The organism is Ruegeria conchae, from assembly GCF_000192475.1.
Lineage (GTDB): Bacteria > Pseudomonadota > Alphaproteobacteria > Rhodobacterales > Rhodobacteraceae > Ruegeria > Ruegeria conchae.
In genome coordinates this window covers 1-57,671 of record NZ_AEYW01000022.1, presented here as the reverse complement: position 1 = coordinate 57,671, position 57,671 = coordinate 1, and the positions used below count along the sequence as shown (strand labels likewise).

Genomic DNA, 57,671 nt, shown 5'->3' with positions numbered 1-57,671 from the left:
CCCCGCGTGTCGTATTGCCGATGCGGAATAACGCGTCATCGCCCAGTGAAATCGACAGCACCGGCCAAGAAAAATCAGCCTCGTCCTTGTCTTGATGCAGGCCCATCTTGGTGCCTTCGCCGTAGTAGTTGATCAAGCAGCAATCGGGCTGACGTTCCGCACCGGTCACGTCTTGCCAGATCGTCAGAATATCATCCGGGATTGCAGGCCAGGTCATGCCTTTGGGATGGGTATCCTGATACCGATAGCCAGCCCGATCCGTAACCCAGCCCAATGCTCCGGCCGAGGTCATGCGTACCGACATTTCTTTGCCCGATGGGGTGAAGGGCCGATAGAGCGGTGCGGCCTTCAGAATCGGGCGCAACAGGTCAACCAGGCGGGTTTGCGACACCGCATCCAGATAGCCTTTGCGGATATCAAATCCGCGCAAAAGAAGCCGCGCCATGGAAGAATCCCCAAACCTTGCCAGAACCTTGCCAAAAAAGGCCACAAATTCCCGAAAACCTGCGTTTCTGACCGCTTGCAGGCCCCAGTTTGCGCCCTTATATACGCCTCGACGCGCGATGGTGTAGTGCTGTCGCGCACATCAGATCGGGGCCGGGATGCCGTAACGGGTTCAGGCCTCGGGACATCGCCTTAAATTGAAAGGGATCAAAATTATGGGAAAAGTAATCGGGATTGACCTCGGAACCACCAACTCGTGCGTGGCCATCATGGATGGCTCGCAGCCGAAGGTCATCGAAAACGCCGAAGGGGCGCGGACCACGCCCTCGATCGTCGCCTTCACCGAAGATGAGCGTCTGGTCGGTCAGCCTGCAAAACGCCAGGCGGTCACCAACCCCGACAACACCATCTTTGGCGTCAAGCGTCTGATCGGTCGTCGCGTGGATGATGCAGAAGTCGAAAAAGACAAGAAAATGGTGCCGTACGCCATCGTTGATGGCGGCAATGGCGACGCGTGGGTTGAAGCCCGCGGTGAAAAGTACTCCCCAAGCCAGATATCGGCCTTCACTCTGGGTAAGATGAAGGAAACCGCCGAGAGCTATCTGGGTGAGGAAGTCACGCAGGCGGTTATCACCGTTCCGGCATATTTCAACGACGCCCAGCGTCAGGCCACCAAAGACGCCGGTAAAATCGCCGGTTTGGAAGTGCTGCGGATCATCAACGAACCGACAGCGGCTGCGCTGGCCTATGGTCTGGACAAAGAAGAAACCCAAACCATCGCGGTTTATGACCTTGGTGGTGGTACCTTCGACGTGACCATTCTGGAAATCGACGATGGCCTGTTCGAGGTCAAATCGACCAACGGTGACACCTTCCTTGGTGGTGAAGACTTTGACATGCGCATCGTCAACTACCTGGCGGATGAGTTCAAAAAAGAACACGGCGTCGATCTGTCTGCTGACAAGATGGCCCTGCAGCGTCTGAAAGAAGCCGCTGAGAAAGCCAAGATCGAACTCAGCTCGACCTCGCAGACCGAAATCAACCAGCCGTTCATCTCGATGGGTTCGAACGGTCAGCCGCTGCACATGGTAATGAAATTGACCCGTGCCAAGCTGGAATCGCTGGTTGCGGACCTGATTAAGAAGTCGATGAAGCCGTGCCAGGCAGCCCTGAAGGACGCGGGCCTGTCGGCTGCTGATGTGGACGAGGTTGTTCTGGTCGGTGGTATGACCCGGATGCCGAAAGTGATCGAAGAGGTCACCAAATTCTTCGGCAAAGAGCCCCACAAGGGCGTGAACCCGGACGAAGTTGTCGCAATGGGCGCCGCCATTCAGGCCGGTGTTCTGCAGGGTGACGTGAAGGACGTGGTACTGCTGGACGTGACCCCGCTGTCGCTGGGCATCGAAACCCTGGGTGGCGTGTTCACCCGCCTGATCGACCGCAACACCACGATCCCGACCAAAAAGTCTCAGGTCTTCTCGACCGCCGAGGACAACCAGAACGCCGTAACCATCCGCGTGTTCCAGGGTGAGCGTGAAATGGCTGCGGACAACAAGATCCTGGGTCAGTTCAACCTCGAAGATATCCCGCCCGCACCGCGCGGTATGCCTCAGATCGAGGTGACTTTTGACATCGACGCCAACGGCATTGTCTCGGTTTCGGCCAAAGACAAAGGCACCGGCAAAGAGCAGAAGATCACCATCCAAGCCTCGGGCGGTCTATCCGACGAGGACATCGAAAAGATGGTCAAGGACGCAGAAGAGAACGCGGAAGCAGACAAGGAACGCCGCGAGCTGGTCGACGCCAAGAACCAGGCGGAAAGCCTCATCCACTCGACCGAAAAGTCGATGGAAGAGCATGCCGACAAGGTTGACCCGACCACCATCGAAGCCATCGAGCTGGCGATTGCCGCGCTGAAGGACGAGCTGGAAACCGAGAATGCCGACAAGATCAAATCCGGCATCCAGAACGTCACCGAAGCCGCCATGAAGCTGGGCGAAGCCATCTACAAGGCGCAAGCCGAAGAGGGTGAAGATGCGCCGGCGGCAGCCGATGAGGCACCCGGAGACGACGATATTGTCGACGCCGAGTTCGAAGATCTGGACGACGACAAGCGTAACTAACGGGTAACCGGGCCAATTCGGGCCGGTCCGGTTGCCGGGCCGGCCCGATTACGTTGAGGCAGAAGGAAGAACTGATGTCCAAACGCGACTATTACGAAGTGCTCGGCGTGTCCAAGGGCGCTTCGGCGGATGAGATCAAGAAAGGTTTTCGCAAGAAAGCCAAAGAACTGCATCCCGATCGCAACAAGGACAATCCTGATGCCGAAGCGCAGTTCAAAGAGGCCAACGAAGCCTATGATGTGCTGCGCGATGGCGACAAAAAGGCGGCCTATGACCGCTTTGGCCACGCTGCGTTTGAAAACGGTATGGGTGGCGGAGGTCGTCCCGGTGGCGGTTTTGGCGGCCAGGGCGATTTCTCCAGCGCGTTCTCAGACGTTTTCGACGACTTGTTCGGCGACTTCATGGGCGGCCAACGTGGCGGCGGCGGTGGACGTCGTGCAGCCCGCGGATCGGACCTGCGCTATAACCTTCGGGTTTCGCTGGAAGAGGCTTATGCGGGTCTGCAGAAAACTATTAATGTACCGACCGCCGTGGCCTGCTCTTCATGTGAGGGTACTGGGGCTGAGGGTGGGGTAGAACCCACCACCTGTCCAACCTGTTCCGGTATGGGCAAGGTGCGCGCGCAACAGGGCTTCTTCACCGTTGAACGCACTTGTCCGACCTGTTCCGGTTTGGGTCAGATCATCAAGAATCCCTGTAAATCGTGTGGCGGTGCTGGTCGTGTTGAAAAAGATCGCGCGCTATCGGTGAACATTCCAGCGGGCGTTGAAACCGGTACCCGCATCCGTCTGGCCGGTGAAGGCGAGGCTGGCATGCGCGGTGGTCCTCCGGGCGACCTCTATATCTTTGTCGAGGTTTCGGATCATAAACTGTTCGAGCGTGACAGCGTGAACCTATATTGTCGCGTTCCGGTCAGTATGGGTAAAGCGGCGCTGGGTGGCTCGATCGAAGTTCCTACAATTGATGGTGGTCGCGGCCGCGTTCAGATTCCGGCAGGCAGCCAATCCGGGCGTCAGATGCGTTTGCGCGGCAAAGGCATGCCCGCGTTGCGTGGTGGTGGTATCGGCGACATGTTCATCGAACTGGCCGTGGAAACTCCGGTCAATCTGACCAGCCGCCAGAAAGAGCTGCTGCGTGAGTTTGACGATTTGGGTGAAGACAATCACCCGGAATCGAAAAGCTTTTTCTCTTCTGTGAAGTCCTTCTGGGATGGCATGAAGGGTTAAACCGGTTAAGCAGGGGGGCTCTGCCCCCATCGCCCTTTGGGCGACTCCCCCGAGATATTTATGGCCAGATGAAGCGGGGGACCCGTGTGTTGTCGATCCGACGGGCAGGGATAAGGCGCGTTAACTTTTCGGAAACCGATTCTGCGTCAGAGTGGGGTTATGACCCAAGACGCCTTTGCCGAAGCCCCCATGCTGTTCGATACGGATGAAGCACCGGCGCAGCCGCTGCCCGTTGGTCGGTTACCCTCCTACATCAAAGACCATCGCAAGCGGCTGCGCGAAAGGTTCATGTCTGGCGGATCAGCAGCGATGCCGGATTATGAACTGCTGGAGCTGGCTTTGTTCCGATCCATCCCGCGTCAGGACGTGAAACCGCTGGCGCGTGCACTGATGGATGCGTTTGGTGATTTTAACCGTGTTTTGACAGCATCCGAGGAACGGTTACGCCAGATCAAAGGCGTTGGGGACACGGTGATTACCGATCTGAAAATTCTTGAGGCTTGCGCTCATCGGATGGCGCGAGCGCGGGTGATTCAGCGGCATGTGATTTCGGGCTGGGATGCGCTGCTGGATTATTGCCACACGACGATGGCCCATCGCGAAACCGAGCAGTTTCGGGTGTTTTATCTGGACCGGAAGAATGTTCTGATCGCAGATGAAGAGCAGGCGAAGGGCACAGTGGATCACGTACCGGTTTATCCGCGTGAGGTGGCGAAACGCGCGCTGGAGCTGAATGCGTCAGCGTTGATATTGGTGCACAACCATCCCTCAGGTGACCCGACGCCTTCACAATCTGACATCGACATGACCAACCGGATTCAGGATGCTTGCACGGCGCTGGGGCTGACCTTGCACGATCATTTGATTATCGGCAAATCGACAGAATTGAGCTTTCGCGCACAAGGATATTTTTGACCGCTATCGAATCCAGACTTCGACCCGACGGTTCACCTTGCGGCCCCATTCGGTGTCATCGCAGGCCATAGGCATCGCTTCGCCAAAGCCCTCAACCGCGATCTCGAGACTCGCAGGAATACTAGTTTCGATGGCCGCCAGCACCGCGTTACGAACGGTTTTGGCCCGTTGCAGAGCAATGCGCGTGTTGGATGTGGCAGCCCCGTCGCCATCGCTAAACCCTACAAAAGTCACCTGTCGCGCATCCAGCCTACCGCTTTCCAACACCTGCGCCAGGTGCAGGATATTAGAGCGGGATTGCGCATCGGGTCGCGACGAGCCGGGCTCGAAGCGAAAGGACAAAGATAACCGGGACAGAGGGCGGAGGGTTTCGATCATGCGCTGTAGTTCTTCCAGTCCAACTTCGGTTCCGCCGGTGCTGACGGCATTGACCAGCCGCTCGCCTTGTAACGCCATACCGATGGTCTCGGGTGATTGATCTACAAATCCGACTTGCCGGATCACCATTTGTGCAACGCCACTTTGGGTGTAGGCCAGAAATTGCCGGGCGAGCCGCGGCAATCTTCTTTGCGGCAGGTAGATAAACATCGGTGCGGTGAGCGGGTAGTCCTCGGTCTTTACTGATTGCCTCGTCGCCGAGAGGGTATGACCGCAGCCACCGGTCAGTGGCAGCGCTCGCGCTTCGCCCGTCTCAGCAAGGCTGGCGATACCAATTGCGAAAGGATCGCCTGAGATCGCGCGAACAAGATCGCTGTTGCGAGCATGGAATGTAACGTCTGCTGAGATCGGCGCATCGACCGGTGCCAGCAACAGATCCTCTATGGCCTGTGTCAGGCCAGATCCGGCTTTCGGCAGGTATAGCGAAATGGGCGCATCGGGACCGCCAAGATCGGACCAGTTTGTATTTTGTCCCGTGAAGATTTTGGCTAAGTCTGCGGGGGATATCTGACGTATGGGATTGTCGTCAGATACAATCGGAACAATCGCATCCAGTGCCAAGACCCTCGACCGGCGTGCCTGAGTCAGATCACCCAATCCAGCGTCGCGGTTCAACTTAGTCTCGTCCGGCCGAATCTCGCGTTGGGCAAGAACGATATCCGCCGCGCCCTTTGCAAGATCGGCAAACCCCTGAGAGGTGCCGGTCACGGAGAAGGTAAACCTGGCCAAAGGTGCAAAGCGGTCAGGATGATGCAATGTATACTCACGTTGGGTTACGGCAGTCTCGGAAACAGATACCGACAGACCTTCTTGTACGGCAAAACCCTGCACGAGTGCCGGCATCAAAGTTTCTGCCATTACGGATGAACCTGAAAATCGCACTTCAGCGACAAAATCGGTCAGATTGGGGCAGGCTGGTCCATCACATGTTACACCCGAGCCATCGATCGTCAGTTCGCCAAACTGCGTATCGACGCGGTAAAACTCACCATCATACCCAAGCAATGTGCCGACGACTTCGACCTTGCCGTCGTATGAGGTCAGAGTGATGTCTTGCGCGGAGGCTCCCTGTGCCAAGGACAAGGACAAAAGCGCGACAAATGCCGCACGAAGGATTTTCATTTTGGACCGTTGAATTGCCTGCTGCCTATTTGGCAGCGATTGTCAGGTCTGTGAACAGATTATTCAACACCAGAAAATCACCAGCCGTTTCGCAACCCGGCATATCCAATGTCAGATCGCGGGATCTCAGGCGTTGATCCGCGCGCCATTCCAGCGATTGCACGTTCAGAGGTTTGCCGCAATTGGCCTCGGTGACCTCAGTTTCGACTGATAGGGTGATCGAACCCGTCTCGGTCGCGGATTGTATTGGGAAGGAATAGACTTCAATATTGCGTGCAATGTCAGAGCCGCCCTGTCCAAGATGGATCACCGAACCTTCACCGCCGGCCTCAGAGCCAGTCCATACGTGGCCTTTTTCTCCGTAGCCTGCGCCGAATTCCAATGCGTGCAACTGCAGCTCTGTCTTACCCTGCCATTGTAGGGCGATCCGGTTGAAGTCGTTGATCTCTGGCACATGCGTTGTTGCAACTGTACCTTTGCCGTCGGGCAGAGAGATCAGGAATATGGCGTATTCGGACAGCGCCGGAACAGTCAGGTTCAAGCCACCAAGCGCATCGGTTTCGGTGCTGAATACCAGCCCGTTGTGATGAACTTCGATGGTTGCATTTGCATGGCACGGGGCCTTGACTTGTAACCGTGCATTCGCACCGGGTACAGCCAAAGCGCGCGCGCTTAGATCACAGTTGGATGGCAAACGGCTTTGTTCGGGAGCTGGAAGCGAGGATTTTGGTTGAATCTCATTGTGCGCTTCGGTGGGGGAGGAAGAAGTCAGAACCACGCTTTGCAACCCGGCAAGGTCCGCGCCCTGCTCAGAGATCGACGCGACACGCGCGCCGCTTGGTTCAGCGCTGGGTTGCTGCGCTGATCCGCTTTGCATCAGATATCCGATGGCCAGGGCGCAGGCAACAGTTCCGCCCGTGGTCACATAGTTCTTTATTACAAACAAGACACCCTCCCCAGTTGAAGGAGCGACTCGTAACTTGCCTCTGAATCAAGGCCAATATGTGGCCTTGAGGCGGACACATTGTGTTTGAAAGTGGATGACGTTAGGTCAATCTACCGTGGCAATGTTTGAACTTTTTGCCTGAACCACAGGGGCAGGGATCATTGCGCGACGGATTTCCCCAGGTTGTAGGGTCATCTTCGACAAAGCCTGGGCGGGCATCGCCCGAAGCTTGCGCCTCTGCCACTGCTTCGGCCTGTCCCGCCGCCTTATCCACTGCCTGCTGGGCCTGGGCCTGCTGCGCGGCCATCTGTGCCAGCATTTCCTTCTGTTCCTCTTCGCTGAGCGGGCGAACGCGCGACAATTGCTGGGTCACGGTTTCACGCAACGAATCAAGCATCCCTTCGAACAACTGGAAGCTTTCGTTCTTGTATTCGTTCAGCGGGTCACGCTGGGCATAGCCTCGGAAAGCCACTACCGAGCGCAAATGTTCCAGCGTCAGAAGATGTTCGCGCCATTTGCCGTCGATGGTTTGCAGCAGGACCTGCTTTTCGATGTTACGCATATTCTCGGGGCCGAAGGCGACGGCTTTCTGTGCCATCATTTCATCGGCTGCCTTGATCAGGCGTTCGCGGATCTGTTCGTCATCCACTCCCTCTTCGGCGGCCCAGTCCTGAACCGGTGCATCAATGGTAAGTTTGTCCTTGACGGCCTCATGCAGCCCTTCGGTATCCCATTGATCGGCATAGGTTTTCGGCGGCATGTATTCGTCGATCATATCGTCGATAACCTGCTCGCGCATATCCGAAACCACATCTGACAGATCGTCCGCTGACATGATCTCGCGTCGCTGGCTGAACACCACCTTACGCTGGTCATTCATCACGTCGTCAAACTTCAGAACGTTCTTGCGCATGTCGAAGTTGCGACCTTCGACCTTGGACTGCGCCCGTTCAAGCGATTTGTTCACCCAAGGGTGAATGATCGCCTCGCCCTCTTTCATGCCCAGCGTGGTCAGGACCTTGTCCAGACGTTCCGAACCGAAGATGCGCATCAGGTCATCTTCGAGGCTGAGGTAAAACACCGTGCGGCCCGGGTCACCCTGACGTCCCGATCGTCCGCGCAGCTGGTTGTCGATCCGGCGGCTTTCATGGCGTTCGGACGCCATCACGTAAAGACCGCCAGCCTCTAGCACCTTTTCCTTTTCTTCCGCGTGCTTGGCTTCTTCTGCCGCACGCAACTCGGCCGGGTCAGCCTCGGGGTTTTCGGCCAGCGCCTGAAGCACCTTCATCTCGACATTGCCGCCCAGCTGAATATCGGTGCCGCGGCCCGCCATGTTGGTGGCGATGGTCACCGCGCCCAGACGGCCAGCATCGGCCACAATCTGGGCTTCCTGTTCATGCTGGCGGGCGTTCAGAACGTTGTGTTCGATTCCCTCTTTATCCAGCATCTGGCTGATCACTTCGGACTTTTCGATCGACGTGGTGCCGACCAGGACCGGTTGACCTTTTTCACCGGCCTTTTTGACCTGTTCGATGATGGCGCCGTATTTCTCACCCGTGGTGCGATAAACTTGATCGTCCTTGTCCTCACGCGCAATCGGCTTGTTAGTCGGAACCTCGACCACGCCCAGACCATAGATTTCCTGAAATTCCTCGGCCTCGGTTAGCGCGGTGCCGGTCATGCCCGACAGCTTGTCGTAAAGGCGGAAATAGTTCTGGAAGGTCACGCTGGCCAGCGTCACGTTCTCGGGCTGAATCTGCACGCCTTCCTTGGCTTCGATGGCCTGATGCAGGCCTTCAGACAGGCGACGACCCGGCATCATCCGACCGGTGAATTCGTCGATCAGCACGACATTCCCATCCCGGACGATATAGTCCTTGTCGCGTTGGAACAGTTTATGCGCGCGCAGGCCCTGATTGACGTGATGCACCACAGTGGTGCTTTCAGGGTCGTACAGCGAATGCCCTTCGGGCAGCAGACCCGCCGAAAGCAGTTGCTGCTCGAGAAACTCGTTGCCTTCATCGGTGAAGGTCACGTTGCGGCTTTTTTCATCCAGAGAATAATGATCGTCCTGCAATGTCGGGATCACCGCATCGATGGCAGTATACAGATCCGACCGGTCCTGCGCAGGCCCCGAGATGATCAGCGGGGTCCGAGCCTCGTCGATCAGGATCGAATCCACTTCGTCCACAATCGCGAAATTGTGGTGTTTCTGATAAACCTGCTCCAGATCTGCCTTCATATTGTCGCGCAGATAGTCGAAGCCGAGCTCGTTGTTAGTGGCATACGTGATGTCGCAGTTATACGCGGCCATTTTCTCGGCATCGGGCTGACCTGTCCAGATCACGCCTGTGGTCATGCCCACGGACGCGAACACCTTGCCCATCCATTCCGAGTCGCGCTTGGCCAGGTATTCGTTCACTGTAACCACATGCACGCCCTTGCCGGTCAGGGCGTTCAAATAGGCGGGGAGTGTGGCGACCAGAGTCTTTCCCTCACCCGTCTTCATTTCCGAGATATTGCCCTGATGCAGGAAGATACCCCCCATCAACTGCACGTCAAAGGCGCGAAGACCCAGCGCGCGCTTGGCCCCTTCGCGGACATTGGCAAAGGCCTCAGGCAGCAGGTCATCCAGATTTTCACCGTCCAGCGCCCGTTTGCGCAGCTCAGCGGTCTTATCGATCAGGCCTTCGTCGGTCAGTTTCTCGAACTCGGGCTCCATCGCGTTGATCTTTTCGATCAGGGGGCGGGTCGCCTTGATCTTGCGGTCGTTCGGTGTTCCGAACACCTTTTTGGCGAGCGTTCCGAGTCCCAGCATGTTCACTCCAGCGGATCTGTTCTTATCGTGGTTGCGACAGGCTTGCCCACCTTGCGCGCAACCCATAGATACGGGGGGTGAAAGGCGGCCCTGTCCAAGGCTTCAAAGCGATGTAAGCGGCAGGTTCTAAAGTGTCAACGCTGCGCCCTGTCGCGGCAAAGAAATAGGATGATTCCATGCCCAAAGGCCTCACTTTTCTGCCATCGCTGGCGCTTGCTGCCGTGATGGCCCTGCCGTTGGCCGCCGAAACCAAGCCCGATGCCTCGACCGTCGTGGCGCGCGTGAATGGTGATGAGATCACATTGGGTCACGTCATCGCCACCGCGTCTGCTCTGCCCGCGCAGTATCAGCAGTTGGAAGACGACGTTCTTTATGACTTCATCCTTGAACAACTGGTCCAGCAACACCTGTTGGGTCAGCAACAGGATGCTCTGAACCCTCTGAACGCATTGCGTCTGGAAAACGAAACGCGGTCCCTGCGTGCGGTACAGACTGTTGAGGCGATCACCGCTGCCGAGGTTACGGATGAAGCAATCCAGGCCGCCTATGATGCGCAGTTTGCCGAATTTGAGGGTGAGGACGAATTCAACGCCAGCCATATTCTGGTTGAAAGTGAAGACGAAGCCAAAGCCATCAAGGCCCAGTTGGACGAGGGCGCGGATTTCGCCGAATTGGCGAAAGAGAAGTCCACCGGCCCCTCGGGACCCAATGGCGGTTCGCTGGGATGGTTCGGTAAAGGTCAGATGGTGCCCGAGTTCGAAAACGCGGTTGTAGCTTTGGAAAAAGGCAGTGTTTCGGAACCCGTCCAGACGCAATTCGGATGGCATTTGGTTGCTCTGAATGACAAACGCAAAACGCAGGCCCCGGAACTGGCCGTCGTGCGTGATGAACTGGCCCAAACCATCCGGCAGGACGCGATCCAAGCCAAGGTCGACGAGTTGACCCAGCAGGCAACGATCGAACGTCCAGCGCTGGAAGGGGTTGGACCCGAGGTCATGCGCCAGATCGAGCTGCTGCAGGAGTAACGCGCGTGGCGACGATCACCAAGGTATCACCATTGGCCCCAGAGGCCTTTCCTGAATTGCCTGCCATCGACGGCGTACGTTTTGCCACGGTTGAGGCGGGCGTCCGCTATCAGGGCCGCACTGACGTAATGATGGCGGTGCTGGATCCGGGCACATCGGTGGCTGGGGTTTTCACCCGTTCAGCCACGCGCGCGGCGCCAGTTCTGGACTGTCAGGACAAGATCGGCGGGCCGTATGATGGGCCTGCGGCAATCCTGGTGAATTCGGGCAATGCCAACGCCTTTACCGGTCATTATGGACAAACCTCGGTGGCCGAGGTGACGCAAGCCGTCGCCAAAGCCACCGGCGTTGCGGTGGAGCGGGTCTTCACCTCTTCCACCGGAGTCATCGGCGAGCCGCTACCCCATGACCGCATCGTCGCCCAGCTTGAGGTCTTGAAATCCGGCCTCAATCGGCACGCCATCGAAGACGCGGCGCGGGCGATCATGACCACGGATACCTTCCCAAAAGGGGCATCCGCGCAGGTTGAGATCGATGACAAAACAGTCTCTATCGCGGGGATTGCGAAGGGCTCCGGCATGATCGCGCCTGATATGGCGACGATGCTGGTCTATATCTTCACCGACGCCCATGTCGAACAATCCGCTCTGCAAGCGATGTTGGGCGCACAGACAGACCGGACCTTCAACTGCATAACCGTCGACAGCGATACCTCGACCTCTGACAGCATGCTTCTGTGTGCGACCGGAGCCTCGGGCGTTGATGCCACGGGGAATGACGCGTTTGCGCAGGCACTTGAAACTGTGATGCTGGACCTTGCGCAGCAAGTGGTGCGCGACGGGGAGGGGGCCACAAAATTCGTAGAAATTCGTGTGACCGGAGCTGCAACGGACGCTGACGCCAAAATCCATGGGCTGGCCATTGCCAACTCGCCTCTGGTCAAAACCGCCATTGCAGGCGAAGACCCGAACTGGGGTCGTATCGTCATGGCCATCGGTAAATCCGGCGCTGCTGCTGACCGCGACCTTCTGAGCATTTCTTTCGGCGACATCCTTGTCGCCGAAAAAGGCTGGGTTAGTCCCGATTACCGCGAGGAAGACGCCGCTGCTTACATGAAAGGCCAAGACCTCGTGATCGCAGTCGATCTGGGATTGGGTGAAGGTAAATCCACCGTTTGGACTTGCGACCTGACCCACGGCTATATCGAGATCAACGCGGATTACCGTTCATGAAAACAATCTTAGTGTCTGCGGTGGCTCTGATCGACATCGAGGGCCGCGTCCTGCTGGCCCAACGCCCCGAAGGCAAATCTATGGCCGGTCTTTGGGAATTCCCAGGGGGCAAAATCGAACCCGGCGAAACCCCTGAGGCTGCGCTGATCCGCGAATTGCACGAGGAGCTGGGCATCGACACCTGGGCGTCGTGCCTCGCGCCCCTGACTTTCGCCAGCCACAGCTATGACGATTTCCACCTGCTGATGCCGCTGTTTGCCTGTCGCAAATGGGAAGGCATCCCGCAATCGAAGGAAAGGCAGGCGCTAAAGTGGGTACGCGCGAATGATCTGAGAAATTACTCGATGCCTGCGGCGGATGTTCCGTTGATCCCGATTTTGCGGGATTGGCTGTAGGCACAGGGTGAGAGCCATTTTTCCAGAGGGCTACAGGGGCTCACCTCTCAAGTTTGTTCAACTGCGTTGAAAAATCCGAGCTGCTTTCATCAGTGGCTCGACATACACGCCGTATAGGGTCCGATAGTCTTCAGTTTCCGGTCCGATGCCAAACTGTAAATCTTCCCGGCCTTTGGGGACATAGAGCGTACCGCCCATCCGGTCCCAAACCGCCAATCCACCGCCCATGTTTTTGTCCCAATGTTTGGGGTCGCTCGAATGATGGATCTGGTGCATGGCCGGTGATATCAACCATTTCTCGATACGTGGCCCATAGCTGACCCAGATGGGACTGTGGCGCAAAACACCACCGATGAGGTTGGACCCGAAGAATATGACATTTGCGCCACCGATCTGATAGGCGGTCAGATGATCACCAAACAGACCTATGAAGACACCATTCACGATAGCCGCCGCACCTACTGCTCCGAAACCGAAAAATACCGCATCGAATGGATGGTGCCGCTCGGCGGTTGCAAAGTTCAGATGCTCTGCCGAGTGATGTATCTTGTGGAATTCCCAAAGAAACGGAACCTTGTGCTGTAGATAGTGCATCCACCAGCGCATAAAATCATTCACGACATACAGCGTGACGGTCAGCGCGACGGCGACCCAAACCGAGCCACCCTCGCTTTGAAGGTCTGCACCCAAAGACCGGATACCATCAGCGACGACAGGGGTCAGTTTCCAGAGTGTGTTGACGATCCAATCGAGGGCAAACACAAAGATGATCGGATTGAGAAGAAGGATTACATAATCAATGAAGGCCGAGCGGGAGCCCCAGACTTCTTTCTTGAAGAAAACCGAATGAAATCTGCGGTCATCTCCTCCCAATCGATGGGCGACGATTGCGATGCTCATACCACACAGGACATACACCCAAAAATGCCGCAGGTTTGCGTTATCCGCAAAGCCCGAAATTTTGGATATGGCTATCTGAGCAAGTTCTGAAAAGTCCATTCCGCGGTGCCTGTAACAAATTCACTGCATAACTGCATAGATGTAATCTCACTTAATACCGGCGGAAATGTGGCGCAGCCCTCCCCTTCTTCAGCTGTTCGGAGTGCTTTATCTAAATTCGATACACCAAAGGGCTTGGCCTGAGCAGATTTGGTCGGATCCCGGATCTCGACATGCCGACACGGTGCCCTGTTACAATTCGTAAGAATTGAGAAAACATCAGGCAAAACTTGACGCTGATCTTTTCCGCGTCCCTTATCGGGGCATCGGCGCCCGGGGCGTGTTCCCGGCTTGTCGTTTCCGGCCCGAGGAGGGGTCGGATGGGGAGGAGAGAAAGATTGGCTCAGACGCAGTCGGGCGCTGGTGGGATGCAGTCCCTTCCGGCGCTGTTACACCGCAATGTGACCCAGTTCGGGGATGCCCCGGCTTACCGCGAAAAGGAATTCGGGATCTGGCAATGCTGGTCCTGGGCCGAAACCGCCAAAGAAATCCGCGCCATTGCATTGGGTTTTCTGGAGATTGGCGTCGAAAAAGGCGATCATATTGCTGTCATAGGCCGTAATCGCCCGGCGCATTATTGGTCGATGGTCGCGGCACAGATGGTGGGCGCGATCCCAGTGCCGCTTTACCAAGACGCTGTTGCCGAAGAGATGACCTATGTGATGGAGCATTGCGGCGCAAAATATGTCGTCTGCGGTGATCAGGAGCAGGTTGATAAGGTCATTGAAATTCAGGAAAAAGTGCATCAGATCAAGCACATTCTGTATACCGATAAACGCGGGATGCGGAAATACGACCACAGCCAGATGAACGCGCTTGAAGACATTATGGCCGAGGGTAGTGCCGGCCACGCGCGGTTTGATGCGGAACTCGACAAGCGCATCGCCGAGATCACCTATGACGACACCTGCGTGATGCTCTACACCAGCGGAACGACGGGCAAGCCCAAGGGAGTGGTGCTGTCGAACCGGAATGTGATCGAAAGCGCCAAGAACTCGGCGGACTTCGATCATCTGACCCGGAACGAGGACATCCTGTCTTATCTGCCGATGGCCTGGGTGGGCGATTTCATCTTCTCCATCGGTCAGGCCTATTGGTGCGGCTTCTGTGTGAACTGCCCCGAAAGCGCCGACACGATGATGACCGACCTTCGCGAGATCGGGCCGACCTATTTCTTTGCACCGCCGCGCGTGTTCGAAACCCAGCTGACCAATGTGATGATCCGGATGGAGGATGCAGGCAAGCTGAAGCAGCGCATGTTCCATCATTTCATGGCCCATGCCAAAAAGGTTGGCGGGTTGCTGTTGGACGGCAAGCCTGTGGGCTTTGGCGACAAATTGAAATACGCGCTGGGCAACCTGCTGGTTTATGGCCCGCTCAAGGATACGTTGGGTTATGGCCGCTTTCGGGTGGGCTACACAGCGGGTGAGGCAATTGGGCCGGAAATCTTTGATTTCTATCGCTCTTTGGGCATAAACTTGAAACAACTCTATGGCCAGACCGAAGCAACTGTGTTCATCACCGTGCAGCCGGATGGTGAGGTGCGTGCCGATACGGTTGGTGTGCCCGCGCCAGATGTCGAGCTGAAGATCGATGACAGCGGCGAGATCCACTATCGCTCGCCCGGTGTGTTTGTTGAGTACTACAACAATCCGGACTCCACGGCTTCAACCAAAGATGCCGAGGGCTGGGTTGCGACCGGTGATGCCGGGTTCATCGAAGAAAGCTCGGGCCATTTGCGGATCATCGATCGCGCCAAGGATGTTGGCAAAATGGCCGACGGATCGATGTTCGCGCCGAAATATGTTGAGAACAAGCTGAAGTTCTATCCTGACATTCTCGAAGTCGTGCTGTTTGGCAATGGCAAGGATCGTTGTGTCGCCTTCATCAATATCGATCTGACCGCGGTTGGAAACTGGGCCGAACGCAACAACGTGGCATATGCGTCCTATCAGGAATTGGCAGGCCATCCCCGTGTGTTAGAGACGATTCGCGGCCATGTGGAAGCGGTGAACAAGTCGGTTGCGGCGGACGAAATGCTGTCGGGCTGTCAGGTGCATCGCTTTGTGGTTCTGCACAAGGAACTGGATGCCGACGATGGAGAAATGACCCGAACGCGCAAGGTGCGCCGTGGCTTTGTCGAGGAGAAGTTCCACGACATCATCGCTGCGCTTTATGACGGGTCTGGCCAAGTGTCGACCACCACCGAGGTGACCTATGAAGATGGTCGCAAGGGTTCGATTTCTGCGACGTTGGAGATTGTCGATGCACCGGTTGTGCCGGTCGTGCAGCACAAGGTGGCGGCGGAATGAGGGGGCTGACGTGCGCCGCTCGACCTGCGGTCATCGCCCCGCCCGCCGTCCCGTTTTTGTGTCAGGGAGGTTCTGATGCTGGATAACTCCGAAGGATATGTCGCCGAAGACGGCCGCAAGATCGGCGGTGTGGTGATGGAGATGAAGAACATCACCCTGCGCTTTGGCGGTGTGGTGGCGATCAAGGATATCTCGTTCGACATTCGCGAAGGCGAAATTCGCGCGATCATTGGACCGAACGGGGCGGGTAAGTCCTCGATGCTGAATGTGATCTCGGGCTTCTATGTCCCGCAAGAGGGCGAGGTCTGGTTCCACGGGTCCAAGCGCCCGCCGATGCGGCCCTTCGAGGTGGCGCAACAAGGCATTGCGCGGACGTTTCAAAACATTGCCCTTTTCGAGGGCATGAGCGTTCTCGACAACGTGATGACCGGACGTCTTGGCTTTATGAAGACCAACATCCTGCAGCAGGCCTTATGGAAGGGTAAGGCCGAGGCGGAAGAGACCGAGAACCGAGAAGCGGTCGAGAAGATCATCGATTTCCTCGAAATTCAGCACATCCGCAAGACGCCTGTCTCGCGCTTGCCTTACGGGTTGAAGAAACGCGTTGAACTGGCACGTGCGCTGGCGGCGGAACCTAAGCTGCTGCTGCTGGATGAACCGATGGCCGGGATGAATGTCGAAGAGAAAGAGGACATGAGCCGCTTTATCCTCGACGTGAATGACGAGTTCGGCACCACCATCGCCCTGATCGAGCATGACATGGGCGTGGTGATGGACCTGAGCGACCGGGTGGTCGTGATGGATTACGGCAAGAAGATCGGTGACGGCACGCCGGATGAGGTGCGCAACAATCAGGAAGTCATCGACGCCTATCTGGGGGTCAGTCATGACTGACGCTCGGGCAGAATTGGGGAGGGGCTGGCATGCCTGAACAACTCGTATTTGCGATGGAGGTCATCCTTAACGGTCTGATGGCCGGGGTGCTGTATGCGCTGGTCGCGCTAGGCTTTGTTCTGATCTACAAGGCGTCGGGGATTTTCAATTACGCGCAGGGGGTTATGGCCTTGTTCGCGGCGATGACGCTAGTCGGAATCATGAATGGGCAGGTACCTTTTGCGCATCTGATCAACGCCATCTTTGGCACGCATGTTCATTACTTTGGTTGGAACGTCCCCGCGCTGCTGGCGATCATTCTGACCATGGCGGTGATGGTGCTGCTGGCCTGGGCCGTGCAGCGGTTCGTGATGCGCCATCTGGTTGGGCAGGAACCGATCATCCTGTTCATGGCGACCATCGGCCTGGCCTATTTCCTTGAAGGCGTGGCGGACTTGATGTGGGGGTCTGAAATCAAGACGCTGGATGTGGGTCTGCCGCAGGGCATCAACCTGTGGATTGATGAAACCACCTTTAACATCTTCGACTATGGCTTCTTCATCGACAATCTGGACATCGTGGCGACGATCATCGCGGCGCTGCTGGTGGCGGCCTTGGTCGCGTTCAGCCAATACACCAAACAGGGCCGGGCAATGCGCGCCGTGGCGGATGATCATCAGGCCGCGCTGTCGGTCGGGATTTCGCTGAATTTCATCTGGGTGATGGTCTGGTCGGTGGCCGGGTTCGTGGCCCTGGTCGCAGGGATCATGTGGGGCACCAAATCGGGCGTTCAGTTCTCACTGTCACTCATCGCACTCAAGGCGCTGCCGGTGCTGATGCTGGGCGGGTTCACGTCGATCCCCGGAGCAATCGTCGGTGGGTTGATTATCGGTGTTGGCGAAAAACTGTTCGAGTTTGCCATCGGCCCGTTGGTCGGTGGTGCGACCGAGAACTGGTTTGCCTATGTACTGGCGCTGATCTTTCTGGTGTTCCGGCCACAGGGCCTGTTCGGCGAGAAGATCATTGAGAGAGTGTAGGGGATGACCAAGCTGATCGCCATCGTCAACGTGATTGCATGGGCCGGGTTCTGGGCCTTTGGCTACATCGCTCTGACGTCCAGTGATCTAAGTGAAGGCCAGCTTGTGATCGCTGTGCTTCTGGCTTTTGCCGGACTTGTTATGGGTGTTCTCGCCTACATGAAGCTGGTGCGCGCCTCTGAGGCGACCGGATACGCCAAGGGCTCCAATCAACTGGACGCCGCAGCCCGCAATCGGGCGCAGGAAGAATGGGGAAAGTAAGATATGTTCTATCGTGAGGCCGGAGACTTCAAAACCTCCTACATAGCGGACAGCCAGACTTTCCCGATCAAGTTTGACCGGTACCGGTACTACGTAGTGCTGGCAGTGGCGTTCGGAGTCATTCCGTTCATTATCAACGACTATTGGGCCAACGCACTGCTGCTGCCCTTCCTAATCTACGCCATCGCAGCGATAGGGCTGAACATTTTGGTGGGGTATTGCGGGCAGGTCTCGCTGGGAACAGGTGGTTTCATGGCTGTGGGGGCCTATGCTTGCTACAAGCTGATGACGGCGTTTCCGGATGTCAGCATGTTCATCCATGTTCTGTTGGCTGGCGGTATCACAGCGCTGGTGGGTGTGCTGTTTGGTCTGCCCTCTTTGCGGATCAAAGGGTTCTACCTTGCGGTGGCCACGCTAGCTGCACAGTTCTTCCTTGTATGGCTTTTCAACCGGGTTCCGTGGTTCTACAACTACTCGGCCTCTGGCCAGATCAACTCGCCCGAACGGGATGTGTTTGGCATCATCATCACCGGTCCGAACGCGCCTGCCTGGGCGACCTATCTGTTTTGCCTGATCTTTTTGACCTTCAGTGCGATCATCGCGCGTAACCTGACGCGCGGCACTACGGGTCGGACATGGATGGCGATCCGCGACATGGATATCGCAGCCGAGATCATCGGAGTGAACCCGCTCAAGGCAAAGCTTACCGCCTTTGCCGTCAGCTCGTTTTTCGTAGGCATTGCAGGCGCACTGTTCTTTGCTGTCTATCTGGGCGCGGTCGAAGTGGGTGAAGTGTTCGGTATTCAGAAATCATTCCTGGTGCTGTTCATGGTAATTATCGGCGGATTAGGGTCTATATTTGGGTCCTTCGCGGGTGCGGCATTTCTGGTTTTGCTGCCAGTTGTCCTAAAGCTGCTGGGTGTCGATCTGCTGGGTTGGCCCACCGATATCGTTGCGCACCTGAACCTCGTGATTGTGGGCGCTCTCATCATCATATTCCTTGTTCTTGAACCCCACGGGCTGGCGCAGCTTTGGCGCGTCGCGAAAGAGAAACTCAGACTCTGGCCGTTCCCGCACTAGTGGGCAGGCCCAATGAAAAGACGGGCGGCTGAAGCCCGAAACCCAACATCGGATCAACTAAGGGAGGAGACACCCGATGAAAAAGAAAATGGCTACCCTGGCGCTGGGCGCGCTGATGGCAGCAGGACCTGCGCTCGCAGATCTCGTGATCCCATCGCTCAGCTATCGTACGGGCCCATACGCTGCAGGCGGTATTCCGTTTGCTGATGGCTATGCTGACTATTTCACCCTGCTCAACGAACGAGACGGGGGTATTGGCGGTGTTCCTGTCAACGTGATCGAATGTGAGACCGGCTATAACACCGAAAAAGGTGTGGAGTGCTATGAATCAACCAAAGGCGAAGGGGCGCTGATTTATCAGCCTTTGTCGACCGGTATTACATATCAGTTGATCCCCAAAGTAACGGCGGATGACATCCCTTTGCATACAATGGGTTATGGCCGGACTTCGGCCCGCAACGGCAAGGTGTTCAGCCACGTCTTCAACTATCCCGCGAACTACTGGGACGGTGCCTCGGGCGCGATCAACTATCTGCTAGACGAAAATGGAGGCGATCTGAACGGCAAGAAAATCGCCCTGGTCTATCACAACTCAGCCTATGGCAAGGAACCGATCAGAACGTTGGAAGAGCTGTCGAAAAAGCACGGCTTTGAGCTGTCGTTGTTGCCGGTCGACCATCCAGGGCAAGAGCAAAAATCCCAGTGGCTGCAGATCCGTCGTGAAAAGCCAGACTTTGTCCTGATGTGGGGCTGGGGCGTAATGAACCAGGTCGCCATTCAGGAGGCTGCCAATATCCGCTTCCCGATGGAAAACTTCATCGGCGTTTGGTGGTCGGGCGCGCAGCATGACGTACTGCCTGCTGGCGACAAGGCGAACGGTTACAAGGCCGTAACCTTCCATGCCGTTGGTGATGACTTCCCTGTATTTGACGACATCAAGACGCATGTCGTGGATGCCGGAAAGGCCGCAGGCGCAGGCGATCAGGTTGGTACCGTTCTGTACAACCGTGGCCTCTACTCAGCGATGCTCGCCGCCGAAGCGATCAAGGACGCGCAGGAAGCAAATGGAACCGGCGATGTTACACCGGGTATGGTTCGGGACGCGATGGAGCAGCTGAACATCACCGAAGAGCGCATGGCCTCTCTGGGTATGCCGAACTTTGGTCCGACCTTCCAGGTATCGTGCGATAACCATGGCGGCCCTGGCTTGATCGGCGTCTCTCAGTGGGATGCAGGTACACAAACATGGAACCTGATCTCGGACTTCAAGCCAACCGATGGTGAGGTGATCGGTGCGCTGGTTGAAGAAGACTCGAGCGCATATGCAGCCGAAAACAACGTCGAAACACGCTGCAACTAAGGCCTGCTTCGACCATAAACTTAGGGGCGGCGGTAAGCTGCCGCCCCGATTAAACGGTCCCACGGGGCAGGCATGAGGATATGCGCTGATGCTGGATGCTGCACAAACCACTGATGTACAAGCCGAAACATTGCTTGAGGTCAACAATATCGAGGTGATCTATAATCATGTGATCCTCGTGCTGAAAGGCGTTAGCCTGACTGTGCCGAAAGGCGGTATTACTGCCCTATTGGGCGGAAACGGGGCGGGTAAGACCACGACACTTAAGGCGGTGTCGAACCTTCTGCATTCCGAACGGGGCGAGGTTACCAAAGGCTCGATCAAATATCGCGGGACCAGCGTGCATGAAAGCGATCCGGCTGTTCTGGTTGAAAAGGGCGTGATCCAGGTAATGGAAGGCCGCCACTGTTTTGAACATCTGACTGTCGAAGAAAACCTGCTGACCGGCGCCTATACACGCAAAGACGGCTCGGCTGCCATCCAGCAGGATCTGGAACTGGTTTACAATTACTTCCCACGATTGAAGGAACGCCGCCGGTCGCAGGCCGGATATACTTCGGGCGGCGAACAGCAAATGGTGGCGATGGGTCGGGCGCTGATGTCACGCCCCGAGACGATCCTGTTGGATGAACCCTCGATGGGTTTGGCCCCGCAGTTGGTCGAAGAGATTTTCGGCATTGTAAAAGACCTGAACGAGAAGGAAGGCGTGTCCTTTCTGTTGGCCGAACAGAACACAAATGTGGCTCTAAGGTTTGCCCATTACGGCTATATTCTGGAATCAGGTCGCGTTGTGATGGACGGCCCAGCTGCCGAATTGCGCGAGAATCCTGACGTTAAGGAATTCTATCTCGGCATGTCAGACGAGGGCCGAAAGAGCTTTCGCGATGTGCGCTCATACCGCCGTCGCAAGAGATGGCTGTAAGCGGGCAGAGGATATTTCGATGACCTATTTCGATAAGCTTGAAACCCGATCAGCAGATGAACGCGCAGCGGATCATGCGCGCGCCTTGCCTGAACAGATCAACCGCGCGCAGGCAGCACCCGGATACAAGGATATCCTTTCTGATGTGCAGTCAGACGCAGTGACTGATATGCAGGCGCTGGCGCAATTGCCGGTGCTGCGGAAATCTGACCTGACCAAGGCACAGGCTGGGCGGCCACCATTTGGTGGGTTTACAGTGAAACCTGCGCGGAACTTCCAGCATGTGTTCCAGTCACCGGGCCCAATTTATGAACCGGGCAGCACCGATCACGACTGGTGGCGCATGGGCCGCTTTCTGAATGCCGCAGGCGTGGGCCCGGGCGATATCGTGCAGAATTGTTTCGGATACCACCTGACCCCTGCAGGTATGATTTTCGAAAGCGGTGCCCAGGCTGTGGGCGCGTCGGTTCTGCCAGCCGGTACTGGGCAGACTGAACTGCAGGTAACCGCTGCGCGCGATGTGGGTTGCACTGCCTATGCCGGAACCCCGGATTATCTCAAGATCATCCTCGAAAAGGCTGACGCGATGGGTGTTGCTCTGCAGTTTTCGAAGGCGGTCGTGGGCGGGGGTGCGTTATTTCCTTCCTTGCGTCAAGAGTACGCGGATCGGGGCATAGCTTGCCTGCAATGTTATGCTACAGCGGATCTGGGCAATATCGCCTATGAAAGCCCGGCCATGGAAGGGATGATTATCGACGAACACGTCATCGTCGAGATTGTCACGCCGGGCACTGGCACACCCGTTGCCCCCGGTGAGGTTGGTGAAGTTGTCGTAACCACTCTCAACCCCGACTATCCTCTGATCCGGTTCGCCACAGGCGATCTGTCGGCTATCATGCCCGGAGCCTCTCCGTGTGGGCGCACCAATATGCGCATCAAAGGCTGGATGGGGCGCGCTGATCAGACCACCAAAATCAAGGGTATGTTTGTGCGTCCCGAACAGGTGGCCGCACTGGTGGATAAGCATGACGAGATCGTCAAAGCCCGCGTTATCGCAGCCCGTCAGGGCGAGATGGACACAATGACCGTACAGATTGAAAGCCCATGCGAGAATGACGGTGCCTATGCCAAATCGGTTGCCGAGGTGCTGAAACTCAAAGGCGCGATTGAGGTCGTGGCCCCCGGTTCATTGCCCAAGGATGGGTTGGTGATCGAGGACCAGCGCGTCTACGAATAAGGGTCTGCGGCAGTATGTGCCGCAGATTTGTTTCCCGTCACACTGGTGTTTCTTAGCAATTTGGTCGATTAAAGACGGAACCTTCGGGATTCTCAGTCAGGCATCATGGCCGAAATCGAATATTCAGAATACGGAACACGCAATCGCGGCGCCTTGGGCACGCGTTTCGTGGGAGCTATCGCCTGTATTGTAGCAGCAGCTTGTCTGTTGCCGATGGTGGCCGTGGTTCTGGCAGCGGTGACCGGCGGAACGGACACCGTTTCCCACTTGTTAGAGACTGTACTACCCAGTTACGCTCTGACAACGATCATCCTTGTCGCGCTGGTTGCAGCGGGGACATTTTCAATCGGGGTCGGGGCGGCCTGGCTGGTGACCATGACCCGTTTCCCGGGGGTGAGATTTCTCGAAATTGCATTGGTGCTGCCGTTGGCCTTTCCGGCCTACGTTCTGGCCTATGCCTATACCTTTATCCTTGACCACCCCGGCATCGTGCAATCCACACTGCGCGATGTGACGGGCTGGGGGCCGCGCGACTATTGGTTCCCCGAAATTCGTTCGACCGAGGGCGCGGCGGTGATGTTGATCCTTGTGCTCTATCCTTATGTCTATCTGCTGGCACGGGCCGCGTTTTTGCAACAAAGTGCCACCGCCTTTTTGGCTGCCCGCGCCTTGGGGAACGGACCCTGGCCCGCTTTCTGGCGTGTTTCTCTACCTATGGCACGTCCCGCCATTGCGGGGGGAGTGCTGTTGGCTGTGATGGAGACCATCGCCGATTTTGGAACCGTCGCCTATTTCGGTGTCCAGACATTTGCCACCGGGATCTACACAAGCTGGTTTTCCATGGCCGACCGTGCCGCTGCAGCTCAGCTTGCCTTGTGCCTTCTGGGGTTTGCACTTGTGATGGCAATAGCCGAACGGACACAGCGTGGTAAGGCTAAATACTACCAAACCGGCAAACAGCATGCTGCCCAACCTGCTGCAGAGCTGAAGGGCGCAAAGGCGTTTGCCGCTTTTCTGCTTTGCGCAATTCCAGTTCTGTTCGGATTTCTTCTACCTGTTGTGATCCTCGTGCAGATGGGTCTTGAATCCGAACAAAACCTTCTATCACGCAGATATGTTGGGTTCATTCAAAATTCGCTAACGCTGGCCGGAACTGCAGCCGTAATCACTGTTTGCGCCGCCATCTCGGTCGGGTTCTATCAGCGCCTCAGACCCGGGCGTGGTTCTGCCACGGCGGCTTATCTGGCGCGGCTGGGTTATGCGGTGCCCGGTGGAGTGATCGCTGTCGGGCTGATCGTTCCCTTTGCCGGGCTAGACAATGCGCTGGATGCCTGGATGCGTAAAACCTTTGATGTTTCAACGGGACTGCTAGTTACAGGTTCGATCTGGTTGCTGGTCGCGGCCTATATGGTGCGCTTCCTCGCCGCTGCGCTCAGCGCATATGAAGGTGGCCAAAGTACCGTGCACTCGAATATGGACGCTGCCGCGCGATCGCTGGGGCAGACACCGCTGGGCACATTGCGCCGGGTGCATTTACCGATTCTGACCCCTTCGCTATTGACGGCGTTGCTGATCGTCTTTGTCGATGTCATGAAAGAATTACCCGCAACTCTTATCATGCGGCCCTTTAACTTCGACACATTGGCGGTACAGGCTTACCGGCTAGCTTCGGACGAGAGGTTGGAAGGTGCAGCGGTGCCGTCACTGGTTATCCTCGCAGTGGGGCTGTTGCCGGTGATCCTGATTTGCCGTCAGGTTGGACGCAGGTAGCACACGGTCGGTTCTAAAAATTCGTGTTGCGATTGCACTGGGCTTGATTCAATGACGATTTCCGGCAAGGCTTGTTTTATGAACATGCAGCCTCCCAGCCGGTTCGGGTCCGGTTCTGCCCAGATGCCGGTCGCGTTTGACCGGCGTGAGATGTCTCAAATCCTGTCTGTCTATGGCCGAATGGTCGCCGCCGGTGAATGGCGTGACTACGGAATTTCCAATTTACGCGAGACAGCCGTGTTTTCAATTTTCAGGCGGACTGCCGAACATCCGATTTACCGGGTGGAAAAGCACCCACGCCTGCGAATGCGGCAAGGTATGTATTCGGTGGTGGGTATGGATGGGCGCATTCTGAAACGTGGGCACGATCTGCGCTCTGTTCTGAGAGTTCTGGAACGCAAATTGATTCGGGCGGTTGACTCTGATTAGAGCCTTTTATGCGCCGTGACTGGCCCATCGCCTTGCGCTGCAATTCGGGCAATCGCCTGATCCATAGGCTCAAGCGCGACAGCCATGTGATAGGCATTGGCGTGGAGCAGCAAATTCCCGGCCGCCACCCAGGCCACATGGCCCTTCCAGAATAGCAGATCACCGCGTCGCGCAGATTCCCCTGCAGGCACAAGTTCTCCGACTTCACGTTCCTGATCGCCGCTGTCTCCGGGACAGGGGATGCCGCAGGCCAGCAGGGCAGCCTGTACCAAACCCGAGCAATCCAGTCCGAACCGGCTATTACCTCCCCATAGATATGGCGTGCCAAGAAACAGTTCGGCAGCGGCAACAGGATCGGCGAGCTGAGAGTAGGCAGGGACAGCGTGGACCGCTGGAATAAAGCCCAGTGCTGTCTCCATAAATCTGTCTTCCTCCGACAAAACGCGAATTCTGCTGCCGAAACTTAATGAGGTTAGGTCGCGGCTTTTTATGTCAGGCTTCTCGTATGCGTGGGTCGAGCCCGCAATGATCCAGTGAGTCTGGGGCTCAATCGGGCCCAACCGATCGGTGGGCAGCCATCCCTGATAACCATCCTTGCTGGCTTTGATCTTGCTCCAGCCATCAAGCTCTTCTTCGATGGTCACAGAGTCACCGAACAGCAATTGCCGGTCGCGCAAGCCATCGGGTTGACGTAGCAAATCGACGACGGGACGGATAATACGCGCTTGGGTCATAGGCCAAGAAGCTCCGGAAGGGCCGCCAGCAGGGCACGTGGTCCTTGACCCAACCCGCCCTTGCTGCGGCCGGGTTCCTTTCTACGTTGCCAGGAATAGATGTCAAAATGTACGTAGCGACTATCATCAGCAAACCGGCGCAGGAAAAGCGCTGCGGTGATCGAGCCCGCAAACCCACCGGACGGCGCGTTGTCGAGGTCGGCGATGCCAGGCTCAATCATCGCTTCGTAGGGCTCATGGAATGGCATGCGCCAGACCGGATCTGCGATAGTTTCTGCTGCCCGCGCTAGCGTTTCGGCTGCCTTATTGTCATCGGTATAATACGGTGCCAAATCGGGCCCCAACGCTACCCTTGCTGCACCGGTTAACGTGGCCATCGATATCAGCAGATTGGGCGCGTCCTCATGTGCCAGCGCCAGCGCATCGGCTAGAACCAACCGTCCTTCGGCATCGGTGTTGTTGATTTCTACGGTTATTCCACTTCGCGCGGTTAAAATATCACCGGGACGGAAAGCGTTGCCCGCAACTGAGTTCTCGACAGCTGGGATCAACACCCTCAGCTGTAATTCCAACCCGAGCGCCATGATCATACGGGCCAAACCCAGCACATTGGCTGCGCCACCCATATCTTTCTTCATCAACCCCATCGAGGCACCTGGTTTCAGGTTCAGCCCTCCGGTATCGAAACAAACCCCTTTGCCAACCAAGGTCAGTTTCGGGCCGCTGTCACCCCAATTCATCTCCAGTAGCCGAGGCGCCTGTTCCGCTGCGCGTCCGACCGCGTGGATCATTGGAAGGTTCTGGTCCAACAGCGCCTCGCCACTGATGACTGATACATCTGCACCGAACTCCTGCGCCAGGTCCTCAATGGCTTGTTGCAATTGCGTGGGGCCCATATCCGCAGCGGGAGTGTTGACCAAATTCCGTATTAAGGCCTCGGCATTTGCCATGATCTCGATCCGTTTGGCATCCACACCTTCGGGTGCAACCAACGCGGCATTCGCAGCGATTTGCGCGGCGTAGCGATCAAACGCGTACCCGGTCATCAGCCAGCCAAAGCATTCAGCTTCAAGCACGTTCGCCGGGATGCCCGAGGCTATGCGATAGGTTCCTTTTGGTAACGATTCCGCCGCTGCGGCCAAGGGAAACCGTTTGCGCGCTCGTTTTGCCGCGCTGCCATATCCTGCAAGGGCAAATTCAGGCTTACCATCTGGGCCGGGTACCAAAACTGTTTGACCAAGTGCGGCAGAAAAACCATCCGCCGAAACCCATGAGTGCACGTGATCCGGTTGATTTTCCAGCCAGCCCGCCAATTCGGATTGCTGCAGAACATATAGCGGCAAAGACGGGTCAGTAGCGGGGGCAAAGGACAGGGTCATACGGGCCTCGGCTGGTTGAAGTTTGGCACAGACTATCCGTCTGCGGCGTCCCCGCAACCCCTCTCAGACCGATAGATCCTGCTGATCCCAGATGGCGGTCAGCGAACGCTCGCCAACCCGGATCAGACGGCATAGCGTGGCGCCGGTAGCTACAGCATCGCCGGCATCAACCGAATGCACGACGTCACTCGCGACACGGGCCAATGCTATCATGCCGATCTGTTCGGATATGGCCACCAATGACTTGGCGCATTTGCGCAGCCCAGTCCAATCGCGTTTCCGCCAGAACCTTTCGCAATTCGACAGGCGCAGAGCGAGTTCTTCAACTGTTCTGCACAGCACATCCATCGCATTGTTGTCACCAAGTTGATGATACAGGCTGTTCAGGCGGTCCGGGTCCAGACGCACGGATTCTTTCTGTTCAAGCGTGATAATCTTGTCCACCACATTCACCCCAGTTGATATGCCCCCACGGCACGCTACGATTCTGCTTTGAAAAACCTTTGCAATTCCTTGCGGAGCAGCGGGATAATGTCTCGAATTTTGTGAGAATTCAGGGTACAGAGCGATCCAGTCAAAACAACAGGGGCATCAGAATGAAATTTGCCAAACCTTTGCCGACCTATCTGGTGAAACGGTATCACGGCTGGAAGGCGACCACCTATTCCGAGAATCAGGTCTGGTATCGGCGATTGGCGACGGAGGGACAACGCCCGCGCGCGATGGTCATTTCGTGCTGTGACAGCCGGGTGCATGTGACCTCGATCTTCGGTGCCGATCAGGGTGAGTTTTTCATTCACCGTAACATCGCCAACCTGGTGCCACCTTACGCACCGGACGGGGATCACCACGGCACCAGCGCGGCCATTGAATATGCGGTAACGGCGCTGAAGGTCGCGCATCTGATAGTTCTGGGTCATTCTCAATGTGGCGGCGTGCAGGGATGTATCGACATGTGCAAGGGGCAGGCTCCGCAACTTGAGGCGAAAGACAGCTTCGTCGGACGTTGGATGGATATCCTCAAGCCTAAATACGAGCTGGTTGCCGATGTCGAAGACAGCACCGAACAAGCCCGGCAATTCGAGCGTCAGGCCGTGGTCGCCTCGCTGGAAAACCTGATGACCTTCCCTTTTGTATCTTCCGCCGTCGAAGAAGGCTCACTCAGCCTGCATGGGCTCTGGACCGATATCGGAGAAGGCGGGTTGCAGAGTTATGATCCGCAGGAAAAGAAATTCGTCGTGGTATAAGCGCGTCATTCATTGCTTGACTCTAAACAGCGCAGATCAGTCCTCTGATTCCGCGCTGTTTTTTGATATAGTCCCTCCAGTTCAATTGGATTCGGACCTTTTCTATGAGATTGATTAAACGTATCCTCGTCGCCTTTCTTGTTATCATTCTGGCACTGGTTGGGGTGTCCTACCTGCTGCCAGGTAAAGCCGAGGTGTCGCGCAGCATCACGATTGACGCCCCGGCCGCCATAATATTCCCTTATGTTAATTCGATGCAGGAGACCGAGAAATGGTCGCCCTGGCTGTCGCGTGATCCCGAAACCAAGCTCAGCTACAGCGGCCCGGATGCTGGGGTTGGCAATACATTGAACTGGAGCTCAGACAATCCGCAGGTGGGCACTGGATCACAGGAAATTATTGAAAGCACCCCCGATCAGTCCGTCAAAACCGCCCTCGACTTTGGCCCGATGGGGACTGCGACGGCTACATTCGCATTGCAATCCGAAGGTGCAGGTACGCAGGTGACCTGGGGTTTCGTGTCTGAGTTGGGAATGAACCCTATGTCCCGCTGGATGGGCCTGATGATGGATAACTGGGTCGGTGGCGATTACGAGCGCGGGCTTGAGAACCTTAAGGCACTGGTTGAGGGATAGCGCCAAATCGAGACGTTGAATTGAGCGCGAGATTGATTCTCGTGAATTCAGCGGCATTGCGGCAAAAGAACCTTTCGGATTCATTGTGTTATCAGCAATCAGAATTTCGGCGATGACCAGGCAACTTTGAAAAGGTTGAGATAACAACCGGCTGCTCAACCGACTCGCTCACAATGCGGGTTCGTCTCAAAACAGGGAACGAGTATATTTACAGATGCCCGGAATTGACTTCAGTCGTGACTTTTATTCGGGAGAGCACCTGAATAATGATCAAAACCTCAATCAAATTGAGTTTTTGTGAACATCCATGTGGGAAAGATTTGGTGCCCAGGAGAGGACTCGAACCTCCACGTCCATACGGACACTAGCACCTGAAGCTAGCGCGTCTACCAATTCCGCCACCTGGGCAGGTGTCGTGGAGGGGCGTTTAAGCCGACTGGCGGTAGGCGTCAACCGGATTCGGGGCGTTTTTTGAAAGTTTTTTAGTGTCTCGCCCTGACGGGGATACACGCATTGGATTTTCGCGGATGCGCGGCGTTATTGCGCCTTGTCCGTCGGGCGGTTGGGCGGTAGATCAGATCAGAACCAGACAGCAGGAGCGCCATCATGTCCAAACTGGTCACGATTTTCGGTGGATCGGGCTTTGTCGGCCGATATATCGCTCGGCGCATGGCAGCCGAAGGCTGGCGTGTTCGTGTCGCTGTGCGGCGACCCAATGAGGCGATGTTTGTGCGGCCGTATGGCGCGGTCGGGCAGGTTGAGCCCATCCTGTGCAATATCCGCGACGATGCTTCGGTCGCTTCGGCGATGCATGGTGTCGATGCTGTAGTGAACTGCGTCGGTGTCCTGAATGAGCTGGGCAAAAATGCGTTTGACGCGGTGCAGGCCGACGGGGCCGAACGGATCGCCCGTCTGGCTGCGTCGAACGATGTCGATCGCATGGTTCATATCTCCGCCATTGGCGCCGATCTGGAATCTGATAGCGAATACGCACGCACCAAAGCCCAGGGCGAGGCGAATGTTCTGCAACACATGCAGGGGGCTGTTATTCTGCGCCCTTCGATAATCTTCGGGACCGAGGATCAGTTCTTTAACCGATTTGCAGGAATGACGCGCATGAGCCCATTCCTGCCTCTTGTCGGAGCCGACACCAAGTTTCAGCCGGTCTATGTGGATGATGTTGCACAGGCCGCAGTTCAGGGTGTTTTGGGCAAGGCCTCTGCGGGGGTTTATGAGCTTGGCGGTCCTGAGGTTAAGAGCTTTCGTGGCTTGATGCAGCAGATGCTCGAAGTGATCCATCGTCGTCGGATCATCATAGGCATGCCATTCCTCGCTGCCAAAATCATGGCGGGCGTACTGGATATCGTAAAGTTTGTTAGTTTTCAGTTGTTCCCAAACAATATCCTAACCCGCGATCAGGTCAGAAACCTGCGGCGCGATAACGTCGTGGCAGAAGATGCCAAGGGGTTTGTGGATCTTGGGATTGAGCCCGCAACACTGGATTCGATATTGCCGGAATATCTCTGGAAATTCCGCCCATCGGGTCAATATGACGATATTCAGAACTCAGCCAAGAATCTGCGTATCTGATCAGGAATAGGCGATAACTAACAGGATCGCCCCAAGGATCACGCGATAGATTACATAAGGTGTGAAACTGACGCTGCGCAACAGGCGCATCATCAGGCTCAACGCCAGCAGTGCGGCAACAAATGCAAACGCTGCCGCGATGACTCCGTCCTTCGCCAAATCCCAGTTAGCATCCTGGATGACGTCAACCGACAAAAGGGCTCCCGAGGCTAATATAGTTGGAATAGACATCAGCATGGCAATCCGGGCCCCATCTTCCCGTGTATACCCGAGTTGTCGCGCACCGGTGATGGTAATCCCCGACCGTGAGGTCCCCGGGACCAGCGCCAGCACCTGCCATAGCCCCATTATCACAGCATCTCTTATGCCCCAATCTGAGGCATGTTTGGTTTGCGCGCCTTTCTGATCCATCCAGTACAGCAGCAATCCGAATCCCAGCATCGTCCAGCCGATGACCGCGATTGAGCGCAGGGATTGCTGAAGCCCTGACAGGTACAGAATCGCGCCGACAATTACGGTTGGAATTGTGGCTACGACTAATCCGAAGGCCAGCTGTGCCTTGGGAGTATCAAGTCGCCCGGTCAAAACTTCTGGCAGACCGGCCAACGCCTGCTTCACATCTGACCAGAAATACAGAATCACGGCACCAAGCGTGCCCAGATGAACAGCGACATCGATCGCCAGGCCTTGGTCACTTGCGCCGGACAGACCCGGAAGCAGGATCAGATGGCCCGAGGATGAGACCGGCAAGAACTCGGTGACGCCTTGGATAATCGCCACAAGAATCAAGTGAAAAAGACTCATCTGCTCTGCCGGTGTTGTGGTCTGCTTGTTGTGATCAATGGGTATAAGCGTGTTGCGAGAAAGGAAAGCGCATAGATAGGTCCGAATCGGGACTATTTTCCGGACAAAATTTCGCCCCAACACGCCAAATCGCCAAAATTTTCTAATAATAGGTCAGTACATTTGACTTTTCATCCCCAATGACTTCCCTTAAAGAGACCCAAGCAAGCCAATTCATGGAGTCTGACCCGTGGCCAAGCAACCGATGCTGAAATTTGTGCAGATCGATCGCGTCATGCCTGAAAAGCGTGCCGCTGGTGACCGCAAAGAGGACTTTGATGAAATCTATGCGGAGTTTGCCGCCGAAAAAGCGGCCGAGCAAGCGAGTCGTTGCAGCCAGTGTGGTGTGCCTTATTGCCAATCGCATTGCCCACTACACAACAACATTCCGGACTGGCTGCGCCTGACCGCTACAGGACGGCTGGAAGAGGCCTATGTGACCAGCCAGGCGACCAACACGTTCCCCGAGATCTGTGGTCGTATTTGTCCGCAGGACCGACTTTGTGAAGGTAACTGCGTAATCGAACAATCGGGTCACGGGACGGTCACCATTGGAACGATCGAGAAATACATAACCGATACCGCCTGGGACAAAGGTTGGGTGAAGCCCGTCGCACCAGCGGCGGAGCGTGGCGAAAGCGTTGGCATCATTGGTGGCGGCCCCGGCGGACTGGCCGCGGCCGATATGCTGCGTCAGGCGGGCATCCAGGTCACGGTCTATGATCGCTATGACCGCGCAGGGGGTCTGCTGATGTATGGTATTCCGGGCTTCAAACTGGAAAAAGACATTGTCCAGCGTCGCAATGACTTGCTGGCCGAAGGCGGCGTAGAATTTGTTCTGAATTGCAATGTGGATGCTGCCAAGTTCGAAGAAATCCGAGCAAAACATGATGCAGTAATTATTGCGACCGGTGTCTACAAATCCCGCGATCTGTCCATGCCGGGCAGCGGTCTGACCGGGATCGAAAAGGCAATCGATTTCCTGACCGCCTCGAACCGTAAGAGTTTTGGAGATGCCGTTGAAGATTTTGATAGTGGCCGCCTGAACGCTGAAGGTAAGAAAGTTGTCGTCATTGGCGGCGGTGACACCGCGATGGACTGTGTACGGACGTCAATCCGGCAGGGGGCAACTTCGGTCAAATGTCTCTATCGCCGTGACCGGGCGAATATGCCGGGGTCAAAGCGTGAAACCCAAAATGCCGAGGAAGAAGGTGTCATCTTTGAATGGCTCAGTGCGCCCAAAGGCTTTACCGGCGACGACAAGGTTTCAGGTGTCATGGTGCAGAAGATGCGCCTGGGTCAGCCCGACGCATCAGGCCGCCAATCGCCAGAAGTGATCGAAGGCGCAGATTATGTCGAAGACGCCGATCTTGTCATCAAGGCGCTGGGTTTTGAACCCGAAGACCTACCCACCCTGTTTGGTCAGCCCGACCTGCCGGTGACTCGGTGGGGCACTATCAAGGCCGCATTCGAGACTGGTGAGACCGAAATGGAAGGCGTTTACGCGATCGGAGACATCGTGCGCGGGGCGTCTCTTGTGGTTTGGGCAATCCGCGATGGGCGCGATTGTGCTGACGCGATTATCGGCAGGTTAAACGCCAAAGCCGCAGTCGCAGCCGAATGATACAAAAAGCGGCGGATCACCTGCTGCAATCATAATATCAACTACCCGAAGGACAGGCGTTACTAAATGAACGCCCGCAAAGGTTCAGAAACCTTGGAGTGCCGACGGAAGAAGGAGACAGCCAATGACCAAGTTTGACGCAGATTGGGTGCAGGCCGAAGAAACCAAACGTCAGTGGATGGCTGAGAATGGTCTTTATTCCGAAGAAGATGAACATTCATCCTGCGGCGTGGGTCTGGTTGTTTCTGTTGACGGCAAGAAAAGCCGCAAAGTTGTTGACGCCGGGATCGATGCGCTCAAGGCGATCTGGCACCGGGGGGCTGTGGATGCTGACGGCAAAACCGGTGATGGAGCTGGTATCCATGTGCAAATCCCCGTTCCGTTTTTCTATGACCAGATCCGTCGCACCGGGCATGAGCCCAATATGGACGAACTCATCGCAGTTGGTCAGGTGTTCTTGCCCCGGACTGATTTTGGTGCGCAGGAAAGCTGCCGGACCATCGTAGAGACCGAAGTTCTGCGCATGGGGTATTATATCTACGGCTGGCGGCATGTGCCGGTCGATGTGACCTGTCTGGGTGAAAAGGCCAACGCAACCCGGCCAGAGATTGAACAAATCCTGATCTCGAACTCCAAAGGCGTGGATGAAGAGACCTTCGAGCGTGAGCTTTACGTCATCCGCCGCCGCATCGAAAAGGCCGCCGCCGCCGCGGGGATCTCAGGGTTGTATCTGGCCTCGCTGTCCTGCCGGTCGATCATTTACAAGGGTATGATGCTGGCCGAACAAGTGGCGGTGTTCTATCCCGACCTGATGGACGAACGCTTTGAATCCGCGTTCGCGATCTACCATCAGCGCTATTCGACCAACACATTCCCGCAATGGTGGCTGGCCCAGCCGTTCCGTATGCTGGCCCATAACGGTGAAATCAACACACTCAAGGGCAACGTCAATTGGATGAAAAGCCATGAGATTCGCATGGCCAGCGCGACCTTTGGTGACCATGCCGAGGACATCAAGCCGATCATCGCAGGTGGATCCTCGGATTCGGCCGCATTAGACTCGGTTTTTGAGGTTTTGGTGCGCGCCGGACGTTCAGCCCCAATGGCAAAAACCATGCTGGTGCCGGAAAGCTGGTCCAAGCAGGCAGTCGAACTGCCTCAGGCTTGGCGCGACATGTATTCTTATTGCAACTCAGTCATGGAGCCGTGGGACGGACCCGCCGCGTTGGCGATGACCGATGGACGTTGGGTATGTGCCGGACTGGACCGAAACGGCCTGCGCCCCATGCGATATGTTGTAACGGGTGACGGTCTGGTCATCGCGGGTTCCGAGGCCGGGATGGTCCCAATTGACGAGGCGTCGGTGAAGGAAAAAGGCGCGCTTGGACCGGGGCAGTTGCTGGCCGTGGATATGAAAAAGGGCAAGCTGTACCGTGACACTCAGATCAAGGACAAGCTATCGCGCGCCTTGCCGTTTGGCGATTGGGTTAGCAAGATCAACGATCTGGATACAACGCTTGCAGGTGTAACCGAAGCGCCCATGTTCTCGGGCGAAGAGCTGCGTAAGCGTCAGATTGCGGCGGGATACTCGGTTGAAGACCTCGAGCAGATCCTGGCCCCTATGGCAGAAGATGGCAAAGAAGCGCTTGCTTCGATGGGGGATGACACGCCATCGGCTGTTCTGTCGAAACAGTATCGCCCGCTCAGCCATTTCTTCCGCCAGAACTTTAGCCAGGTTACAAACCCGCCAATCGACAGTTTGCGCGAGTATCGCGTCATGTCGCTGAAAACTAGATTTGGTAACCTGAAGAACGTTCTGGACGAAGATAGCAGCCAGACCGAGATCGTGGTTCTGGAAAGCCCCTTTGTCGGCAATGCGCAATGGGAGTTGCTGGTCGGGCAGTTCAACTCTCCTTTGGCCGAGATCGATTGCAGTTTTGCCCCAGGTGAGGGTCAGTTGGACCTGGCTCTGGCCCGCATCCGCGCCGAGGCGGAAGAAGCGGTGCGTTCGGGTGCAGGACATCTGGTGCTGACCGATCAGCATTCCGGGCCAGACAAGGTGGCAATGCCGATGATTCTGGCCACAAGCGCCGTACACAGTCATCTGACACGGCAAGGGCTACGGACCTTCTGCTCGCTCAACGTGCGGTCGGCAGAATGCGTCGATCCGCACTATTTCGCGGTGCTGATCGGGTGCGGTGCAACCGTTGTGAACGCGTATCTGGCCGAGGATTCTCTGGCAGACCGGATCGAACGGGGCCTGTTGGACGGCACCTTGACCGAGAATGTGGCGCGATATCGCGAAGCCATCGATCAGGGCCTGCTCAAGATCATGGCAAAGATGGGTATTTCTGTCGTGTCTTCTTATCGCGGCGGCCTGAATTTCGAGGCCGTCGGCCTGAGCCGCGCCATGGTGGCCGAGTACTTCCCCGGCATGACGAGCCGGATTTCCGGCATTGGTATCCACGGCATTCGAGTCAAGGTCGAAGAGATTCACGCCAAGGGCTGGGCAAGCGGCCTGGACGTGCTGCCCATCGGTGGTTTCTACAAGGCGCGTAAATCGGGTGAGACCCATGCGTGGGAAGCGACCTCGATGCACATGATGCAAATGGCCTGTAATAGAGCCTCATATGAGCTGTGGAAGCAGTACTCGGCCAAGATGCAGTCGAACCCGCCGATCCATTTGCGCGACCTGATGGACTTCAAACCGCTGGGCAAGCCGGTGCCAATTGAAGAGGTTGAATCGATCACTTCGATCCGCAAGCGTTTTGTCACTCCCGGTATGTCGCTGGGCGCGCTGTCACCAGAGGCGCATAAGACGCTGAATGTGGCGATGAACCGGATCGGTGCGAAATCCGACTCGGGTGAGGGTGGTGAAGACCCTGCACACTTCGTGCCGGAGCCCAATGGCGATAACCCTTCGGCCAAGATCAAACAGGTGGCCTCGGGCCGGTTCGGTGTGACCGCCGAGTATCTGAACCAATGTGAAGAGCTGGAAATCAAGGTCGCTCAGGGTGCGAAACCGGGTGAGGGTGGTCAGCTGCCAGGCATGAAGGTCACCGACCTGATCGCGCGTCTGCGGCACTCGACTAAGGGTGTGACACTGATCTCACCGCCGCCGCATCACGACATCTACTCGATCGAGGATCTGGCGCAGCTGATCTATGACCTCAAGCAGATCAACCCGCGTTGTAAGGTGACGGTGAAGCTTGTTGCGTCGTCGGGCGTTGGCACAATTGCTGCCGGTGTGGCCAAGGCGAAAGCGGATATAATCCTTATTTCGGGTCACAATGGCGGTACAGGTGCCTCGCCCGCGACATCGATCAAATATGCTGGTCTGCCATGGGAAATGGGCCTGACCGAGGCGCATCAGGTTTTGGCCATGAACAACCTGCGCGACCGCGTCACTCTGCGCACCGATGGCGGCCTGCGCACCGGGCGTGACATCGTCATGGCCGCGATGATGGGGGCCGAGGAATATGGCATCGGCACCGCTGCATTGATCGCGATGGGCTGTATCATGGTACGTCAGTGCCAGTCGAACACCTGCCCTGTGGGTGTCTGTACGCAAGACGAATCCCTGCGTGCAAAGTTCACCGGCAACGCGGACAAAGTCGTAAACCTGATCACCTTCTACGCGCAGGAAGTGCGCGAACTTCTGGCCAGCCTAGGGGCGCGTTCGGTTGATGAGATTATCGGTCGCGCAGACCTGCTGGCTCAGGTAAGCCGGGGCTCTGCGCATCTGGACGATCTGGACCTCAATCCGCTGCTGATCACCGTCGATGGAGCGCATAACATCGTGTACAACCGCGATAAGGATCGAAATGCGGTGCCTGATACGCTGGACGCTGAGATCGTGCGCGATGCCGCCCGGTTCTTGAAAGACGGTGAAAAGATGCAGCTGTCATATGCCGTCCAGAACACGCATCGGACCGTGGGAACCCGTGTCTCCAGCCATATCGTCCAGAACTTTGGGATGCGGAACACGTTCCAGGACGACCACTTGCATGTCAAACTGCAAGGTTCGGCCGGTCAATCGCTTGGGGCCTTTGCTGCTCCGGGATTGAAGCTGGAAGTCTCAGGTGATGCCAATGATTATGTAGGCAAAGGCCTTTCGGGTGGCACAATCGTCGTGCGTCCACCGCAGGTCAGCCCGTTGAAGGCGGATGACAACACCATCGTTGGCAATACCGTCCTGTATGGTGCGACCGACGGACATCTGTTCGCGGCAGGTCGCGCGGGTGAGCGGTTCGCGGTTCGGAACTCGGGCGCAACTGTTGTGGTCGAAGGCTGTGGCTCGAACGGGTGTGAATACATGACCGGCGGTGTTGCGGTAATCCTGGGTGACATTGGAGCGAACTTTGGCGCGGGTATGACAGGCGGCATGGCCTATCTGTACAATCCCGAGGGCAAGGCCGAAGCGCTGTTGAACAACGAGACCCTGGTCACCTGTCCAGTCACGGTAGAGCATTGGTTGGATCAACTGAAAACGCTGATCCAACGCCATGTCGACGAAACCAATAGCCGCAAGGCTGCAGATATTTTGCAGCACTGGGAAGTCGAAAAGACGCATTTCCTGCAGGTCTGCCCCAAGGAGATGCTGAACAAGCTAAGCCACCCCCTGACCACCGAAGTCGCAGCGGTTCCTGCAGAATAGGATCTGCGATATCAAAAACGGTTTACCCGGCGTGTCGAATCCAACACGCCGGGTTCTCTTTTGCATATGCGCAGGGCTTCTAATCCTTGTGCAATTCGGTCCGGAACGCCTAGCTTTGGTCATTGTTTGTTCGGGAAATGCGGGCATGATCCTAAATCAATGATGTGAGAGAGGCGGAGTTTTGGTGTGCCGATAACCTATACAGACCAGTTTTATTCCTTCGATCCGGCAAACCCACCCCCCGTCGGATCCGCGATCACGGTCGATACATTTGATCTGGTTGATCAGGACGAAAATGGCGAGATTGAGGACTTTGGCGGTGACACTGTCGCCGGGCAAACGGTATCAGATTCCTGGCCCGGAGACACCGTGACGATAAATGTTCCCGGTGTCGGAGACGTCACCTATGTGGGTATTACATTCTATCTTTCGGACGGCGTCACGCGTGTTTTTACACCTACTGACGGTCAGGTTCTTCAGGCAGGCACGCTGGTATCGACGACATTTGTGAATGTTGAAGGCCCACTGATTGTCCCGGGCGAACTTGGCCCACCCTGTTTCACGCCCGGAACACTGATCGATACGCCAGATGGGCCGCGTCTGGCTGAAGACCTGAAGCCCGGAGATCTTGTTACAACAGCAGATAGCGGTGCAGAACCGGTGCTTTGGGTTGGTCGGACGACGGTTGCGGCAGAGGGTAATCTTGCACCGGTTCGGTTTGAGGCCGGCATGTTTGGCCTTGTCGAGCCGCTGGTTGTTTCTCCTCAACACCGAATGCTTATTGACGATTGGCGTGCGCAATACCTTTTTGGACATGATGAAGTTCTGATCGCAGCGCATTGTCTTGTGAACGGTGATACTGTGACACGGGTGGAAGGGGGCGAGGTCGACTATATCCATCTCTTGTTCCGCCGGCATGAGATCGTGTTCGCCAACGGGGCCAAAAGCGAAAGTTACTATCCGGGACATGCGCTGACCCAGGCCGAGCAACGAACACAAGGTGAAGTTCTGGCGCTGTTCCCTGAGTTGAGTGTGCGCGGTGCTGCATCAGTCAATACGGCGCGCCCGGTTGTTCGTCCGCGGGACGGGCAGATGTTGTCGAATTAATCCGTTTTAAATGCGCCCTCTGCGGCGTATAGCAAAGCATGGCAAAGAAAGCAGCGCGCAAGTCACGCGGTAAGAATAAAAAGGCATCAGGCTCAAAGAAATCGCAAGGCCTCATCGCGCGGATGCGGCGGTGGGGGCTGCGAATCGGCTTAGGTATTGCTGTCGCGTTTTTTGCGTTGATCCTGATTTATTCGGTCGTGAACCCTCCGATCACACATACGATCTGGTCGGAATGGCGCCGGTTGGGTAAGGTTGACCGTGACTGGGTCGCCATCGAAGAAATTTCACCCGTCATGGCCCGATCTGCTGTTGCAGCCGAAGACGCAAACTTTTGCTTGCATTGGGGTTTTGATGTTGAGGCCATTCGGGACGCATTGGAAGATGGGGGCAATCGAGGCGCATCGACCATAACGCAGCAAGTGGTGAAGAATGTCTTCCTTTGGCAAGGGCGCAGTTGGGTGCGCAAGGCCCTTGAGACCTCGATAACCCCGGTTGTCGAAATGGTCTGGAGCAAGCAGCGCATCCTTGAGGTCTATCTGAACGTCGCCGAAACCGGGACCGGTGTGTTTGGTGTCGAAGCGGCGGCACAGAAATACTATGGGGTAAGTGCGGCAAAGATGTCGCCGGTCCAAGCAGCGCGTATTGCTGCAATTCTGCCCTCGCCGCGAAACAGATCAGTTACCGATCCTTCGGTTCGAACCCGCAGGCGTGCAGCATCGATCCTGGATGGAGCGGCCACCATCCGCGCAGATGGACGCGCCAAGTGTTTCGAGGATTGAATCTCAAGCCGGTCAGAGGCTAAAGCTGAGGTGTATTCTCTGGTTCGATTGGAAGCTCATGGCGCGTCTGTTTCACGTTCCCCTCTCTCCCTACTGCCGCAAAGTCCGCTTGTCCTTGGCTGAAAAGAAGATCGAGGTTGAGCTGGTCGAAGAACGATATTGGGAACAAGACCCGGACTTTTTGCGCCGCAATCCGGCGGGCAAGGTCCCCGTGTTGCGATTGGATGGTCAGATCATGGCCGAGAGTGCCGCGATTTGTGAATATATCGAAGAGACTCGTCCCGAGCCGCCCCTAATGCCTAAAAAGCCCGAGGCGCGTTACGAAGTCAGGCGTCTTGTTGGCTGGTTCGATGACAAATTTCATCACGAGGTCACCTCAAAACTGCTTTATGAACGAGTGAACAAGAAGGTCACTGGGCAGGGTTATCCGGATAGCAAGAACGTCAAGGAAGGTGCAAAGGCGATCAAGTATCATTTGGATTACATGGCCTGGCTGCTCGACCATCGCCGCTGGTTGGCCGGGGATCAGATGACACTGGCCGATTTTGCCGCAGCAGCGCATCTGTCGGCGCTGGACTATATCTCGGACGTGGATTGGAGCCGCAGCGCTGCGGTGAAGGACTGGTATGCGAAGATCAAGTCTCGCCCAGCATTCCGCTCGATTCTGGCGGATCAGGTGCCTGGATTCCGGCCACCGCCTCATTACGCTGATCTGGATTTCTGATAAGTTGGGGAAGGGGGCTGTCTGCCCCCTCTTGGCCCATTGGGCTAATTCACCCCCGAGGATATTTAGGGCCAGATGAAGAACGGATCGGAATTGAAGGCACGATTGGTGGAGCAGGCCCTTGTTGAGGGGTTTGTGGCCTGCCGGGTGTGCCGTCCTTGGGACGTGCCGCAGGTGCCAGAGCGGTTGGAGGCATTTCTGCAGGCCGGATATCATGGTCAGATGGGGTGGATGGCGGAGCGGAGCCATTGGCGCGGGGATCCGTCGGTGCTCTGGCCCGAGGCGCGATCCGTGATCATGCTAGCCGAGAGTTATACGCCTGAGCATGATCCTACAGAAGTGCTGTCGTATCCCGAATTGGGTGCAATTTCGGTTTATGCACAGAACAAGGATTATCATGATCTGGTCAAGAAACGCCTGAAGCGATTAGCGCGCTGGCTGATTGCTGAGGGCGGGGGTGAAGTGAAGGTGTTTGTCGACACGGCGCCAGTGCCTGAGAAATCTTTGGGAGAGGCAGCTGGGTTAGGTTGGCAGGGTAAACACACCAATCTGGTAAGCCAAGATTGGGGCAATTGGGCCTTCTTAGGGTCTGTATTCACGACATTGGACCTGCCAACGGACGTGGCTGAGGTCGACCATTGCGGGTCGTGCAGGGCTTGTTTGAATGCATGTCCAACAAACGCTTTTCCAGCGCCGTATCAACTGGATGCGCGTCGTTGTATTTCGTATCTAACCATCGAGCATAAGGGGCCGGTGGATGAAGAATTGCGTGGGCTACTGGGGAACCGGATATATGGCTGCGATGATTGTCTTGCAGCCTGCCCCTGGAACAAGTTCGCAGTCGCTGCCAGCGATATTAGATATGCAGCGCGTGAGGAATTGAAGGCGCCGTCGTTGGCAGAGTTGGCGATGTTGGATGACACGGCTTTCAGAGCGATGTTTTCGGGCTCACCGATCAAGAGAATCGGGCGGGACCGGTTTGTGCGGAATGTACTTTATGCGATTGGGAACTCAGGGGTACCGGCGTTGCTGCCAGTTGCTCAGACGCTGACCGATGATCCGGATCCGACCGTGACTGATGCAGCGCGCTGGGCGGCGTCTAGGTTGTCGTAAACAGGCTGGACGCGCCGTAGGAAAACGCTACACCCGATTCTGGCGAACAGATGGAGGACCCGATGGCGCTGGCTTTGGGTGTGGATACGGGCGGAACCTATACAGATGCGGTGCTGGTTCGGGGTGAGCGTGAGGTGATTGCCTCGGCTAAGTCTCTGACCACACGCGCAGATTTGGCGATTGGGGTTGGCCGGGCCATCTCGACGGTGCTTGCGGAAGCCGAGATCGCGCCAGATCAGATCGGATTGGCATCGCTTTCGACGACTCTGGCCACCAATGCGCTGGTCGAAGGCCAGGGGGGGCGTATCGCGCTGATTTATGTTGGGTTTCGGGAAAGTGATCTGGAAAAGCATGGGTTGCGGGATGCGCTGAAAGGCGACCCGGCGTTGGTCCTGTCCGGTGGGCACAATCACGCAGGCGGTGAGAAAGAGCCGTTGGATACAGAGGCACTTGAGGCCTTCTTGAAATCTCACGAAGGCATATCTGGCTACGCGGTTGCGGCACAATTTGCCACCCGAAACCCGGCGCATGAGCTTGAAGTTGCACGGGTGGTTGCAGAAAGAACCAGTATTCCGGTGACTTGCTCGCACCATTTGTCAGCCAAATTGAATGGACCAAAACGGGCTGTGACTGCGGTTCTCAACGCGCGATTGATAGGCATGATTGATCGTTTAATCGGGCGGGCGCAGGACCAACTGAAAGAACAAGGTATTTCAGCACCTATGATGGTGGTGCGTGGGGACGGGGCTTTGATGAGTGCCGAACAGGCGCGCGAACGCCCGATCGAGACGATCCTTAGCGGCCCGGCGGCATCGATTGTGGGCGCGCGTTGGTTGACGAATGCCGATAACGCGTTGGTTTCCGATATCGGTGGAACTACGACCGACGTCGCGTTGATACGGGATGGAAAGCCCGCGATTGATCCCGCAGGTGCACAAGTTGGCGGTTTCCGTACTATGGTCGAAGCCGTTGCGATGCGTACCCACGGTCTGGGTGGGGACAGCCAAGTACATGTTTTGACCGAAGGATTGCAGGGTGGTGTCTTTCTTGGCCCGCGACGTGTGCTTCCGGTCTCGTTGATCGCTGCCGAAGCACCAGAAGTTGTTCACGCAGAGTTGGATGAACAATTGCGCGCGACAACAGTGGGTGAACACGATACCCGTTTTGCGCGGCGGGTGGCGGGTATCCCGGCTGAAGGCGTGGGCCCGCGTGAAGCTGTCTTGCTGGACCGACTGGGCGATGGGGTGCTGGCGCTGAGTAAATTGTTGCAGACCCGGATGGAACATGGCGCGCTGACACGTTTGGTCGATCGTGGGATTGTTCAGGTTTCCGGTGTCACGCCCTCAGACGCGAGCCATGTTCTGGGTCGTCTGGACGACTGGGATGCTAAGGCTGCACACAAGGCAATAGAGCTAATGGCGCGTAAGCGGGTTGGATCTGGAGAAAAGCTGGCGAGATCACCTGAGGCGCTGGCGCAGATGATCGTTGATCAATTGACCGAACAAACCTCATTGACTTTGTTAGAGACTGCTTTTGCGGAAGAGGTCGACGGTTTTGGTCTTTCACCGCAGGAACTCGCGCGGCACGTACTAACCCACCGTGGTCTTGCCAAACACCGAGGATTGATCGCGCTGGATACCGCAATGAATGTCGATGTGGTGGGCCTAGGGGCCTCGGCACCCAGCTATTACCCCGCCGTAGGTGAGCGGTTGCATTGCAATATGATCCTGCCTGAACACGCTGGTGTTGCGAATGCTATCGGAGCGGTCGTTGGTCGGATGACCCTGCGCCGGTCAGGCACTGTCACGTCTCCCGCTGAAGGCCGCTATCGGGTGCATCTGGAAGAAGGGCCACAAGATTTCTTGGATTCAAGCGCTGCCCTGAAGGTACTTGAAACAGCTTTGCGTGGAGAGGCCGAAGGTGCCGTGCGCGAAGCAGGGGCCGAGGATATTCGAGTGACGGTCGAGCGCGACATCCGCACCGCCAAAATTGAGGCGCAGGAGGTGTTTGTCGAGGCGTTGGTCACGGTCGAGGCCAGCGGACGGCCTCGGGTGGCGGTGGGGTAGCCCCCGCAGGGGCTACCGGTATCCTTATTCTGCTGCGCTGGAGCGTTTTGGCAGCACCCAATCCGGGCGCGGGAAGTGGCAAGTGTAACCGTTCGGGATACGTTCCAGATAATCCTGGTGTTCTGGCTCGGCTTCCCAGAAATCTCCGACAGGCTCGACCTCGGTCACGACTTTGCCGGGCCAGATGCCGCTGGCATTCACATCGGCAATCGTGTCTTCGGCTACCTGTTTCTGGACCTCGTCAACATAATAGATCGCTGAGCGATAGCTCATCCCGCGATCATTGCCCTGACGGTTCAAGGTGGTGGGGTCGTGAATCTGGAAGAAGAACTCTAATATTTCACGATAGGTGATCTGTGCCGGGTCGAACCAAATCTCGATCCCCTCTGCATGGGTGCCGTGGTTGCGATAGGTCGCATTGGGCACATCACCGCCGGTGTATCCGACGCGGGTGCGGGACACGCCCGGCAATTTGCGGATCAGGTCCTGCATGCCCCAAAAGCAGCCTCCGGCCAGAACGGCGCGTTCATCGGTCATCTGATATCCTCCACATGGATCAGGAATTCGCCATAGCCCTCGTCCTCCATATCGTCGCGATGGATGAACCGCAGCGAGGCGGAATTGATGCAATAGCGTAGCCCACCATGTTCGCGCGGGCCATCGGGGAAGACATGGCCCAGGTGGCTGTCGCCGTGTTTCGAGCGGACCTCGGTCCGGATCATGCCATGGGTGGTGTCGCGAAACTCTTCGACATGTTCATGCACGATGGGTTTGGTAAAGCTGGGCCAGCCACAGCCGGATTCGTACTTATGAGTCGATGCGAACAATGGCTCGCCCGAGACGATATCCACATAGATACCGGGTTCCTTGTTATTCAACAGTTTGCCTGTGCCCGGGCGTTCGGTCCCGCTGCGTTGAGTGACGTGGAACTCCTCCGGCGAAAGGGCGGCGATGGCCTCGGGGTCCTTGGTGAAACGAGACATGGCTCCTCCAATTCTATTAGTTTCGACCAATAAATGGGGTTCTAAGGGGGAAAGCAAAGGCTTGTTACATCGGCTCGCGCAGTCGTGCGCGATCTTAGGCCAGCTTGGCGACGGGTTGGCGTGACAATTGCACGGCCAAAATACCCAATGTGGTGATCAGTACACCGATCGCATCAAGTGGCCCCACTTTTTCACCCAGCAGGAGGGCCGCTATGGCAACACCGAAGACCGGGTTGAGAAAATGGAAGGTTGCCGCACGGATCGGGCCGATCCGGTCCAGCAGCAGGAACCAGATCAGCGTGGCCAAAAGGCCGGGGAACAGCGTGGTGTAAGTAAAAGCCAGTATAAACGGAACGGTTGGGTGGATGTAGATGGTTTCAAAGATCGGGGCGGCGGCGAACAGTGCCGCTGCACCCACAAGCATTTGCAGCCCCACCACCATCATGAAATTGCCGCCAGAGGTAGCTCCGCGCACCGCCAGCGTAGCAAAAGTGAGTGCAAGTGCCCCGAACCCGCAGAGCATGACCCCAAACAGGTCGATGCCAGCCCCGATCCGGCTGCCCATGATCAAGGCGACACCGGCAAAGCCTGCAAACAAACCGATGACACCCACCGGACGCAGTTTTTCGCCTAGCAGTAGCCATCCAGCCAAAGCGACAAGCAACGGCATGGTTGATGCTATGATCGCGGCCATCGATGCTTCGACGGTCTGCATGGCGAAGAAATTCAGACCCAAATAAAGGGTATTTTGACAGATTCCGAATAGGATTGTGGCGCGCCATTGGGCAGGCGTCAGATTCCAGCTCTGTCCCATAGCGCGCGCGATCGCCACGCCGAGCATTCCGGAAATGAGAAACCGCAGCGCAAGCGAGAATAGGGGTGAGGCATCGGCAACAATGATCCGCGCCGAGGTAAAGGCCGACGACCAGATCAGGGCAAACACAAGCCCGATAGCGATGGCGCGCAGATCCATTTCGGCCTCCTTGGGAATTTGGGGCGACTGTCACCGGTTTTCGTGACAACCGCAAGGAAAAGGGGCCGCCCGGTGGCGACCCCTTCGATCTTGTGATCTGTCTACGGTGATTTAGCCGTTGACGCTGTCCTTCAGGGCTTTCGCGATGGTCATCTTGACCACTTTGTCGGCCTCTTTCTTGAACTGCTCACCGGTCGCAGGGTTGCGCACCATGCGCTCGGGGCGCTCGCGGCAGTAGATTTTGCCAACGCCGGGCAGGGTGACAGCACCACCGGCGGATACTTCGCGGGTGATCAGGCCGGTCATGGCCTCCAGCGCAGCGTTTGCGGATTTCTTGTCAGTTCCCATTTCCTCAGCGAGAGCAGCCACCAGCTGAGTCTTTGTCATAGGCTTTGCCATTTCTTGGTCTCCTTAACGTGCCCGATCTATAGGGCCTCACCGCGTAACTGTAACGGGATATTGTGGCTGAACACAACGAATAGTAGCACTAAAAACCCCAAAAATAGGGGAAATTCGTTGCTTTTTTGCTTCAGAGAAAGGCCGTTTCGTCGAACGAACGCAATTTCCGGCTGTGTAACCGTTCCAGTGGCATGCCGCGCAAGTGCTCCATCGCCCGGATTCCGATTGCCAGATGACGACTGACCTGAGTGGTATAGAACGCAGAAGCCATGCCGGGAAGCTTTAATTCACCGTGCAAAGGTTTGTCCGAGACGCACAGCAAGGTGCCGTATGGAACCCGGAACCGGTAGCCATTTGCAGCAATCGTTGCGCTTTCCATGTCCAGTGCAATCGCGCGGGACTGGCTGAGCCGTTGCACCGGCCCGGACTGATCGCGAAGTTCCCAGTTTCGGTTGTCGACCGATGCGACGGTGCCTGTCCGCATGATGCGTTTCAGCTCGTAGCCTTCCAGCTCAGTTACCTCGGCAACAGCCTGTTCCAGCGCGACCTGAACCTCGGCCAGTGGGGGGATCGGCACCCAGACCGGCAAGTCGTCGTCCAGAACTTTGTCTTCGCGTAGGTAGGCATGGGCTAGAACGAAATCTCCCAGCGCCTGCGTGTTGCGCAGACCGGCGCAGTGACCAACCATCAACCAGGCATGCGGGCGCAGAACCGCAATGTGGTCGGTGGCCGTTTTGGCATTCGATGGTCCGACGCCGATATTGACCAACGTGATTCCTGATCCATCCGCGCGCTTCAGGTGATAGGTCGGCATCTGCGGCAGTTTCAGCGGCTGTTCGATCGCCGCTTCTGGATCAGCGATCTCGACATTTCCAGTCGAGACAAAGCTGGTATAGCCGCTGTCGGGATCGGACAACTGCGCGCGCGCATAGTTTTCGAATTCAGAGACGTAGAACTGATAGTTTGTGAACAGAACGTGGTTCTGGAAATGGCTCGGGTCCGTTGCGGTGTAATGCGACAGCCGCGCTAGAGAATAATCTACGCGCTGGGCGGTGAACAGCGCCAGAGGCTCGGCATCGTTCTCGGGCTCGTTGATGCCATTTACAATGTCGTCATTGGTTGTGTTCAGATCGGGCACATCAAACGCATCACGCAACGTGAAACCGGCTGCGCCTTGGTGCGGAACCACCAGATCCGGGTTGTTTGCCACGGCGAAATGCACCGGGATCGGGGTCTCAGAGGCTCCAATTGTTACCGGCTGATCGTGATTCTTGATCAATAGTGCGATTTGCTGGGCCAGATATGACCGGAACAGATCGGGCCGGGTGACCGTTGTCGCATGCGTGCCCGGTTCGGATACATGACCGAAGCTTAGTCGGCTGTCGACTTGTGCGTAGGAAGAGGTCCTGATCCGGATTTCAGGGTAGAACGCCCGGAATCTTTCGGTAGGAGCGCCATTTTTGAGCGCGTCAGCAAACTTGTCGCACAGGAACTTTGTCGCTTGTTCATAAAGCTCTTCCAAGCGCGCGACAGCGGCCAGCGGGTCTGTAAATTTCTCGGGGTTGGGAACGTCAGGGGTTTGGATAGTTGTCATGCAAGGGGTTCCAGAAGGTCGATCTTTTCAAATGTGCGTACGTCTACCAGCCCAAGGTCTGAGATCCGCAGTTCAGGGATCACGACTAGGGCTAACAAAGAATGCTGCATATATGCGTTGTTGAGTTCACAGCCACAGGCTTTCATCGCCTCGACCATCTTTTCGGCTTTGGCTGCAACTTCTGCGGCTGGGTTGTCGGACATCAGGCCCGCTATGGGCAATTCAACCAGCGCCAGTTCTTCACCGTCCCGAAAGATTGTGATGCCGCCGCCCACTTCCGCCAGTCGGTTTGCAGCCAGAGCCATCTGCTCGCGGTCAGTGCCGACAACGATCATATGGTGGCTGTCATGCGCCACGGTCGAGGCCATGGCCATTTTGCCCTGATACCCAAAACCTGACACAAAGGCGTTGGTCACCCCGCCCGTGGCGCGGTGGCGTTCAACCAACGCGATCTGGCAAACCTCGCCTTCGCCCTCAACAAGCCCTTCGATAATGGGCAATTCTGACTTCAGCGCCCGCGTCGGGGCTTGATTCTCAACGACGCCGATCACATTAGCCATGACGCGGTTGGCGCCAGCGGGGGCTGTAATCTCAAAATCGGTCGAAGACAGCTCATGTCCCAGATGGACAGTGTTCCGTGCCTTGGCAGGCCAATCCAGATGCGGACAGTCGACCGTCACCGTTCCGTTTTCAGCCACGACCTGGCCCCGCGCAATAACTGTTTCGATTGGCAGGCTGGTCAGGTCAGAACTCAGAATAATGTCGGCTCGCCGACCCGGCGTGATCGAGCCGATCTCACGTTCCAACCCAAAATGAGTCGCGGTGTTAATGGTAGCCATTTGAAGCGCGACCAGAGGATCACATCCGCAAGAGATTGCATGGCGCACCACACGGTTCATATGACCATCATTGATCAGAGTACCCGAATGGCAGTCGTCGGTACACAAAATGAAGTTGCGCGGATCCAGCCCCTTTTCGGTCACCGCAGTGATCTGGCTTTCTACATCATACCAGGCAGACCCCAGCCGCATCATCGACCGCATCCCCTGACGGACCCGAGCAATGGCATCGTCCTCGCAGGTGCCTTCATGGTCATCAGCGGGGCCACCAGCGACGTATGCTGCAAAATCAGACCCTAAATCAGGCGATGCATAGTGCCCGCCCACTGTTTTTCCCGCTCGCTGCGTGGCAGCAATTTCCGCAAGCATCTTCGGGTCGCTATGTATGACCCCGGGGAAGTTCATCATCTCTCCCAACCCAATAATGCCGGGCCACGACATCGCTTCAGCCACATCCTCGGCTGTAATCTCATATCCTGTGGTCTCCAGGCCCGGTGCCGAAGGTGCGCAGGACGGCATCTGAGTAAAGATATTCACGGGCTGCATAAGCGCTTCGTCATGCATCAGGCGCACGCCTTCAAGGCCAAGCACATTGGCGATCTCATGCGGGTCGGTGAACATCGAGGTGGTGCCATGTGGAATGACTGCGCGGGCAAACTCTGCAGGCGTCAGCATGCCCGATTCGATATGCATATGCGCGTCGCAAAGTCCGGGAATCATATACCGGCCGTCTGCCTCGATGACCTGAGTTTCAGGACCGATGCAATAGGAGGCATCCGGACCTACAAAGGCCACGCGTCCCGCAGCGATGGCGACATCATGATCCGGCAGGGCTTCTCGGCTGTGAACATTCACCCAGATACCGCCGCGGATCACCATATCGGCAGCTTCGCGGCCTGCAGCAACAGCGATAAGACGTGGGGTGGTATCGGGCCAACTTGGGAAGGGAGTGTATTCCATGGCCCAACTTTCACGAATGAAGCAAAAGGTGCAACCCCCACCGGTAAGGTATCATCCAATCATCACAATTCATGCCAACCGCAGCGCGCCAGCGCTGCTACGCCCAACCAGAGGAAATGCCCAAAGGGCATTGAGGATGGGCGGGAGCGCCTCGGTCTAGTTTTGAGTGTCGGCTGCGATTTCGGAGCGCAGCCAGTCAACAAAAACCAATGCGCCCGGCGTTTCCTCAGCTTGAGGTGACAGCAGCAAATAATATGCCTCGGGCATGGCGGCACGGTGAGAGAACGGCGCAATTAGGCGACCTTCGTCAAGTAGGCGTTTGGCGATCATGTCATGGGCCAGGCACAACCCACCTCCAGCCATCGCGACTGACAGGCTTACCAGATAGGTCGTCGAATAGGTGACCTGCGGTTTCTCCCAAGTTAGACCCTGTTCCGTGATCCAGCTCTCCCAATTCGACAGCAAGTTCGAGCAATCAAAAAGAGGCTGTTCTTGCAAGGTCTCAAGCGTTACCCGGAAGCCCGGAGCACAGACGGGATAATAGTGATCGGTCTGCAATAGTTCTGTGCGCACCGTGTCGGCAGGACGCAGCGAATATCGAATTTCGACCGCCGCACCCTCAGCCATTTCGCGTGGCTCCCACAGCTCGGTGAAGATGTTCAAATGCACATCCGGGTGCAGTTTCCGAAACCGGGGAAGACGCGGCGCCAGCCAGTTGACGGCAAATGTTATGTTGCTCTGCACCTGAACCGCGTTTTGTTGCGCCCCCGTGACGGCCTGGGTGCCCCTTACAAGCGTCCGAAACGCCTCGCGCACAACCGGCAAATAGGTGATGCCTGCTTCGGTCAGTTCCAATGCGCGCGGGCGACGCAGGAACAACGGCTGGCCCAGATACCCCTCCAGCGATTTGACCTGCTGACTAACCGCACTTTGCGTCATATTCAGATCCCGTGCCGCACCTGTAAACGACAGGTGACGGGCTGCTGCTTCAAATGTGCGCAGCCAACCCAGAGGAGGAAGTGGTTTCCGCATATGCATAACTCCGCCAGTAGTTTTACTTATGAAGTAGGTGTGTTTTTTTCGTTGGTCAAACTTTTGCAGTGCAGGCACGATTTACCCAATGCCCCAATCGCCCCACGAAGGAGTCCGGTATGAGCGTCACCAACCTGCGCCCCAACATTGATCATTGGTCCGAACGTGTTGATATGGCCGCAGCCTTCCGCTGGACCGAGCGTCTCAACATGCATGAAGGGGTGGCGAACCATTTTAGCCTGGCGGTCAATGCAGACGGCACGCGGTTTCTGATGAATGCCAACCAGATGCATTTCTCGCGGATCAAAGCGTCAAATCTGCTGCTACTGGATGCCAACGACAATAATGTCATGGATCAGCCCGGAGCGCCGGACCCGACGGCATGGGGGTTGCACGGATCAATCCACCGCCATTGCCCCCATGCGCGTTGTGTGATGCACGTGCATTCGATTTTTGCGACGGTTCTGGCCTCACTGGCGGACAGCACCCTGCCGCCGATTGATCAAAACACCGCAACCTTCTTCAATCGCTATGTGATCGATGAGGAATTCGGTGGTCTGGCGTTCGAAAGCGAGGGCGAACGATGCGCTTCGATGCTGTCAGACCCGATGAAAAAGGTCATGGTCATGGGCAATCATGGGGTTCTGGTGATCGGTGACAGCCCTGCAGATGCCTTTAATAGACTCTACTATTTTGAACGCGCCGCTGAAACTTACATCCGTGCGCTTCAAACTGGGCAGCCCTTGCGCGTTCTGTCCGACGAAATTGCGGAAAAGACCGCAGAGGAATTGGATGACTATCCCGGTCAGGCCGAGGCGCATCTGCGCGAAATTAAAGCAGTCTTGGACGCCGAAGACTCGGACTACGCAACCTAAATACCCCCTCTAAGGAGTTTCAGCCATGACTGACGTTCATGATGCAGAAGCCGCCCGCTGGAATTACCGCCCCGACGGTCCGGTCGGTCTGAATCCTTTGTTCAACTGGCCGCCGCGCCCCGCCGCGATCCTGCGTTGGTACAGAGGGGCTTGGCTTCCGCTTACGTCGCTGACTCTGTGCATGGCTCTGGCAATCGTTGCATATATTGCGTTTTTGCCTGCATTAGAGACTATGAAATCCTTCGCGCCTGGTTGGATGTTCCGCGTTTGGCTATTGAATACGCTCCCTCAGATCCTGGTTGCTGGGGGCCTGCATTGGTGGCTTTACATGCGCAAAGGGCAGGGCATGTATAAAAAGTTTGACCGTCGGGACCAGACTCGGAACAACGGTTCATTCACTTTTCGAAACCAGGTTTTGGATAACATCTGGTGGACCTTGGGCAGCGCGATGACTGTGGCCACGGTTTATCAATGGATAATCTATTGGGCGATGGCGAACGGCTACGTGCCAGTCATAACATGGACCACAGCGCCGATCTGGTTCGTGATCTGGATGCTACTGATCCCAATGTGGTCCGGGTTGCATTTCTACTGGGTCCATCGGTTGGAGCATCACCCGAAACTCTATAAACACGTTCATGCCGTGCATCACCGCAACGTCAATATCGGGCCGTGGTCAGGGATATCGAACCACTGGTATGAAAACCTGCTTTATTTTTCGACCTACTTCATCCATCTGATCGTACCCTCGCACCCGCTGCATCTGTTGTTTCATGTTTACTTTCAGCAGATCAGCCCGGTTCTGTCCCATTCGGGCTTTGAAAAGCTAAAGGTTGGCGAGACGGACGCAGCGAGGGCAGGAGATTTCTTCCATCAGCTTCATCATCGGTATTTCGAGTGCAACTATGGCACTTCTGAGATTCCGTTCGACAAGTGGTTCGGGACCTATCACGACGGCTCAGCTGAGGCGACAACACGGACTCGGGCGTATAAGAAGCAGATGTATACCTAGATGTCTAATGCTGCGAAGGTCCAGATATTGTCAGATTCGCCCTGATTAGTGTCTGATCAGCCCTTTTCGAACAGTGCGATTAAAGCAATGTCATCCTTGTTGGGGCCAGCGGCTAGCTCACCATATATACGCACTTCGGTAAATGACAGATTGCTGATTTGTTCAGCCTCGAGAGCGCCGAATGCATCGGAAAACCCCAGCGCCTCAAAGTGCTTTGCGTTGATTGACAGAGCGAATTGTGCGCCGGGACGCGCGACCCGCAAGAGCGCGGGCAAGGCCTCGGGCCCCAGATGGCCATGAGTGAACGTTCCGGAGGAGACCACGCCTGCATAGCTGTCACGCGGGACGGGCAGGCCCTGATTCAGATCGGCCTCGATCGCGTCTCGGTAGATATCCTTGCGCATCGCCTGATCCAGCATTTCAGCACTGATATCAGTGGCGTCAATCGGGCCAACGCCCAGCCCCGCCAAAACCGCACCACATAACCCCGTTCCCGCTCCAACATCCAATACCGGACCCTGACCACCGGCAGCAACGAAAGCGCGCGCTGTGTGGATGTGGAGTTGATAGTCTTCCAGTGCGGCAAAATTGTCGTCGTAGTCTCCGGCCCATTCAGCGTAGAGACGCTTGTTCTCTTCAGGCGACTTCAAGGAATAGGCGGCGCGTAGATCGGGTGTTTTGTTGCTCATACATCAATGAAGGCGCATCAGAGGATTCGAATCAAGTGCGTCCATCCGGCGCTTGCATCCCCGGGCCGGGCGGATCATCAAAGGAGCTATGACTCAGACACTTTTTTCCTTCGGCCACGGCTATTCTGCCCGAGCGACATCGAAGCAACTTGATCCAGCATCCTGGCGGATCATCGGAACCTCGCGCGATCCAAAGCAAATTGACACCATTCGCGCGTCGGGCGCCGAGCCGATTGTCTGGCCGGGGGAACGGCCTGACCTGGAAGGTGTCACACATGTATTGATCTCAACCGCGCCTACAGCAGATGGTGACCCTGTATTGGCAGAGTTGCGCGATGAGATTGCCGCCCGCGCCGGGCAATTCAAATGGGTTGGGTATCTGTCGACCACTGCGGTTTATGGTGATCACGATGGGGGTTGGGTGGATGAGACCACCGCGCCCGAACCTACCGCCGAACGAGGTCGGTGGCGCGTGCGTGCCGAAACGCAGTGGGCAGATATCCCGGACCTCCCGTTACATACATTCAGATTGGCGGGGATTTATGGGCCGGGGCGTGGACCGTTTTCCAAGCTCAAGAGAGGTGGCCTGAGACGGATCATTAAGCCGGGACAGGTATTCTCGCGTATTCACGTTGATGATGTCGCGCAGGTGTTGATCGCATCGATGGCCAAACCCAATCCGGGCGCGATCTACAATGTCTGCGATGAGGAACCGGTGCCACCGCAGGATGTGATCGGCTATGCGGCCGAGCTGCAGGGACTGCCGTTACCGCCTGCTGTGCCGTTTGATGAGGCTGATCTGACTCCGATGGCCCGTAGTTTTTACAATGAAAACAAACGCGTTCGGAATGATCGGATTAAAGAAGAGTTGGGTATCTCACTGCTCTACCCAAATTACCGGGTTGGGTTAGAAGCGTTGATGGAACCCTCGTGATCACTGCGCCTTGTCAAGAAACAGATGCAGGTAGTATGGGGATGCGATGAAGGATCGCTCTGCCACTCTGAAGATTACGGTTTCTACTCTCACCCGGCAGCGCCCCGAAATGCTGGCTGCATTGATCGAGAGCTGGGGCGAGATGAAGCTGCCGCCTGATTGCTCAGTGCGATGCCTTGTGGTCGAAAACGACAGTTCACCGCTTAGCGAGGATACCGTGCGGGCAGCGGGGGCTGTTCTGCCCAACGGGGCGGGTCTGGATTATGTCCTTGAGACCGAGCCTGGCATTCCTTTCGGGCGCAACCGTGCAGCACGCGAGGCGCTTGATCAGGGTTCGGATCTGCTCTGTTTTGTCGATGATGACGAAGTGGTGGCATCCGATTGGCTTGAGAGTTTGGTTGCCGGGTATCGCAAGAGTTCTTCTGTGTTGTTGGGTGCGCCACTCCGCGCTGCGGGGCCGACCGGACAAGAAACCGCAATGCAGCGGCTGATGCTGCGCAACATCAGCAATCGATATCTCGACAAGGAAAACACCGCCGCCAGGAAGGCGACATTGAACGATACCGGCGGTGTTACCATCGTGACCAACAACTGGCTTTGCGAGACGCGGTTGTTCAGTGAAACCGGGCTTTGGTTCGATGAAACCATGCGGATGACGGGCGGAACGGACGCAAAGTTTTACGCCGAGACCGTTGCCGCTGGATTGCCTGTGGGCTGGGTGCCTGATGCGTTCGTGTATGAAACCATTCCGCCCGAACGCCTCTCGTTCTTGTATCAGGCTGCCCGAGGGCGGGACCAGTCCAACACGCATATGCGGCGCAAGCTTGATCAGAAGCCGACAAAGGCGATCTTGGGTTTCCTGAGTGCACCTTTGCGTTTGGTGGCGCTGCTGGGGGCAATCCTGTTGTTTCCGTTCCAACCGGATCGGCGGTTGATCCAGATCGCCCGTACAGCCGGGTGGCTGGTTGGCGTATTGGGAATTCCCTTTGGCTACAAATCAGCCCTTTATAAGAAAGTCAGTGGCCACTGAACCTGTTTCGACAGACAGCTTGACGCTGGCTCCTGTCAGACAGTTCACAGCGGTCAGTATCGTAGATCCATTTGCGTCGCCACCCCCACGTGCCCGACTTGCCGGTCACGGTGAAGCCCAGCGGTGAAAATGCAATCACGTGCTTCAGCGTTCAGCTGCGCGTAGACGCTCAAGTGATAGTTTTGAGTTATCGATATCATCGAAAAACAAAACTTATGTGAATGGCTTGGATTTGTTAAATCTACATCCAAACAGAAAGAACGAGTCGTTAATGCTATTTCCTACAATGAAGGCAGGGCCAATTTGTGCGAACTCGCGCAATGCCCCAGCCAAGGACGAGCGCAAAAACACTCAAGACCCCTGTTTCTCGTTTCAAAGTTAACCGCGCGACGCACACATCTAGCCAGGACTGGAGATCGATATGGACGGAAGTGATACCCCCAACATGGGCAAATGCCCGGTAATGCATGGCGCCGAGGCCCGGTCCAACCGGGATTGGTGGCCGAACCAGCTGAACCTGTCGATTCTGCATCAGCATAGCCCTGCATCGAACCCGATGGGTGAGACATTCGACTATGCCGAAGAGTTCAAGAAGCTCGACCTGAAGGCGCTAAAGGAAGACCTTTACGCGCTGATGACGGATTCGCAGGACTGGTGGCCGGCGGACTATGGTCACTATGGCGGCTTGTTCATCCGTATGGCATGGCACGCAGCGGGCACTTATCGGACGGCGGATGGTCGCGGTGGTGCTTCGACCGGCAATCAGCGTTTTGCACCGCTGAACAGCTGGCCGGACAATGGCAACCTGGACAAAGCGCGCCGTTTGCTGTGGCCGATCAAGCAGAAATACGGCAACCAGATTTCCTGGGCTGACCTTTATATTCTGGCGGGCAACTGCGCGATTGAATCCATGGGTGGAACGACCTTTGGTTTCTCGGGTGGCCGCGAAGACATCTGGGCACCCGAAGAAGACATCTATTGGGGTGCCGAGACGGAATGGTTGGCCCCAACCGAGAACCCGCATAGCCGCTATTCGGGCGAGCGTGATCTGGAAAACCCGTTGGCCGCCGTTCAGATGGGTCTGATCTATGTGAATCCCGAAGGGCCCGATGGTGAGCCGAACGTTCTGGCCTCGGGCCGAGACATCCGTGACACCTTTGGTCGGATGGCAATGAACGACGAGGAAACCGTCGCTCTGGTCGCGGGTGGCCACACTTTTGGCAAGGCGCATGGTGCGGGCGACCCCAACCTGGTCGGCCCCGAACCCGAAGCCGCCCCGATCGAGGACATGGGCTTTGGCTGGATCAACAAATTCGGTTCAGGCAAAGGCGACGACACCACTACCAGCGGAATCGAGGGTGCATGGACCGCGAACCCGATCAAATGGGACAACGGCTATTTCGATCTGTTGTTCGGCTATGATTGGAACCTGACCAAAAGTCCCTCGGGCGCTTGGATCTGGGAACCGGTCGGCGTGAAAGATGAAGACATGGCCCCGGCGGCGCATGATCCGTCCAAGAAGGTCAAGACCATGATGACCACCGCCGACATGGCGATGCGCATGGATCCGATCTACGGCCCGATCTCGAAACGCTTTCACGAAAACCCGGAAGAGTTCGCTGATGCCTTCGCTCGCGCTTGGTTCAAACTGACCCACCGCGACATGGGTCCACGTGCGCGTTATCTGGGAGCTGAAGCTCCGAGCGAAGAGCTCATATGGCAAGACAATGTCCCAGCTGTCGATCACGCGCTTATTGACGACGCCGATGTGGGCGATCTGAAAGCCAAGATCCTTGCAACAGGGCTGTCGGTTTCGGATCTGGTGTCGACCGCATGGGCTTCGGCTTCAACCTTCCGCGGATCGGACATGCGTGGCGGTGCCAACGGTGCGCGTATTCGCCTGGCTCCGCAGAAGGATTGGGAGGTCAACGAGCCGCTGAAACTGTCCAAAGCGCTGGATGCGCTGGAGGAGGTTCAGAAATCGTTCAATGACGCGCAATCGGAGGGCAAGAAGGTCTCGATGGCCGACGTTATCGTCTTGGGTGGCGCTGCAGCCATCGAACAGGCAGCCAAAGCCGCAGACCATGACGTTGACGTGCCCTTTACCCCGGGCCGCACCGATGCCGCGCAAGAGCAGACGGATGTGGACAGCTTTGCAGTGATGGAACCCATCGCCGACGGTTTCCGCAACTACCTGCACAAGGAGTACTCGGTTCCGGCCGAGGCTCTGCTGGTGGACAAGGCGCAATTGCTGACACTGTCTGCGCCTGAGATGACGGCTCTTGTCGGTGGGATGCGGGTGCTGGGTGCAAACTTCGGTGGCACCTCTCATGGAGTGCTCACAGACCGGGTTGGTACGCTCAGCACTGACTTCTTTGTGAATCTTTTGGATATGGGCACCGAGTGGAAGCCGTCAGGTGATGGCGTCTACGAGGGTCGTGATCGGGCGAGCGGCGAAGTGAAGTGGACAGGTACCCGCGCGGATCTGGTCTTTGGTTCGAACTCGCAGTTGCGGGCGCTGGCCGAGGTCTATGGTCAGGACGATGCGGGTGGTAAATTTGTCTGTGACTTCGTTTCGGCCTGGAACAAGGTGATGAACGCGGATCGATATGATTTGAACTAACCCTGTGATCATCGCAGTGAATTGCGCCGCCCGAGGAGACTCGGGCGGCATTTTCATTCGCCCGAGTTTAGGTTGCCTACCGAGCATTGGGTATGATTCCGCTGAAAGGTCGTCCACTTCGTTGCTGTGAGTTTCTTTTTAGCAGGTTTGTGGGGCAAATTATGAAGCTAACATATTGTTTTCATTAAGATGGAGAAGAAACCGAGCAGAAATGTGAAGTTTTTTCAAAATGGGGGTTGCAGGTCTCAGGCCTAATCCGTAAATAC

Annotated in this window: 48 protein-coding genes and 1 tRNA gene (1 of these 49 running past the window's edge); 31 read left to right on the top strand and 18 right to left on the bottom strand. The window is 56.5% G+C overall.

All coding sequences use genetic code 11. The features are described from left to right. Positions 1 to 445, bottom strand: the 5' portion of a protein-coding gene (locus G7G_RS0118470; RefSeq protein WP_029622179.1) for an alpha-ketoglutarate-dependent dioxygenase AlkB family protein. The gene continues 158 nt to the left of window position 1, outside the view; only the first 445 of its 603 coding nucleotides appear in the window; its start codon is at positions 443 to 445; its stop codon lies off the left edge, out of view. A 214-nt stretch (positions 446 to 659) separates the two neighbouring features. Here G7G_RS0118470 and dnaK point away from each other — a divergent pair, with 214 nt between their 5' ends. From dnaK to radC, 3 genes are all read left to right on the top strand, one after another. Then, on the top strand, positions 660 to 2,567 hold the full coding sequence (dnaK, locus tag G7G_RS0118465) for a molecular chaperone DnaK (RefSeq protein WP_010442939.1): 1,908 nt from the start codon (positions 660 to 662) through the stop codon (positions 2,565 to 2,567). 74 nt (positions 2,568 to 2,641) lie between these two features. Beyond that, positions 2,642 to 3,793 carry a molecular chaperone DnaJ gene (gene dnaJ, locus G7G_RS0118460; RefSeq protein ID WP_010442938.1) on the top strand — a complete coding sequence of 384 codons (1,152 nt, stop codon included), beginning with the start codon at positions 2,642 to 2,644 and terminating at the stop codon, positions 3,791 to 3,793. Between the two features lie 159 nt (positions 3,794 to 3,952). Next, the gene (radC, locus tag G7G_RS0118455; protein WP_010442937.1) at positions 3,953 to 4,708 is read left to right on the top strand and encodes a RadC family protein; all 756 of its coding nucleotides are present in this window, start codon (positions 3,953 to 3,955) and stop codon (positions 4,706 to 4,708) included. A gap of 3 nt (positions 4,709 to 4,711) precedes the next feature. Here radC and G7G_RS0118450 read toward each other — a convergent pair whose 3' ends face one another. The 3 genes from G7G_RS0118450 to secA all read right to left on the bottom strand — a co-directional run bounded on the left by G7G_RS0118450 (position 4,712) and on the right by secA (position 10,032). Continuing rightward, on the bottom strand, positions 4,712 to 6,268 hold the full coding sequence (locus tag G7G_RS0118450; RefSeq protein WP_010442936.1) for a phosphate ABC transporter substrate-binding/OmpA family protein: 1,557 nt from the start codon (positions 6,266 to 6,268) through the stop codon (positions 4,712 to 4,714). Between the two features lie 25 nt (positions 6,269 to 6,293). After that, positions 6,294 to 7,214 (bottom strand): hypothetical protein, encoded by a 921-nt coding sequence (locus G7G_RS0118445; RefSeq protein WP_010442935.1) that lies wholly within the window; start codon positions 7,212 to 7,214, stop codon positions 6,294 to 6,296. Positions 7,215 to 7,314: 100 nt separating this feature from the next. Next, on the bottom strand, positions 7,315 to 10,032 hold the full coding sequence (secA, locus tag G7G_RS0118440; protein ID WP_010442934.1) for a preprotein translocase subunit SecA: 2,718 nt from the start codon (positions 10,030 to 10,032) through the stop codon (positions 7,315 to 7,317). Between the two features lie 176 nt (positions 10,033 to 10,208). On the opposite strand from secA, the gene G7G_RS0118435 reads away from it, so the two are divergent. From G7G_RS0118435 to G7G_RS0118425, 3 genes are read left to right on the top strand one after another with little or no spacing between them, the layout of a single operon-like run. Beyond that, on the top strand, positions 10,209 to 11,057 hold the full coding sequence (locus G7G_RS0118435; RefSeq protein WP_010442932.1) for a peptidylprolyl isomerase: 849 nt from the start codon (positions 10,209 to 10,211) through the stop codon (positions 11,055 to 11,057). A gap of 5 nt (positions 11,058 to 11,062) precedes the next feature. Then, a complete protein-coding gene (gene argJ / locus G7G_RS0118430) occupies positions 11,063 to 12,289 on the top strand; it encodes a bifunctional glutamate N-acetyltransferase/amino-acid acetyltransferase ArgJ (protein ID WP_010442931.1) in 1,227 nt (408 codons plus the stop codon). After that, positions 12,286 to 12,684 (top strand): (deoxy)nucleoside triphosphate pyrophosphohydrolase, encoded by a 399-nt coding sequence (locus tag G7G_RS0118425; protein WP_010442930.1) that lies wholly within the window; start codon positions 12,286 to 12,288, stop codon positions 12,682 to 12,684. Before argJ ends, G7G_RS0118425 begins: the two co-directional genes overlap by 4 nt. A gap of 57 nt (positions 12,685 to 12,741) precedes the next feature. Here G7G_RS0118425 and G7G_RS0118420 read toward each other — a convergent pair whose 3' ends face one another. After that, a complete protein-coding gene (locus G7G_RS0118420; protein WP_010442929.1) occupies positions 12,742 to 13,683 on the bottom strand; it encodes a sterol desaturase family protein in 942 nt (313 codons plus the stop codon). Positions 13,684 to 14,051: 368 nt separating this feature from the next. On the opposite strand from G7G_RS0118420, the gene G7G_RS0118415 reads away from it, so the two are divergent. The 10 genes from G7G_RS0118415 to G7G_RS0118370 all read left to right on the top strand — a co-directional run bounded on the left by G7G_RS0118415 (position 14,052) and on the right by G7G_RS0118370 (position 24,964). After that, positions 14,052 to 15,995 carry an AMP-binding protein gene (locus tag G7G_RS0118415; RefSeq protein ID WP_170780349.1) on the top strand — a complete coding sequence of 648 codons (1,944 nt, stop codon included), beginning with the start codon at positions 14,052 to 14,054 and terminating at the stop codon, positions 15,993 to 15,995. Between the two features lie 75 nt (positions 15,996 to 16,070). After that, positions 16,071 to 16,889: an ABC transporter ATP-binding protein gene (locus G7G_RS0118410; protein ID WP_010442927.1), complete on the top strand. Its 819-nt coding sequence runs from the start codon at positions 16,071 to 16,073 to the stop codon at positions 16,887 to 16,889. Positions 16,890 to 16,918: 29 nt separating this feature from the next. Continuing rightward, positions 16,919 to 17,905, top strand: coding sequence for a branched-chain amino acid ABC transporter permease (locus G7G_RS0118405; protein WP_010442926.1), 987 nt, complete (start codon positions 16,919 to 16,921; stop codon positions 17,903 to 17,905). A 3-nt stretch (positions 17,906 to 17,908) separates the two neighbouring features. Next, positions 17,909 to 18,166 (top strand): hypothetical protein, encoded by a 258-nt coding sequence (locus tag G7G_RS0118400; RefSeq protein WP_010442925.1) that lies wholly within the window; start codon positions 17,909 to 17,911, stop codon positions 18,164 to 18,166. A 3-nt stretch (positions 18,167 to 18,169) separates the two neighbouring features. Further along, positions 18,170 to 19,246, top strand: a complete 1,077-nt coding sequence (locus G7G_RS0118395) for a branched-chain amino acid ABC transporter permease (protein ID WP_010442924.1) — start codon at positions 18,170 to 18,172, stop codon at positions 19,244 to 19,246. Positions 19,247 to 19,322: 76 nt separating this feature from the next. Then, positions 19,323 to 20,606: an ABC transporter substrate-binding protein gene (locus G7G_RS0118390; RefSeq protein WP_010442923.1), complete on the top strand. Its 1,284-nt coding sequence runs from the start codon at positions 19,323 to 19,325 to the stop codon at positions 20,604 to 20,606. An 88-nt stretch (positions 20,607 to 20,694) separates the two neighbouring features. Continuing rightward, entirely contained in the window at positions 20,695 to 21,528 is an 834-nt protein-coding gene (locus G7G_RS0118385) for an ABC transporter ATP-binding protein (RefSeq protein ID WP_029622175.1), read from the top strand. Between the two features lie 19 nt (positions 21,529 to 21,547). Further along, the gene (locus G7G_RS0118380; RefSeq protein WP_010442921.1) at positions 21,548 to 22,765 is read left to right on the top strand and encodes a phenylacetate--CoA ligase family protein; all 1,218 of its coding nucleotides are present in this window, start codon (positions 21,548 to 21,550) and stop codon (positions 22,763 to 22,765) included. A gap of 105 nt (positions 22,766 to 22,870) precedes the next feature. Further along, complete coding sequence (locus G7G_RS0118375) at positions 22,871 to 24,535, top strand: ABC transporter permease (protein ID WP_010442920.1); 1,665 nt, start codon at positions 22,871 to 22,873, stop codon at positions 24,533 to 24,535. Positions 24,536 to 24,613: 78 nt separating this feature from the next. Next, positions 24,614 to 24,964, top strand: coding sequence for a DUF2794 domain-containing protein (locus G7G_RS0118370; protein WP_010442919.1), 351 nt, complete (start codon positions 24,614 to 24,616; stop codon positions 24,962 to 24,964). Here G7G_RS0118370 and G7G_RS0118365 read toward each other — a convergent pair. The 3 genes from G7G_RS0118365 to G7G_RS0118355 all read right to left on the bottom strand — a co-directional run bounded on the left by G7G_RS0118365 (position 24,961) and on the right by G7G_RS0118355 (position 27,530). Then, the gene (locus G7G_RS0118365) at positions 24,961 to 25,698 is read right to left on the bottom strand and encodes a C40 family peptidase (RefSeq protein ID WP_010442918.1); all 738 of its coding nucleotides are present in this window, start codon (positions 25,696 to 25,698) and stop codon (positions 24,961 to 24,963) included. The two genes, G7G_RS0118370 and G7G_RS0118365, sit on opposite strands and share 4 nt — an antisense overlap. Further along, positions 25,695 to 27,077: a leucyl aminopeptidase family protein gene (locus tag G7G_RS0118360; protein WP_010442917.1), complete on the bottom strand. Its 1,383-nt coding sequence runs from the start codon at positions 27,075 to 27,077 to the stop codon at positions 25,695 to 25,697. Before G7G_RS0118360 ends, G7G_RS0118365 begins: the two co-directional genes overlap by 4 nt. Before the next feature lie 63 nt (positions 27,078 to 27,140). Continuing rightward, positions 27,141 to 27,530 (bottom strand): hypothetical protein, encoded by a 390-nt coding sequence (locus G7G_RS0118355; RefSeq protein WP_010442916.1) that lies wholly within the window; start codon positions 27,528 to 27,530, stop codon positions 27,141 to 27,143. Positions 27,531 to 27,673: 143 nt separating this feature from the next. Between G7G_RS0118355 and G7G_RS0118350 the strand changes: the two genes are divergently transcribed. Then, on the top strand, positions 27,674 to 28,324 hold the full coding sequence (locus G7G_RS0118350; RefSeq protein ID WP_010442915.1) for a carbonic anhydrase: 651 nt from the start codon (positions 27,674 to 27,676) through the stop codon (positions 28,322 to 28,324). Positions 28,325 to 28,428: 104 nt separating this feature from the next. Then, a complete protein-coding gene (locus G7G_RS0118345) occupies positions 28,429 to 28,959 on the top strand; it encodes an SRPBCC family protein (RefSeq protein WP_010442914.1) in 531 nt (176 codons plus the stop codon). A 321-nt stretch (positions 28,960 to 29,280) separates the two neighbouring features. On the opposite strand, the gene G7G_RS0118340 is transcribed toward G7G_RS0118345, so the two are convergent. Beyond that, positions 29,281 to 29,367, bottom strand: a tRNA-Leu gene (locus tag G7G_RS0118340). Between the two features lie 198 nt (positions 29,368 to 29,565). Between G7G_RS0118340 and G7G_RS0118335 the strand changes: the two genes are divergently transcribed. Continuing rightward, on the top strand, positions 29,566 to 30,549 hold the full coding sequence (locus tag G7G_RS0118335; RefSeq protein ID WP_010442913.1) for a complex I NDUFA9 subunit family protein: 984 nt from the start codon (positions 29,566 to 29,568) through the stop codon (positions 30,547 to 30,549). Here the strand turns inward: G7G_RS0118335 and G7G_RS0118330 are convergent, their stop codons facing one another. Then, the gene (locus tag G7G_RS0118330) at positions 30,550 to 31,353 is read right to left on the bottom strand and encodes an undecaprenyl-diphosphate phosphatase (protein ID WP_010442912.1); all 804 of its coding nucleotides are present in this window, start codon (positions 31,351 to 31,353) and stop codon (positions 30,550 to 30,552) included. It lies immediately after the preceding gene. Positions 31,354 to 31,582: 229 nt separating this feature from the next. Here G7G_RS0118330 and G7G_RS0118325 point away from each other — a divergent pair, with 229 nt between their 5' ends. The 7 genes from G7G_RS0118325 to G7G_RS0118295 all read left to right on the top strand — a co-directional run bounded on the left by G7G_RS0118325 (position 31,583) and on the right by G7G_RS0118295 (position 43,462). Next, positions 31,583 to 33,016: an NAD(P)-dependent oxidoreductase gene (locus G7G_RS0118325; protein ID WP_010442911.1), complete on the top strand. Its 1,434-nt coding sequence runs from the start codon at positions 31,583 to 31,585 to the stop codon at positions 33,014 to 33,016. 124 nt (positions 33,017 to 33,140) lie between these two features. Continuing rightward, positions 33,141 to 37,673 (top strand): glutamate synthase large subunit, encoded by a 4,533-nt coding sequence (gltB, locus tag G7G_RS0118320; RefSeq protein ID WP_010442910.1) that lies wholly within the window; start codon positions 33,141 to 33,143, stop codon positions 37,671 to 37,673. Positions 37,674 to 37,859: 186 nt separating this feature from the next. Beyond that, positions 37,860 to 38,780: a Hint domain-containing protein gene (locus G7G_RS0118315; RefSeq protein WP_010442909.1), complete on the top strand. Its 921-nt coding sequence runs from the start codon at positions 37,860 to 37,862 to the stop codon at positions 38,778 to 38,780. A gap of 38 nt (positions 38,781 to 38,818) precedes the next feature. Next, complete coding sequence (mtgA, locus tag G7G_RS0118310) at positions 38,819 to 39,559, top strand: monofunctional biosynthetic peptidoglycan transglycosylase (RefSeq protein ID WP_010442908.1); 741 nt, start codon at positions 38,819 to 38,821, stop codon at positions 39,557 to 39,559. 58 nt (positions 39,560 to 39,617) lie between these two features. Next, positions 39,618 to 40,283 carry an FtsZ-binding protein FzlA gene (gene fzlA / locus G7G_RS0118305; RefSeq protein WP_010442907.1) on the top strand — a complete coding sequence of 222 codons (666 nt, stop codon included), beginning with the start codon at positions 39,618 to 39,620 and terminating at the stop codon, positions 40,281 to 40,283. 75 nt (positions 40,284 to 40,358) lie between these two features. After that, a complete protein-coding gene (gene queG, locus G7G_RS0118300; RefSeq protein WP_010442906.1) occupies positions 40,359 to 41,396 on the top strand; it encodes a tRNA epoxyqueuosine(34) reductase QueG in 1,038 nt (345 codons plus the stop codon). Positions 41,397 to 41,458: 62 nt separating this feature from the next. Then, complete coding sequence (locus tag G7G_RS0118295) at positions 41,459 to 43,462, top strand: hydantoinase/oxoprolinase family protein (protein ID WP_010442905.1); 2,004 nt, start codon at positions 41,459 to 41,461, stop codon at positions 43,460 to 43,462. Between the two features lie 24 nt (positions 43,463 to 43,486). On the opposite strand, the gene msrA is transcribed toward G7G_RS0118295, so the two are convergent. From msrA to G7G_RS0118260, 7 genes are all read right to left on the bottom strand, one after another. Beyond that, complete coding sequence (gene msrA / locus G7G_RS0118290; protein ID WP_010442904.1) at positions 43,487 to 43,999, bottom strand: peptide-methionine (S)-S-oxide reductase MsrA; 513 nt, start codon at positions 43,997 to 43,999, stop codon at positions 43,487 to 43,489. Beyond that, the gene (gene msrB / locus G7G_RS0118285) at positions 43,996 to 44,445 is read right to left on the bottom strand and encodes a peptide-methionine (R)-S-oxide reductase MsrB (protein WP_010442903.1); all 450 of its coding nucleotides are present in this window, start codon (positions 44,443 to 44,445) and stop codon (positions 43,996 to 43,998) included. The genes msrA and msrB overlap by 4 nt, the downstream gene beginning before the upstream one ends. Positions 44,446 to 44,539: 94 nt before the next feature. Next, positions 44,540 to 45,418 carry a DMT family transporter gene (locus G7G_RS0118280; RefSeq protein WP_010442902.1) on the bottom strand — a complete coding sequence of 293 codons (879 nt, stop codon included), beginning with the start codon at positions 45,416 to 45,418 and terminating at the stop codon, positions 44,540 to 44,542. Between the two features lie 111 nt (positions 45,419 to 45,529). Continuing rightward, on the bottom strand, positions 45,530 to 45,817 hold the full coding sequence (locus G7G_RS0118275; RefSeq protein WP_010442901.1) for an HU family DNA-binding protein: 288 nt from the start codon (positions 45,815 to 45,817) through the stop codon (positions 45,530 to 45,532). Positions 45,818 to 45,947: 130 nt separating this feature from the next. Continuing rightward, positions 45,948 to 47,411: an AMP nucleosidase gene (locus G7G_RS0118270; protein ID WP_010442900.1), complete on the bottom strand. Its 1,464-nt coding sequence runs from the start codon at positions 47,409 to 47,411 to the stop codon at positions 45,948 to 45,950. Beyond that, entirely contained in the window at positions 47,408 to 49,210 is a 1,803-nt protein-coding gene (ade, locus tag G7G_RS0118265; protein ID WP_010442899.1) for an adenine deaminase, read from the bottom strand. The genes G7G_RS0118270 and ade overlap by 4 nt, the downstream gene beginning before the upstream one ends. Before the next feature lie 156 nt (positions 49,211 to 49,366). Further along, positions 49,367 to 50,242 carry a LysR family transcriptional regulator gene (locus G7G_RS0118260; protein ID WP_010442898.1) on the bottom strand — a complete coding sequence of 292 codons (876 nt, stop codon included), beginning with the start codon at positions 50,240 to 50,242 and terminating at the stop codon, positions 49,367 to 49,369. Positions 50,243 to 50,361: 119 nt separating this feature from the next. Here G7G_RS0118260 and G7G_RS0118255 point away from each other — a divergent pair, with 119 nt between their 5' ends. Then, complete coding sequence (locus G7G_RS0118255) at positions 50,362 to 51,117, top strand: class II aldolase and adducin N-terminal domain-containing protein (RefSeq protein WP_010442897.1); 756 nt, start codon at positions 50,362 to 50,364, stop codon at positions 51,115 to 51,117. Positions 51,118 to 51,142: 25 nt separating this feature from the next. Beyond that, the gene (locus G7G_RS0118250; protein WP_010442896.1) at positions 51,143 to 52,129 is read left to right on the top strand and encodes a sterol desaturase family protein; all 987 of its coding nucleotides are present in this window, start codon (positions 51,143 to 51,145) and stop codon (positions 52,127 to 52,129) included. Between the two features lie 56 nt (positions 52,130 to 52,185). Here G7G_RS0118250 and G7G_RS0118245 read toward each other — a convergent pair whose 3' ends face one another. Further along, positions 52,186 to 52,818: a class I SAM-dependent DNA methyltransferase gene (locus tag G7G_RS0118245; protein WP_010442895.1), complete on the bottom strand. Its 633-nt coding sequence runs from the start codon at positions 52,816 to 52,818 to the stop codon at positions 52,186 to 52,188. A gap of 88 nt (positions 52,819 to 52,906) precedes the next feature. Between G7G_RS0118245 and G7G_RS0118240 the strand changes: the two genes are divergently transcribed. From G7G_RS0118240 to katG, 3 genes are all read left to right on the top strand, one after another. Further along, complete coding sequence (locus tag G7G_RS0118240; protein WP_010442894.1) at positions 52,907 to 53,752, top strand: SDR family oxidoreductase; 846 nt, start codon at positions 52,907 to 52,909, stop codon at positions 53,750 to 53,752. 46 nt (positions 53,753 to 53,798) lie between these two features. After that, complete coding sequence (locus tag G7G_RS0118235) at positions 53,799 to 54,782, top strand: glycosyltransferase (protein ID WP_010442893.1); 984 nt, start codon at positions 53,799 to 53,801, stop codon at positions 54,780 to 54,782. A 421-nt stretch (positions 54,783 to 55,203) separates the two neighbouring features. Continuing rightward, positions 55,204 to 57,405: a catalase/peroxidase HPI gene (gene katG / locus G7G_RS0118230; RefSeq protein WP_010442892.1), complete on the top strand. Its 2,202-nt coding sequence runs from the start codon at positions 55,204 to 55,206 to the stop codon at positions 57,403 to 57,405. The last annotated feature ends 266 nt before the right edge of the window (positions 57,406 to 57,671 follow it).

Excerpts from the sequence above, each read along its gene's own strand:
- dnaK (WP_010442939.1), top strand. The coding sequence starts at position 660 with ATGGGAAAAGTAATCGGGATTGACCTCGGAACCACCAACTCGTGCGTG.
- G7G_RS0118410 (WP_010442927.1), top strand. The coding sequence starts at position 16,071 with ATGCTGGATAACTCCGAAGGATATGTCGCCGAAGACGGCCGCAAGATC.
- G7G_RS0118395 (WP_010442924.1), top strand. The coding sequence starts at position 18,170 with ATGTTCTATCGTGAGGCCGGAGACTTCAAAACCTCCTACATAGCGGAC.
- G7G_RS0118400 (WP_010442925.1), top strand. The coding sequence starts at position 17,909 with ATGACCAAGCTGATCGCCATCGTCAACGTGATTGCATGGGCCGGGTTC.
- katG (WP_010442892.1), top strand. The coding sequence starts at position 55,204 with ATGGACGGAAGTGATACCCCCAACATGGGCAAATGCCCGGTAATGCAT.
- G7G_RS0118365 (WP_010442918.1), bottom strand. The coding sequence starts at position 25,698 with ATGACCCAAGCGCGTATTATCCGTCCCGTCGTCGATTTGCTACGTCAA.
- G7G_RS0118350 (WP_010442915.1), top strand. The coding sequence starts at position 27,674 with ATGAAATTTGCCAAACCTTTGCCGACCTATCTGGTGAAACGGTATCAC.
- G7G_RS0118295 (WP_010442905.1), top strand. The coding sequence starts at position 41,459 with ATGGCGCTGGCTTTGGGTGTGGATACGGGCGGAACCTATACAGATGCG.
- ade (WP_010442899.1), bottom strand. The coding sequence starts at position 49,210 with ATGGAATACACTCCCTTCCCAAGTTGGCCCGATACCACCCCACGTCTT.
- G7G_RS0118345 (WP_010442914.1), top strand. The coding sequence starts at position 28,429 with ATGAGATTGATTAAACGTATCCTCGTCGCCTTTCTTGTTATCATTCTG.
- G7G_RS0118270 (WP_010442900.1), bottom strand. The coding sequence starts at position 47,411 with ATGACAACTATCCAAACCCCTGACGTTCCCAACCCCGAGAAATTTACA.
- G7G_RS0118375 (WP_010442920.1), top strand. The coding sequence starts at position 22,871 with ATGGCCGAAATCGAATATTCAGAATACGGAACACGCAATCGCGGCGCC.
- G7G_RS0118280 (WP_010442902.1), bottom strand. The coding sequence starts at position 45,418 with ATGGATCTGCGCGCCATCGCTATCGGGCTTGTGTTTGCCCTGATCTGG.
- G7G_RS0118385 (WP_029622175.1), top strand. The coding sequence starts at position 20,695 with ATGCTGGATGCTGCACAAACCACTGATGTACAAGCCGAAACATTGCTT.
- G7G_RS0118435 (WP_010442932.1), top strand. The coding sequence starts at position 10,209 with ATGCCCAAAGGCCTCACTTTTCTGCCATCGCTGGCGCTTGCTGCCGTG.
- G7G_RS0118450 (WP_010442936.1), bottom strand. The coding sequence starts at position 6,268 with ATGAAAATCCTTCGTGCGGCATTTGTCGCGCTTTTGTCCTTGTCCTTG.
- G7G_RS0118415 (WP_170780349.1), top strand. The coding sequence starts at position 14,052 with ATGCAGTCCCTTCCGGCGCTGTTACACCGCAATGTGACCCAGTTCGGG.
- G7G_RS0118335 (WP_010442913.1), top strand. The coding sequence starts at position 29,566 with ATGTCCAAACTGGTCACGATTTTCGGTGGATCGGGCTTTGTCGGCCGA.
- radC (WP_010442937.1), top strand. The coding sequence starts at position 3,953 with ATGACCCAAGACGCCTTTGCCGAAGCCCCCATGCTGTTCGATACGGAT.
- G7G_RS0118380 (WP_010442921.1), top strand. The coding sequence starts at position 21,548 with ATGACCTATTTCGATAAGCTTGAAACCCGATCAGCAGATGAACGCGCA.
- G7G_RS0118390 (WP_010442923.1), top strand. The coding sequence starts at position 19,323 with ATGAAAAAGAAAATGGCTACCCTGGCGCTGGGCGCGCTGATGGCAGCA.
- mtgA (WP_010442908.1), top strand. The coding sequence starts at position 38,819 with ATGGCAAAGAAAGCAGCGCGCAAGTCACGCGGTAAGAATAAAAAGGCA.
- G7G_RS0118275 (WP_010442901.1), bottom strand. The coding sequence starts at position 45,817 with ATGGCAAAGCCTATGACAAAGACTCAGCTGGTGGCTGCTCTCGCTGAG.
- G7G_RS0118330 (WP_010442912.1), bottom strand. The coding sequence starts at position 31,353 with ATGAGTCTTTTTCACTTGATTCTTGTGGCGATTATCCAAGGCGTCACC.
- G7G_RS0118250 (WP_010442896.1), top strand. The coding sequence starts at position 51,143 with ATGACTGACGTTCATGATGCAGAAGCCGCCCGCTGGAATTACCGCCCC.
- queG (WP_010442906.1), top strand. The coding sequence starts at position 40,359 with ATGAAGAACGGATCGGAATTGAAGGCACGATTGGTGGAGCAGGCCCTT.
- msrB (WP_010442903.1), bottom strand. The coding sequence starts at position 44,445 with ATGTCTCGTTTCACCAAGGACCCCGAGGCCATCGCCGCCCTTTCGCCG.
- G7G_RS0118235 (WP_010442893.1), top strand. The coding sequence starts at position 53,799 with ATGAAGGATCGCTCTGCCACTCTGAAGATTACGGTTTCTACTCTCACC.
- G7G_RS0118420 (WP_010442929.1), bottom strand. The coding sequence starts at position 13,683 with ATGGACTTTTCAGAACTTGCTCAGATAGCCATATCCAAAATTTCGGGC.
- G7G_RS0118370 (WP_010442919.1), top strand. The coding sequence starts at position 24,614 with ATGAACATGCAGCCTCCCAGCCGGTTCGGGTCCGGTTCTGCCCAGATG.
- G7G_RS0118425 (WP_010442930.1), top strand. The coding sequence starts at position 12,286 with ATGAAAACAATCTTAGTGTCTGCGGTGGCTCTGATCGACATCGAGGGC.
- msrA (WP_010442904.1), bottom strand. The coding sequence starts at position 43,999 with ATGACCGATGAACGCGCCGTTCTGGCCGGAGGCTGCTTTTGGGGCATG.
- G7G_RS0118360 (WP_010442917.1), bottom strand. The coding sequence starts at position 27,077 with ATGACCCTGTCCTTTGCCCCCGCTACTGACCCGTCTTTGCCGCTATAT.
- G7G_RS0118245 (WP_010442895.1), bottom strand. The coding sequence starts at position 52,818 with ATGAGCAACAAAACACCCGATCTACGCGCCGCCTATTCCTTGAAGTCG.
- G7G_RS0118260 (WP_010442898.1), bottom strand. The coding sequence starts at position 50,242 with ATGCGGAAACCACTTCCTCCTCTGGGTTGGCTGCGCACATTTGAAGCA.
- gltB (WP_010442910.1), top strand. The coding sequence starts at position 33,141 with ATGACCAAGTTTGACGCAGATTGGGTGCAGGCCGAAGAAACCAAACGT.
- G7G_RS0118255 (WP_010442897.1), top strand. The coding sequence starts at position 50,362 with ATGAGCGTCACCAACCTGCGCCCCAACATTGATCATTGGTCCGAACGT.
- secA (WP_010442934.1), bottom strand. The coding sequence starts at position 10,032 with ATGCTGGGACTCGGAACGCTCGCCAAAAAGGTGTTCGGAACACCGAAC.
- fzlA (WP_010442907.1), top strand. The coding sequence starts at position 39,618 with ATGGCGCGTCTGTTTCACGTTCCCCTCTCTCCCTACTGCCGCAAAGTC.
- G7G_RS0118240 (WP_010442894.1), top strand. The coding sequence starts at position 52,907 with ATGACTCAGACACTTTTTTCCTTCGGCCACGGCTATTCTGCCCGAGCG.
- G7G_RS0118405 (WP_010442926.1), top strand. The coding sequence starts at position 16,919 with ATGCCTGAACAACTCGTATTTGCGATGGAGGTCATCCTTAACGGTCTG.
- dnaJ (WP_010442938.1), top strand. The coding sequence starts at position 2,642 with ATGTCCAAACGCGACTATTACGAAGTGCTCGGCGTGTCCAAGGGCGCT.